This window comes from Oxalobacteraceae bacterium OTU3CAMAD1, from assembly GCA_024123915.1.
GTDB lineage: Bacteria > Pseudomonadota > Gammaproteobacteria > Burkholderiales > Burkholderiaceae_D > Rugamonas.
On the sequence record CP099650.1, the window covers coordinates 2,075,089 to 2,132,277 of the forward strand.

Here is a 57,189-nt window from a genome sequence, read left to right on the forward strand (position 1 = left end):
GATGGCGACAGGATGTCGGCCTCGATGTTCATCCGGTACAGCGCGTCGTAATAGGGGCGCACCGCCTCGTTGTAGGTGAAGGCCTTGCCCCCTGTGTGGACTTTGAAGGCGTCGAAGCCGGCCTGCGCGGTGTTGCTGACGTACAGCGCGACCTGGTTTTTCTTGCGCAGGTTGACCAGCTTCGGCCCCAGCCGTTGCAGGTCGGCGCCGATGGTCTTTGCCTCGGCGTATACCTCGTTGGGCTGGTAGTCCTGCGACAGCACGCCGCGCCAGTAGGTTTCGATGGCGTTGGCGGTGGTTGCCCAATGCCAGTAGGCGACCATGTTGGCGCCGCTGGCCAGGTGGCTGAACGCCTGCAGGCGCAACTGGCCGGGGTAGGGCGTCCAGTTGGGGAAGCCTTGCGCCTGCGTTTCCATCACCAGATAGTTCTGGCCGTTGCGCAGCGAGCGGGTCAGGTCGCCGCCGAAGGCGATCTCGGCGCCGGTCAGCTTGTCCTGGCTGGGGTGGTAGATATCGATGCCGGCGACGTCGAGCGGTTTGGCGGCCTCCCAGTGGTTGACCTCGGGCTGGACGCCGTACGAATGGTCCTTCCAGCCCAGATCGAAGTTCTGGGTGATGAACTGGTCGGGGCGGGCGCGGGCACGCACCAGTCCGGCCTGCCAGGTCAGGTACTCGGTGACCAGGCCGCGCTGGAAGTCGGCGAAGGCGTTGGACAGGCTGGCGTTGATGGAGCCGTTCACCGACGGGAAATCCTCCCAGCTGTTGATGCGGTTGCTCCAGTAATCCAGGCCGAAGGCTTTGTTCAGTTGCTCCAGGTCCGGGAACTTCTTGCGCATGGCGGCCACGAAGGCGGCCTGAACGTTCGGCCCGCTGGTGAAGTAGGCCTTGGTCTCGTTGTCGACCTGGTAGCCGATGACGGCCGGGTGGTCCTTGACGTGGTCGATCAGCTTGACGATCACCCGTTCGGCCGCGCGGCGGAAGTCCGGGTTGGTGATGTCCATGTTCTGGCGCGGGCCGTAGTCGGCGCGGCCTTTCGGGGCGGTCACCAATACGTCGGGATGCTGGCGCGCCAGCCAGGTGGGGATGGCGTAGGTCGGCGTGCCGACGATGACTTTGATGCCGGCCTTGTCGAAGGCGGCCAGCATGCGGTCGACATGGGTGAAGTCGAACACGCCTTCGCTGCGTTCCAGGGTGCCCCAGGTGGACTCGGCGATGCGCACGACCGTGATGCCGGCTTCCTTCATCATGCGCACGTCCTCGTCGATGCGGTCGACCGGGGTGTATTCGTCGTAGTAGGCGACGCCGAACAGCACCGTTTCCGGCAGTTTTGGCGCGGCGATGGCGGCCGATGGCGACCATGCCAGCGCGGCGGCGATGGCGAGCGCGCCCCGCGTGAATTTTCCTGCGTAGCTCATTCAGTCTCCGATTGGTTTTGTTATCGATAACTTTCCAAGATACCACAAATTATTGGCACTCCGGCCTGGGCCGATCGTCGCGGCGAGGGCTTTTGGTTTGGCAAACCGCCCCAATTATAGGAGTCTCAACATTTCCACAGGATTAGAACATGTCAGACCTGATCATCGTCGCCACCATTACCGCCCATTCGGGTTCCGAGCTGCTGGTGCGTTCCGCGCTGGACCAAATCGTGCCGCCGAGCCGCGCCGAAACGGGCTGCATCCGCTACGACCTGCATCAGGATCTGGGCGATCCCGCGACCTTCGTCATGCTCGAAGCCTGGGACGACGCCGAAGCGCATGCGCTGCACGAAACCACGCCGCATTTTCTGGAGCTGGTCAAGACCATCGGCGAGGTGGCCGACGTCAAGATCACCAAGTTGAATCAGTTACTGTGAGTTTTTCATGAGCTGCTGGCGGCTCGTGGCCGATTACGCCGTTCCGGCTAATCCGCCCTACGTGGAACCGTGGTTTGCAGACAATGCCATGACCGGATATTTCAAGCGCATGCGGCGACTGCAACACGTGCCGGATATCTGAAACACGTAGGGCGGATTAGCGCAGCGTAATCGGCCAAGCTCCGTCGGCGGCTGATAGCGGCAGCGTACTTAGGCGCCGCCACCGGCAAAGGTACGGGTGACGCGTTCCAGGTGCAGGCGCATGGCCTTGCGCGCGCCGGGCGCGTCGCGGGCGGCGATGGCGTCGTGGATCGCGCGGTGGTCCAGCAAGGTCGAGGTGCGCAGTTCCTCGGTGCGGTAGTGCTGCTTCAAGCGGTGCCACAGGCTGCTGCGCTGGCGCCAAAGATAGTCGATCACGCCCACCAGCGCCGTGTTGCCGGTTGCGCGCGCGATCGCCAGGTGAAAATTGCGGTCGGCCTGCTCGTTGCTGGAGCGGTCTTCGTGGCTGCGCTCCATCTCCAGCAGCGCCGCCAGGATGGCCTGCAGCGCGGCGGGGGAGGCGTTCTTCGCCGCCATCGCAGCCACCTCGGTCTCGATCACGCCACGCGCGGACAGCACCTCGAACGGTCCCGGGCCGGCCTCCGGCACGGCGGCGCCGGCGGCCGGATGTTCGCAGACATACACGCCGGAACCGCCGCGCACCTCGACCACGCCGCCCAGTTCCAGCGCGATCATTCCTTCACGCAGGGAGGCGCGACTGACCCGCAGCGACGCCGCCAATTCGCGCTCGGACGGCAGGCGCGCGCCAGGCTCCATTTGCTGTTCCCGTATCAGTTCCTGGATGCGCTCGGCCACCACGCGGTACATGCGCGGTTCGGCCGGGCGCGTGGCCTGTGGCTGAAAGTCGTTCATGCCGCCACCGTCCGCGCGATGCCGTAGAAGCGCATGGCGTTCCCGCCGAACACGGCGTCCCGCTGCGCCGGGTCCAAATGGGCGAGCAGCGCCTCGCTGGCATCCACCCACGCCGTGTAGTCTGTCGCCAGCCGCAGCACCGGCCAGTCGCTGCCCCACATCACGCGTTCCGGCCCGAATACCTCCAGCACATGGCGCGCATAAGGCGCCAGTTGTTCCACCGTCCAGCCGGGGCCCGCCTCGGTGACCATGCCGGACAGCTTGCATTCCACCTGCGGCTCGGCGGCCAGGCGTTCCATGTCGCGCAGCCAGCGTGGGTCCGGAACGGCGCCCATGACCGGCTTGGCCAGATGGTCGATCACGATCGGCAGCCCGGGGTGGCGGCGCGCGAACGCCAGCAGCGACGGCAGGTGGCGCGGCAGCACCAGGGCGTCGAAGCGCAGGCCGTGACGCAGCATGGCGTCGACCGCCGGCGTGACGGCGGGATCGTCGATCCAGCTGTCGTCGTCGAGGTCCTGCAACATCGGCCGCAGGCCGCGCAGCTTGGGATGGGCGGCCAAGGCGGCGATGCGCCCGACGGCGTCGCGCGCCTTCAGGTCCACCCAGCCCACCACGGCCCCGATGAAATCGTGACAGTCCGCCAGCTCCAGCAGGAAGCGGGTGTCCGCTTCGTCGGGCAGGGATTGCACCAGCACCGTGGTGGCGATGCCGTTTTGATGCAGCAGGTCGGCCAGATCGTCCGGGTGGAAATCGCGATGGATGAGGGCGAGCGTCGGCGGCGGCCAGGCGCCGGCGCGCGCGGCCAGTTGCCAGAAATGCTGGTGGGCGTCGACGCGCCCGGACCTGGATCGAATTGGATCGCGCCCGCTCATGCCGCCGCCAGTCTCAGCGCCGCGCGCAGGCGCGGCTGCGCCAGCGGCAATTGTAGCTCGTTGGCCAGCGCCACCACGGGCCGCAGGCGGCGGCGTTTCTTTTCCTCGTGGTTCTGGGCGATGTCCGCCAGCCGGTGGGCGAGAAAGGGATTGCAGAAGCGGTCGCGCACCTGCGCCAGGTAGTCCCGGGCGGTGTCGGCCTCGCCCAGCGCGTCGAACACGGGCAGCACTTCCTGTTCCCACAGCGCTTCGAGCTCCGCACGCGGTTTGGGATCGGACATGGTCTGCAGCACCGTCTCGTCCTTCGGCCGCTGGTACTGCAGCCAGTGCTCGGCCAGGAAGGTGTGGCCCAGGTTGAGCAGGAACAGCTTGCGCCGCTCGTACGGCTCCAGCTTGTCCGTGACGACGATTTGCGGATGGGTGCATGGCAGGACCATTTTCCTCTTCGCTTCGATCACCCAGATGGCGTAAGGCTCGGCGACCGCGCCGGCCGGCTCGATCGCCTCGGAGACGATGCGGTCCACCAGCGAATTGACCCACACGCAGCCCGTGCCCAGATAGGCGATGAAGCCGCCGTCCAGCCCCCAGGCGCGGGCCAGCTGGCGCACCAGGTCGCGCAGCACGTCGCCGTTGTTGGCCACCAGCTCGCACGGGTAGAGCGTCACCGGCGCCGCGCCGCGCATGTAGCGCTGGTGCAGGAGCACCAGCAGCTTGGCGGGGAAACCGCGCGGCGCCGTCGGTGCGCCCAGTAGCGCGGGTCCGTCGTGGTCGGAGAGTTCGTAGCCACGGTCGCCGGTGTTCGAGACGATCACCTGCACCGAGGTGGCGGCCAGTTCGCGTATCGCGGCCCAGTCGCGGTCAGCGTGCAGTCCCGCTTCGATCGCCGTGACGCGCTGCTCCTGCTCGATCACCGTGTCGCCGGCGCGGCCGCGAATGCGCACCGGGTAGCCGCCCGGCGCGTTGAAGGCCTCCACCCGCCTGGCGCTGGCGCGGCTGTCGGTGGTTTGCACCACGGTGATCCTGCCCAGCGCCTGTCCTTGTTCCAGCGCCTGGTGGACGAATAGGTCCACGTGCGCCTGCAGGAAGCGGCTGGTGCCGAATTGCAGTATGGGCGACGGCATTTACACCTCGACGATGGCTTTGATGACGCCGGCCGCCGGTTCCATCCAGCGCGGCAGCACGTCGATGAATTCGGCCAGGGTGGTGCGGTGCGTGTTCATCAAACCGGTGGGTACATGGCCCGCCTTCATCGCCGCAAGCACCGTGCGGAAGTCCTCGGCGGTGGCGTTGCGGCTGCCCAGCAGGCTGGTTTCGCGTTTGTGGAATTCTGGGTCGGCAAAGGAGATGCGGTCCAGCACGATCGACACCAGCACATAGGTGCCGCCGTGGGCGACGAACTCCAGGCCGCGCTCCATCGCCTTGACGTTGCCGGTGGCGTCGAACACGACGTCGAAAAATTCGCCGCCGGTCAGCGCCGACAGGCGGGCCTTGTCTTCGTCGTCGACCGCCACCGTCTGTTCGATGCCCAGCGCGGTGCGGCAAAACGCCAGGCGGTCCGCGCGTCCGTCGAGCACCGTCACGTCGCCGCCGTTGAGGCGGGCGAAGAGGGCCACGGCGATGCCGATCGGGCCGGCGCCGACCACCAGCACCTTCTGGCCGGCGCGCACGCCGCCCCGGCGCACGGCGTGGGCGCCGATGGCCAGGAATTCCAGCATGGCCGCGTCGTCGAGGGAGATGCCGTCGGTCTTGAACACGAAGCGCTCGGGCAGCGCCAGGTACTCCGCCATGCCGCCGTCGCGGTGCACGCCCAGCACCTGGATGTTGGTGCAGCAATTGGTCTTGCCCTGGCGGCAGGCCACGCAGGTGCCGCAGGACAGGTAGGGCATCACGTACACCTGGTCGCCGGGCGCCAGCGCGCTGCCTTCGGGCGCGGTGACGATCTCGCCGGACAGCTCGTGGCCCATCACGCGCGGATATTGCAGGAAGGGCTGGGTGCCCCGGAAGATATGCATGTCGGTGCCGCACAGACCGATGCGGCGCACGCGCAGTAGCACCTCGCCGGCCGCCGCTTGCGGCAGCGGACGCTCCACCAGTTCCAGCGCGCCCGGGGACAGGCAGACAACGGTTTTCATCATGATATTTTCCAGGTAAGGATAGTCATATGCTAAGTTATACTTCAATTGTATAGAATATATCAAGTACAATCGAGTGTTAAATCCTGTACTTTTGCTTATATTTTTGAGTGATTCACATATTTATTGACAACACCCTATTGGTTTGCGATATATTGAAAACACTTGATTTTTCCTCATCCCGTATCGACCCGGAGGAAGCACCCATGCCAGATACCCAGGCTTCACGCCTGCTATTGATGTCCCCGGAAGACAACTGCCTGATCGCGCGCGCGCCGCTGGCCGCCGGCGAAGCGCTGGAGATCGACGGCGCGCCCGTCATCCTGCCGGAGGACGTCCCGCTGGGCTACAAGGTCGCGCGCGGCGCGCTCAAGGCCGGCGACAAGGTGCTGCGCTACGGCGCCATCATCGGCACCGTGACGGCCGACGTGGCGTCCGGCGCCATGCTGCACACGCATAACCTGGTCAGCGACTACATTCCGACCTACACCCTGGCGTCGGACGCCCATTCCTTCATCGGGAGCACCCACTGATGACCAACACCTCCCTGCCGGCGCTGCATGGCTATCCGCGCGCCGACGGCCGCAAGGGCATCCGCAACGTCGTCGTCGTGGCCTACACCGTCGAATGCGCCCACCACGTGGCGCGCTTGATCGTCAACGCGTTTCCTGGCGAGGAGGTGCACCTGATCGGCTTCCCCGGCTGCTATCCGAACGACTACGCCGACAAGATGATGCGGCGCCTGGTCACCCATCCCAACGTCGGCGCCGCGCTGATCGTCTCGCTGGGCTGCGAGAGTTTCAACCGGCGCGGCCTGGAGGAGGAGGCCGCCGCCAGCGGCCGGCCGGTGCACACCCTCACCATCCAGCAGAACCGGGGCACGCGCACCAGCGTTGCCGACGGCATCGAATGGGTGCGTTGGGCGCGCGAGGCGCTGGTGCCGCAGCAGCGCGTACCGATGCGGCTCGACGAACTGGTGGTGGCCACCATCTGCGGCGGCTCCGACAGCACCAGCGGCATCACCGCCAATCCGGCGGTCGGCGTGGCCTTCGACCAGCTGGTCGCGGCCGGCGCCGCCTGCATCTTCGAGGAGACCGGTGAACTGGTGGGCTGCGAGTTCCACATGAAGCGGCGCGCCGCCACGCCGGAGCTGGGCGACGCCATCGTCGCCTGCGTGAACAAGGCGGCGCACTACTACACGGTGCTGGGCCACGGCAGCTTCGCCCCCGGCAACGCCGACGGCGGCCTGACGACGCAGGAGGAAAAGTCGCTCGGCGCCTACGCCAAAAGCGGCGCCTCGCCGATCAGCGGCATCCTCAAACCGGGCGACCAGCCCGAAGGCGGCGGCCTGTATCTGCTGGACGTGGTGCCGGACGGCGAGGTGCGTTTCGGCTTTCCCAACATCTCGGACAACGCCGAAATCGTGGAACTGATCGCCTGCGGCGCCCACCTCACGTTGTTCACCACCGGGCGCGGCTCGGTGGTCGGCTCGGCGATCGCGCCGGTGATCAAGGTGTGCGCCAACCCGGCCACCTACGAACGCCTTGCCGAGGACATGGACGTCAACGCCGGCCGCATTCTCAACGGCGAGGCCACCCTGGAGCAGGTCGGCACCGAGATCGTCGAGCTGGTGGTGGGCGTGGCCAATGGCGCGCAAAGCTGCTCGGAGGCGCTGGGGCACCAGGAGTTCATCCTCACCTACAAACAGTTCGAAGCATCCGGCCCCGGATGCTTCCCCTTGAAAGCGGCCTAGCATGGAGGCCAATCCGCACCTGGGCGCGCCGCGCAAGCTGGCGCGCCGCGACATTGCGCTGACCGGCCTGGGACTGGGCTGCGCGCAACTGGGAGGGCTGTACCAGGCCGTCGGCGAGGCCGACGCCCGCGCCATCGTCGATGCCGCGTGGGACCTGGGCATCCGCTACTTCGACACCGCGCCTTATTACGGCTACACGCTGTCGGAGCGCCGGCTGGGCGCCGCGCTGCGCGCGCGCCCGCGCAACAGCTATGTGCTCAGCACCAAGGTGGGGCGCCTGATGCGGCCCGACGCCGGCGTGACGCCGGGCGAATCCGGCTGGGCCGAACCGCTCCCGTTCCGGCCGCACTACGACTATTCGTACGACGGCGTCATGCGCTCGCACGAGGACAGCCTGCAGCGCCTGGGCATGGACCGCGTCGACATCCTGTACGTGCACGATATCGGCCGCGCCACCCACGGCGACCTGCACGCGCGCTATTGGGAGCAGTTGACGGACGGCGGCGGCTTCCGCGCGCTGACGGCACTGCGCGACCAAGGCGCGGTCGGCGCCATCGGCCTTGGCGTCAACGAATGGGAGGCGGTGGCCGAAGCGATGGAGGTGTGCGATCTCGATTGCGCGCTGCTGGCCGGGCGCTACACGCTGCTCGAACAGGGCGCGCTGGCGCTGCTGGACCGTTGCGCGCAGCGCGGCGTCGCCATCGTGATCGGTGGTCCGTTCAACTCCGGCATCCTGGCCGGCACCCGCAAATTCAATTATGAGGACGCGCCGGCACATATCGTCGACCGCGTCGATGCCATCGCGGCGGTGTGCGCGCAGGCAGGCGTGCCGCTGCAGGCGGCCGCGCTGCAGTTCCCCATGGCGCATCCGGCGGTGGTGTCGTGCATTCCCGGCGCCCAAAGCGCGGCGCAGCTGCGCCAGAACGCGCAGTGGTTCGGGCAGCCGCTGCCCGCCGCCGTGTGGGACGCGCTGGCGCGCGATGGATTGATCGCCGCCGGCGCGCCCACGCCGAAGGGCGCGTGAGCTTCGCCACATTCACCCGTTTTTACCCGTTTGTTTCAAGCTGTTCTGACGTGACGTATAAAGGAAACCAATGAAATTGCTGCGCTTCGGCCCCAAAGGCCACGAAAAACCAGGCCTGTGCGACGCCCAGGGCAATGTACGCGACCTGTCCTCGGTGCTGCCGGACCTGACCTCGGCCCATCTGGGCAAGGCTTCCCTTGACCGTCTGGCCTCGATCGATCCGGCGTCGCTGCCGCTGGTCGCCGAACCGGGCCGCCTGGCGCCCATCGTGGCCGATATCGGCAAGCTCATTTGCGTGGGCCTGAACTATTCCGACCATGCGGCCGAATCGGGCATGGACGTGCCGGCCGAGCCGGTGCTGTTCACCAAGGCCACCAGCGCCATCATCGGCTGCAACGATCCGGTGGTGCTGCCGCGAGACTCCGTCAAGAGCGACTGGGAAGTGGAGCTGGGCGTGGTGATCGGCACCCGCGCGCGCTATGTGGACATCGAAAACGCGCTCGACCACGTGGCCGGCTATTGCGTGGTCAACGACCTGTCGGAGCGCGAGTACCAGCTCGAACGCGGCGGCCAGTGGGACAAGGGCAAGGGCTGCGACACCTTCGGTCCGGTCGGACCGTGGCTGGTCACCACCGACGAGGTGCCGGATCCGCAGAACCTGGCCATGTGGCTGGACGTGAACGGCAAGCGTTACCAGACCGGCAACACCCGCACGATGGTGTTCACGGTGGCCCATCTGGTCAGCTACATCAGCCGCTTCATGACGCTCAACCCCGGCGACGTGATCAGCACCGGCACGCCGCCCGGCGTCGGCCTGGGACAAAAGCCGGAGCCGATCTACCTGCGACCGGGCGACCGCATGGCGCTGGGCATCGAGGGCCTGGGCCAGCAAAACCAGACCGTCCACGCCTGGAACCCGGAGCTGATCGACAACTAATGGCCTAAAGACCACGGCGCACAAAAAAACCAGGCGCCGCAGGGATACAAGATGGAGACAACAAGGCAATGACCGAACAATCCAACCGGCAGACCTACAAGTTCGCCTTCGTGATGATCACCTCGCTGTTTTTCATGTGGGGCTTCGTCCATAACCTCGATCCGATCCTGATTCCCCATCTGCGGAAATCGTTCAGCCTGACCGTGCTGGAGGCCGCGCTGGTCGATTCGGCGGTGTTCATCGCGTATTTCGTGATGGCGCTGCCGGCCGGCCTGCTGATCCGCAAGGCCGGCTACAAGAACACCATGCTGTGCGGCCTGGGACTGTTCGCGGTCGGCGCGCTGTTGTTCATCCCGGCCGCCGACACGCACCGCTATGTATTCTTCCTGGGCGCCTTGTTCGTCATCGCCTGCGGGCTGACGGTGCTGGAAACGGCGGCCAATCCCTATGTCACCCTGCTGGGCAAGCCCGAGCGTGCCACCCAGCGCTTGAACCTGGCGCAATCGTTCAACGGCCTGGCGGCGATGCTCGCGCCCATCGCCGGCGCCCGCCTGATCCTGGTCGACGGCCATAGCGACGCGCAGCTGCAGGCCATGTCCGAGGGCGCGCGCCAGGCCGCGCTGGCGGCGGAGGCGGCCAGCGTCAAGGGGCCCTACCTGGCGATCGCGCTGGTCATCGTCGCCATCGCGGTGGTGTTCTTCTTCCTCAAGGTGCCGGCCATCGGCGCCGCCGCCGACAACGTCCAGCCGGCGCCCGCCAAGGGCGCGGTCATGCGGGCGTGGCGGCGTTCGTCGATCCGGCGCGCCGTCGTCGCGCAATTCTTCTATGTTGGCGCGCAGGTGTGCGTGTTCAGCTTCTTCATCCTGTACGCGACCAGGGCGGCCGGCGTGTCGCAGATCGCGGCGGCCGACTACCTGGGCTGGGGCTGCGGCACCGCGTTCGTCGTCGGCCGCTTCGCCGGCACGTGGCTGATGAAATACATCGCGCCGGCGCGCCTGCTGCTGGTCTATTCGCTGGCCAGCGTGGCGCTGTGCGCGGTGGCGATGTTCGCCAGCGGCACCGTCAGCCTGGTGGCGGTGGTCGGCATCGCGTTCTTCATGTCGATCATGTTCCCCACCATTTTCTCGCTCGGCATCCGCGACGCCGGCGCCGACACCGAGATGGGCAGCAGCTTGATCGTCATGTCCATCGTCGGCGGCGCGGTGCTGCCGCTGCTGTTCGGCGCCATCAGCGACATGACCCACAATCTTCAATACGGCTACGCCGCGCCGCTATTGTGCTTCCTCGTGATCGGCTGGTTCGCGCGCAGCGTGCTCCAGGAAGCGCCGGCGCAGGTCGCCACCACATCGACAGGGAGCATTGCACATGTTTGAACTGACCGGCAAAACGGCCGTCATCACCGGCGGCGGCAGCGGCATCGGCCGCGCCATCGCCATGCTGTTCGCGCGGCGCGGCGCGTCGGTGCACATCCTCGACATCGGCGCGGACGCGGGCGCGCAAGTGCTGCGCGAAATCGCGGAGGAGGGCGGCAGCGCCGCCGCGCAAACTTGCGACGTGACGCAACAGGCGCAGGTGCGCGCCTGCTTCGCCGCGATCGGGCCGATCGACATTTTGATCAACAACGCCGGCGTCGCGCATGTCGGCAAGGCCGACAATACCGCCGAAGAGGACTTCGACCGCGTCATCGGCGTCAACGTCAAGGGCGCCTACAACTGCCTGCACGCGGCGATACCGCTGCTCAAGGAGAACGGCGGCGGCGTCATTCTCAATATGGCGTCGGTGGCGGCGTGGGTGGCGGTGTCGGAGCGCTTCGCCTATTCCACCGCCAAGGGCGCGGTGATGGCGATGACCCTGTCGGTGGCCAAGGACTATCTGGGCGACGGCATCCGCTGCAATTCGATCTCGCCGGGACGGGTGCACACGCCGTTCGTCGACGGCTTCCTGGCCAAGAACTACCCGGGCCAGGAGGCGGAGATGTTCGAGCGGCTGTCGAAGACGCAGCCCATCGGCCGCATGGCGCGGCCGGAGGAGGTGGCCGCGCTGGCGCTGTACCTGTGCAGCGACGAGGCTTCCTTCATCACCGGCAGCGACTATCCGATCGACGGCGGCTTCATCACGCTCAACGCCTGAGCGCAGCACGGCGCGGCATTTTTAATCAATACGGAACAAGGACGGACGATGGAACGCATGGGCATGGTAATCGGGATAGCGGCCGATAAGATCGACGAATACAAGGCTTTGCACGCGGCTGTGTGGCCGCAGGTGCTGGCCACCTTGGCCGCCGCGAACGTGCGCAATTACACGATCTTCCTGCGCGAGCCGGAGAACCTGCTGTTCGGCTATTGGGAGTACCACGGCGACGATTTCGATGCCGACATGCGCGCCATCGCCGCCGACCCGGAGACCCGGCGCTGGTGGACCTTCTGCGAGCCTTGCCAGCTTCCGCTGGCCAGCCGCGCCGAAGGCGAGCACTGGGCGATGATGCCCGCCGTGTTTCATATGGATTGAGCGGGGCGGACATACTTTCCACAGGCGCTGATTATTGCGCGCTGGTTCCCTGCGCGGCGCGACGGCATCCATTGCCGCCGCGCCGCAGTCGCTTCAAGATCAGCGGAAGACCGCGACGAAGCCGCCGCGTGGTTTCAGCGTCACGCGCGCCTGGCCGCTCCGCAGCTCCGCTTGGCTGAATTCGCGCTGGCCGGCGCCATCGGTAATCATGGCGCCCTTGCGGTCGCCGATGAAGGACAGGTCCAGCTCGACCGTGCGCTCGCTTTCATCGGCGTTGATCCCCGCCACATACCAGCTGGCGCCGGCCTTGCGGGCAACGACGACATGGGTGCCGGGATAGCCGGCGAGGAATCGGCTGTCATCCCATTTGCGCGGCAGCGAGCGCAGGAAAGTCCTGACATACTCGGGCACCGTGGCCATACCCTCTGGAATCTCGGCGAAATGCTGGATACCCGACAGGAACAGCACCGACTGGGCCAGCTCGAAGCCGTTGCGGGTGATGCGCTTGATCTTGCCCATGTCGCCGAACACCATTGGCGTGAAGTCCATCGGGTCGAACAGGTTGCGGATCATGGCCGCGTTCACCGCGTGGGCTGGCACGGCGTCATGGTCGCCCTGGTCGAAGGTGGTGAATTCGAATCCGCGGATCGCCTCCACCGTCATCAGGTTGGGGTAGGTGCGCTGCAGCCCGCGCGGCAGGGTCGCGCCGTGGAAGTTCACCAGCAGCCCCGCGTCGGCCGCATCCTTCAGGATATCGACGTAGTAGCGGATCATCGAGACGCCGTCGCCGCCGAAGAAATCGATCTTCACCCCCTTGACGCCCATCCCGCGCAGGCGCGCGAATTCCTTCACGCGCGCATCGTGCGTCAGCAGCTTGTCGCGCGGCGTCTGCGGCGCGTCGTTCCAAGCGCCGGCGGAGTTGTACCAGACGTGCAGGTTCACGCCCCTGGTGCCGGCGTAGCGCGCCAACTCGGCCATCTTCTCGTAGCCGATCTGCCGGTCCCATTCCGCGTCGACCAGGGTGTGGTTCCATTTCATGTCCGCCGCGTAGTCGATGAACTTCTTTTGCACGTCGAATACGGTGAACTCGTCCTTCAACAGCGGCCAACTCCAGGACGCGTGTCCGGGCTGGATCAATTTTCGGTCGAACGCGACGGCCGGCGCCGCCAGGTCGGTGCCGAGCGTGGAGTCCATCACGGCGTTAAGCGATCCCACGGCGACCACGCGCCAAGGGGTGACCAGGGTGCCGGCGGTTTCCGCCAGCAGCCTGCCGTTCGTGAAGACCTCCGGTGGCGTCGGCACATCGATGCGGTAGACGCCGCCGGGCGCCTCGGTGGCGAGGCGCGAGGCGTGGAAGCTGCCGTTCATGTTGGCTTCGGTCAGCGCCACCCAAGTGTCACCGCTCTTGAACAGCGCCGGGAACACCCAGCCTGCCTTCAACGGCGCGGGCTGGCCCACCGGAATGTCGACCTGGTAACGCTCCTCGTAGGACGGGTTGGTTTTACCGAACCCGGTCTTGGCCACCGCCATCGGCTGGAGGAAGGCGCGCGCCTTCGGATTGAAAGCGAAACCGGTCGTTTCGCCGAGAAAACGCTTGACGGGAATCCGCGCATCGGCGACGACATAGCGGAAGGCCAGGCCATCGTCGGACACGCGGAACGCCACATCCATCTTGTACCCGGCGGAATTGACGATGGAAAACACTTGCTGATTGGCGCGGTAGTGGATGGCGGAGCGCTTGCCCACCGCCATTGCATATCTGTCGGAAATCGCTTTGACCGCCGACGTTTTCACCAGACGAAGGCCGCGCGAGAAATCCGCGTCCGCCAACGTCAGGCCAAGCGGCGATGGCAGCAGCACCGGTTGGCCGTTGCGGTGCACGCTATACGATAAGGTACTGTCCGGATTGATTTGTACCGCAACATCCAGTTGTTTGTCGGGGCTCTGGAGCGCCAGCGCAGCGCCGTTGGCCAAGCTCAATCCCAGCAACGCGCTCACTATCTTTATGTTCATCATGTCGTCATCACAATTGGTTAAAAAGCTGCGTTCAGTCACGCAGGTGGAACTTTATGCGCATCAATTGTATGTGATATATTGAGAACAGTTTGCATTTATTTAATCGGCTGCATATGATGTATTGCCTCGAGACCAACAACCAATCAAGGCAGATGCAGACGTTTTATAAGAAGGCGCTCCTCGCGCTGATATTCCTCGTGGTGGCGGACGCCTTGCTGGCGGCGTTGTTCATTTACCGGAGCTATCTGTCGGTGACCGTGCTGGCGCCGCTCCAAGACCGCACGCACTGGCGCAGCGTCGGCGAAACCGACGCCCCCTGGCGCGGAACGTCGACCATCCGGATGCATGATCCCGACGGCGAGCGGCTGCGATACGATTTCCACCTGACCACTGCGATCGATTATCCATTCGCCGCCGCGACGCTGTTGTTGAACGATCGGCAGGACCGGCTGGCGCAGGTCGACTGGTCGAAGTACACCAGCGCCACCTTCCTCGCCAAGTGCGCGCCGGCCAATTCGCTCATCTTCGGCGTGCTGGCCTTCGACGACAAGATCTCCAGGGTGGGTGATTTCCCGACCTATAGAACGCCGCAAAGCTTTTTCTCCTGTAACGAGGCCGGCGTGCCGGTGACGGTGGACCTGACCCGGCTGACCATGCCCGAGTGGTGGTTCTCCTTGCACAAGCTGCCGGTATCGCTGCAGGACTACAAGCTGGACAAGGTATCGAAAATCGTCTTCGGCACCAGTTTTCAAAGTCCCCGCGACGTCGCTTCCCGGGTGGAAATCAGCGAATTCACGCTGCATGGCCGCGACTACCGCTATATCGCCGCGCTGGCCGTCGTCCTGCTGGCCAGCTGGAGCGCGTTTGCCCTGTGGTTTTTCCGCAGCCACGCGCGGGCCTTGATTGCCAGCCTGGAGTCGAAAAAGAAGAACGATCTGCCGCTGATCGCCTACCGCCAATTGATCCTGGAGTCCTCCAAGGACAAGGAAAAGGCTTCGGTATTGCAGTTCGTCGCGACCAACTACGCCGATGCGGAACTGGATCTGGAGTCCGTGGTCGTCGGGACCGGGGTGAATCGCTCCAAAGTCAACGACCTGCTCAAAAAAGAACTGGGCATGACCTTCACCGGTTACCTGAATAAATTGCGGCTGACGGAGGCGGGCCGTTTGCTGGCCGAGGACAACGGCGCGACCGTTTCGGAGATCGCGTATTCGGTCGGTTACGGCAACGTCTCTTATTTCAACCGGCTGTTCAAAGAAGAATACGGCTGCGCGCCAAAGGCTTTCCGGTCCCTGTCGACCAAGCAGAAACAGCCGGCCGAGCTCACCCCCTCCTGATCCTCCCTTCCTGATCGGTTCCTGCCTCCCGGCCGCTTGTACTTTTCGCAGGACCGCTTGCCATTTCCGCTTAGTGAAAGAGATTTCGGCCAAGGCGCAAGAACGTCCCGGCGCGCTGTCCTATGCTCGGACCCCTTGTCCATTTTTGGTATCCACCCCATGAAGAAAAGTCCCAGCCGCCTGGTCACCGCCATGTGCATGCTCTTGCTTTCGTCGGCCCATCTTGACGCCAGGGCCGCCGCCATTCCCCAGCTCGTTCAAAAAAACGGCCGCCACGCGCTGATGGTCGACGGCCAGCCGTTCACAATGCTTGGCGTGCAGGCCCACAATTCGAGCAACTATCCCGGCGCGCTGGAGCCCGTGTGGTCCGCCGTCAAGGACGCGCATGCCAACACGCTTGAAATCCCCGTCGCCTGGGAGCAGGTCGAGCCGGTCGAAGGCAAATTCGATTTCAGCTACGTCGACACGCTGGTCGCGCAGGCGCGCCGGAACAAGGTGCGCCTGGTGCTGCTGTGGTTCGGCACCTATAAAAACACGCGTCCGCAGTACGCGCCGGAGTGGGTCAGGACCGACAACCAGCGTTTCCCGCGCATGCTCGACAAGGAGGGCAAGCCGACCTACTGCCTGTCGACCTACGGCGAGGAGACCTTGACGGCCGACACCAGGGCCTTCGTCGCCTTCATGGCGCATCTGAAGAAGATCGACGAGGCCGACCGCACCGTGATCATGGTGCAGGTCCAGAACGAGGTCGGCACGTTCAACAGCACGCGCGACTACAGTCCGAAGGCGGAGGCGGCGTTCCGCCAGCCGGTGCCGGCGTCCGTGCTGGCGAAAAAGAAGCCGCCCGTGCCCGGCGCCCCCAGCGGGACCTGGTCTGAGGTCTACGGCCCATATGCGGAAGAGTATTTCCTGGCGTATTCGATGGCCAGCTACATCGGCAAGATGGCCAAGGCCGGGCGCGCGGTCTACAACCTGCCGATGTTCGTCAACGCCGCCGTGCGCGATTCGGTCGCGCCGGCCACGCCGTGGAAGAACAATTTCAACGCCGGCGGCCCGACCTACGACGTGATCGACATCTACCAGGCGGCGGCCCCCCATATCGACATCTCCGCCGCCGACCTGTACGGCAAGGAGTCGGAGCAGGTCGCGGGCAACCTGGCCAAATACCAGCGACCGGACAACGCCCTGTTTATCCCTGAGATGGCCAACGCGCCTTACTTCGCGCGTTACATCTACCAGATACTGGGACGCGGCGCGATCGGTGTCGCGCCGTTCGGCGTCGATTACGCCGACTACACCAATTATCCGCTGGGGGCGCGGACGGCCGACAAGGCCATGGCCGCGCCGTTCGGCAAGATCTACGCGGCGTTCCGGCCGATGGAGCGGATGTGGGCGACCTGGGCGCTGGAGGGGCGCACCCACGGCATCGCCGAAAGCGACGAGCGCACGCCGCAAACCATCACCATGGGCAACTGGAGCGTCAACGCGATCTTCCGTGAATGGCACATGGGCACCGTCGCGCATTCGGCCAACAAGCAGGATTTCCCGCCCGGAACCGAGTTCCCCACCGGCGGCGCCGCCTTCGCGCAAACCGGCGACAACGAGTTCATCGTGATCGGCCAGCAGGTGCGCCTGCACTTCGGCGGCGCCGGCGCCAACGCCAACAAACCGGCCATGTATTTGCGCGTCGAGGAAGGCCGCTTCGACGCGGCGGGAAAATGGATCATGCAGCGCAACTGGAACGGCGACCAGGTCGATTCCGGCCTGAACCTGCCGGCCCGTCCCACCGTCCTGAAAGTGCGCATGGGGACGTATTTAGGCGGGCTATCCCATTGACGCCGGCGGCGCCGCCTGATCGCGGCCGTGCCCGGCGTCGCGCTTGCGCAGCGCGTTGAGCATGGTCGAGCGCGACGAGCCCAGATGGACCCGCATCGCCGCCAGCGCGGCGGCGACATCGCCCTCGGCCAGCGGACGCAGGATGGCCAGGTGCTCCTGTAGCGCGTACTGGTTGCGCGGGATCTCGTCGCGCTTGTCCCACTGGTAGTGGTAATGGTAGACCATGGAGACGACGTCGTTGAGGCTCTCGGCGAAGCGGTTGTCCAGCAGGCCGATCAGGAAGGTGTGGAATTCGCGGTCGAGCGCGGGGAATTCCGCGTGGCTCTCGGCCGGTTCGCGGCCCAGCGCCTCGTGGCGCGCCAGCAGCTCGCGCAGCCTGGCGAAGGCCGGGTCGTCCGGCGCCAGCTCGGCGATCTTTTCGATCGCCTTCAATTCGAACATCTCGCGCACCTCGCCCAGCTCCTGGGCGTATTTGGTGTCGAAGGCGCACAGGCGCCAGCCGCCGCGCGGGTTCTTTTCGATCATGCCGTTGCGCGAGAAGCCGATCAGGAATTCGCGTACGGCGATGGTGCTGACCCCGGCCGCGCGCGACAGCTCGACCTCGGTGAACTCGGCGCCCGGCGGCAGGTCGCGCTCGTAGATGCGCTCCATCAGCACTTGCTGCAGCTGCTCGGTGGCACTGTGCAGTTCGGCCACGTCGAAGTAGTCGTCCGGCCGGGGCTTGCGCAACAGATAGCGCTGCTTCATGCCGGCCACCAGTCCATGGTCGACCAGGTGGGCCAGCGCGCTGCGTACGGCGGTGCGGCTGCTGGCGACGATCTCGGTCATGCGCATTTCGGTGGGCAGGGGATCGCCAACGGCCAGGTGGTTGGCGGCGTGATCCAGCAGCAGGTTGATGCTGCGCCGGGTGGTGATGGGAAGTTTGGCCATGTTTTGTGGTGCGGGGCGCCGTCGTGGCGGCGTAGTGTATTGAATACATAGAATACACCACGATCGGCGCTCGCGTGTCGCGGCGGTAGTTTACAGCCTTGAATTTTGCAAGTTTACGCCATTATGAAATTCATCAAACGGCGGAATGATTTCGCGTGCACAACACGTTTGCGGTTCGCCTTCTGAATTGTTTGATATATGTTTATTAGGTTTTCACGTTTGCCGCCGGGGGAGGGATGTCGGCGGCCGGCGCGGAAACGGAGCCGTCGGCCCCGCCCGGGGAAGGCGGCTTCGCTGTCATCCATATATACAACAAATCATAAGGAGACAAGTAAGATGAAATGGATCAAAGCAGTGCTCGTTGCGGCCCGGCCCCTGGTGGCCGCCGGCGCGATGGTCGTGGCGGCCCAGCAGCCGGCCGCCGCCTATACCTGGGACACCGTCGCCATGGGCGGCGGAGGGTTCGTCTCGGCCGTCATTCCCAGCAAGGCCCAGGGCGTGGTGTACGCGCGCACCGACGTCGGAGGCGCCTTCCGCTGGGACAATTCAGCCGCGCGCTGGGTGTCCATGCTCGATTGGGTGGCCGATGACCAGACCGGTTACCTCGGCGTCGAATCGTTGGCGGTCGATCCCAAGAACGCGGCCAACGTCTATTTGTACGTCGGCATCAGCTACTTCAACGGCGGCAAGAGCGCCGTGCTGCGTTCGACCGACTACGGCGCCACCTTCTCCACCACCGACGTGACCGCCCAGTTCAAGGCGCACGGCAATGGCATGGGGCGCCAGAACGGCGAGCGCATGGTGGTCGATCCAGGTTCGAGCAACGTGCTGTACCTGGGCACGCGCGCCAACGGCCTGTTCAAGAGCACCAACGCCGGCGCGGCCTGGGCAAAGGTGAACGCGCTCAACGTGACGACCACGGCCAACGAAAACGGCATCAGCGTGGTCATGGCCGATCCGGCCAGCGTGTCCGGCGGCGTGGCGCAGCGCCTGTTCGTCGGCGTGTCGCGCTACGGTTCGGCCGGCGCCAACTTTTATCGCAGCGACAACGCCGGCGGCTCGTTCAGCGCCGTCTCCGGCGGCCCGTCGAACCTGATGCCGCAGCGCGCCGCTTTCGACGGCGCCGGCAACCTGTACATCACCTACGCCAACGGCGCCGGCCCGCACGGCAACCAGTCGGGCACGGAGCCGATGAACAGCGGCCAGATCTGGAAATACACGATCGCCAACGGCGCCTGGACCAACGTCACGCCGGCCGGCGTGACGGTCGCGTTCAGCGGCATCAGCGTCGACCCCAACAATGCCCAGCGCCTGATCGCCTCGTCGGTCAACCAGTACGCCCAGCAGGGCAACAGCTGGGGCGACCGGGTGTATATCTCGACCAACGGCGGGGCGGCGTGGACCGACGTCGTCGCGCGCGGCTTCGCCAAGGACACCGGCGGCATCAACTGGATCGCCGGCTCGTCGATCCACTGGGCCGGCACGGTGGCGTTCGATCCGTTCAACACCAAGACCGTCTGGGTCACGTCGGGCAACGGCATCTTCAAAACCAGCGACATCGACGCCACCACGACCACCTGGACCTTCAACACCAAGGGACTGGAGGAGACGGTGCCGCTGAACATCAACAGCATCGCCGGCGGCCCGCTGCTGTCGGCGCTGGGCGACGTCGACGGCTTCCAGCACTACAACACCCAGAGCTACACCAACCCGATGTACACGCCGACGATGGGCACGACCACCGGCCTGGCGGTGGCGGACGCCAACACCAGCACAGTGGTTCGCGTCGGCAACGCGATGTACCGCTCCGCCAACGGCGGCACCAACTGGACGCAGGCCGCCATCAACGGCGCCAAGGGCCAAGTGGCGCTGTCGGCCAGCGGCGGCGTGTTGCTGCATAGCCCGGAAAACTCTTCCACCACCTACCGTTCGACCAACCTGGGCACGAACTGGACGGCCGTCGGCGGACTGGGCGTGAGCAACGCGCGTCCGCTGGGCGATCCGGTCAACAACAATAAGTTCTATGTGCACAATCCGGCCAATGGCGCCTTCATGATCAGCACCGACGGCGGCGCGTCGTTCTGGCAGTACAACACGCTGGCCGCCGGCGGCAGCGACGTGATCCGCGCGGCGCCCGGCCGCGAGGGCGACATCTGGGTGCCGCTCTACGGTGGCGGCCTGGCGCGCACCACCAGCTCCGGCTGGCAATTCACCACCTTCGCCAACGTCAGCTACTGCGGCGCGGTCGGCTTCGGCAAGGCGGCGGCGGGCGCGACCTATCCGACCGTCTTCATCTGGGGCACGGTCGGCGGCGTGCGCGGCTTGTTCCGTTCGACAGATACCGGCCAGACGTGGACGCGCATCAACGACAACGCCCACCAGTACGGTGGCCCGGGCAACGGCAGGTTCGTCGTCGGCGACATGAACACCTTCGGCGTGGTCTACATGAGCACGGCGGGCAGGGGGATCGTGGTGGGCCGGCCGTAACCCTGGCGCTGGCGTAGTGAAGGGGACGCCGGCGTCGGCGATCGCCGACGGCGGCGGTTACACAAAACACCGAGACAACCTGGAAGACTTTGTAGTAAATGTTCATTATATATGTGGAACAATTTGGGTTATCATCTAGCCAAACTACCCATTCGAGACGCTTATAAATGAAATCTTTGCACACGAAGAAAGTCCCGGGGCGAGTGCTCCTGGCAGGCATGCTCGCAGCCACGATCGCCGCCCACGCAGCCCCGCCGTCGCGGTTGCCTTCGATGCCGCCCATGCCGGCGCTGCCGTCGCCGCTGCCGCAGGACAGTGTGGACATGGCCGCCCACGATTCCGCGCCGGAAGTGAAGCTGGCGTTGCCGATTACGGCAGGCCCTTTCGAACCCACCTGGGAATCGATCGAGAAAAACTACCCGGGCACGCCGGCTTGGCTGCGCGAAGCGAAATTCGGCATCTGGGTGCATTTCGGACCGCAGGCGGCCGGCATGAGCGGCGACTGGTACGCGCGACGGATGTACGCGCCCGGCACGCCGGCCTACGACAACCACCTCAAGAACCAGGGACATCCTTCGCGCGTCGGCTACAAGGAAATGCTGCGCGACTGGAATCCAAGCAAGCTCGATCCGGCCAAGTTGACGGCGCTGTACAAGGCGGCGGGCGCGCGCTTCCTGATCGTCCAGGGCGTGCATCACGATAATTTCGACTTGTGGGACTCGCGCTACCAGCCGTGGAATTCGACCCGCATGGGTCCAAAGCGCGATCTGGTCGGCGAGTGGTCCAAGGCGGCCAGGGAGGCCGGCATGCGCTATGGCGTGGCCTTCCATCATGAATATTCGTGGTGGTGGTGGCAAACCGCCTTCGGCAGCGACAAGCAGGGGCCGCTGGCCGGCGTTCCCTACGATGGAGCCCTGACCATGGCCGACGGCAAGGGAAAGTGGTGGGAAGGGCTCGATCCGCGCCGGCTCTACAACGTCGACCTGCGCGAATACAAGGGCGTCGCAGCGGCGGCCCAGACGGATTGGAATCCCCCGCCGGCCGGTCTGTTCAGCCGTCACACCGCGTATACGAAGTGGTATGCCACCCAATGGGCGCTGCGCATGATGGACGTGGTGGAGCGCTACGATCCAGATTTCATCTATACCGATGGCACGGGGCCGCAACCGTTTAGCGGAACCCACACCGGCACCGGCATCAAGTCCGATGCGACGCAGCGCGTGATCGCCGATTTCTACAACCAGACCCTGAAAAAGCGTGGCAAGGTCGACACCTTCAGCATCATCAAATTCCGGCCAACCACCAACGGCACCGTGAATACGGAGGAGGGCAGCGTCCCGGACGGCATCAAGTCCGACCAGGCGTGGATCGCGGAAACGCCGGTGGGGGATTGGTACTACGGGCCCGGTTTCACCTACGATTCGGGCGCGGTGATCCGCTATATCCTTGAGCAGGTGTCGCGCGACGGCAATGTCGCCATCTGTATTTCGCCGCTGCCCGATGGTTCGCTGGACGCCGGCAGCACCCGCATGCTGGAGGAGGTCGGCGCCTGGATGCAACTGAACGGCCAGGGCATCTACGGCAGCAAAGCCTGGGCCGTGCCCGGCGAGGGCGCGGGCGGGAAGTTGCGCACTCTGCCTGGAGGCAAGATCGGAAAAGAGCAGGCCGAGTTCCGCTTCGGTCCCAAGGATTTCCGCTTCACGGTGGGCGGCGACGGTTCGCTCTACGCGTACAGCATGGCGGTTCCCGCCGCCGGCAGCGAACTCCGCATCGCTTCGCTTGGCCGCGCCGCCAAGCTGCTGGGCAAGCCGGTCGCCTCCGTCACCTTGCTCGGCCACGCCGGCGCGCCCTTGCGCTGGAAGCAGGAGGATGACGCGCTCGTCATCACCGTGCCCGAGGGGATGTCGTTCGCCACGGCGGTTGGTTTCAACATCAGGTAGCACATCGCGAAAGATCCGCCGGTTTAACGGTTTCGATAAAGGAGCATTACCATGACATCAGAAGCAAACAAACTCACCATGCAGAAGTTTGTCGAGTTCATCAACACCGCCAGCGAAGCATTGGCCGACGAACTCATCTCCACGGAGGCAATCTTTCATGTGCCGGGACGTCCGGAGCCAATGAAAGGGCCAGCTGGTTATCTCGCCATCATCGGCATGATGCGCGAAGGATTCCCCGACATTCAGTGGACCCTGGAAGAGATGGTGGCCGAGAGCGATAAAGTGGCCGCCCGGTTTACGATGCGCGGCACACATCAAGGACCATTCTTCGGTGTAGCGCCAACCGGGAAAAAGATCACCGTGCAAGCCATGAACCTCTACCGTCTCTCCGGCGGCAAGTTCGTCGAAGAGCGCGGCCAGCCCGATATGCTTGGCTTGTTACAGCAAATCGGTGCCGCGCCATCGAATTGACCCGGGACGCTGCCAGGAGGGCCGAAAAAAAGGAGCGTTGCCGCTCCTTTCTGTTATTCCAGGTTTTGCACCTGCTCGCGCATCTGCTCGATAAGCAACTTGAGCTCCATCGAGGCGTCGGCCAGCTCCTTGACGGAGGCCTTGGCGCCCAGCGTGTTCGCTTCGCGGTTGAGCTCCTGCATCATGAAGTCCAGGCGCTTGCCGACCTGGCCGCCCTTTTTCAGGATGTGGCGCGTCTCGGTCAGGTGCGCCGACAGCCGGCCCAGCTCCTCGGCGACGTCGATGCGGATGCCGTACAGGATCACTTCCTGGCGGATGCGTTCGAGCGCGTCCTGGCGCGACAGCGCCGAATTCGAGCCCTGGCAGGCCAGGCCCAGCGCGTCCTGCATGCGCTCGACGGCTTTTTGCTGGAAGGCGGCGACCACCTGCGGAATGAGCGGCGTGATGCGCTTGACGATCACCTCCATCGCCTCGATGCGTGAGGTCAGCATCGCTTCGAGCGCGGCGCCTTCGCGCTGGCGGCTGACGACGAAGGCCTCGACCGTGCGCGCGGTCAGCGCGGCGACGTCGGCCTGCAGCGACTCCTGGCCGATCTGGGCTTCCTCGATGACGCCGGGCCAGCGCAGCAGTTCGGCCACGGACATGGTCGGCGCGGCGGGGAAGTGCGCGCCGACTTCTTGTTGCAGTCGTTGTAATTCGGTCAATAGGGGCAGGTTGAGCGCCTGCGTGCCGGCCGTGGCCGCCTTCCGGCCGAAACTGAGCCTCAGCTCGACCTTGCCGCGCGTGATGGCGGCCATGACCGCCGAGCGCAAATCGGGTTCGAGCGCGCGCAAATCGTCGTTTATTCGAAACTGAAGGTCGAGAAAGCGCGAGTTGACGCTCTTGATTTCGATCGTCAGTGTGCCCGCCGCGCTTTCACTGGTGGCGACTGCGTAGCCCGTCATGCTGGAAATGCTCAATGGATGTCCCCGATTTAATCTTTACAAAACAGTGATTTATCCACACAATCCGATGTGTTGAGGCGAGGAATCCTATGGCTGCACAAAACAACGCCCCGTTACCCGATGGTCTGGAAATTGCTGGATATCGCATTGTAAAGAAAATTGCGTCCGGTGGGTTCAGTATTGTTTACCTCGCGTACGACCCCGACGGGGTGGCCGTCGCCATCAAGGAGTATTTGCCCAGTTCGCTTGCGCTGCGCCAGGACGGCGAGCTGGTGCCGACCGTCTCGCGCGCCAACCTGGCGGTGTTCCGGATCGGCCTCAAATGCTTCTTCGAGGAGGGCCGGGCGCTGGCGCGCATCTCCCATCCCAACGTCGTCAGCGTGCTCAACTTCTTCCGCGCCCACGATACCGTCTACATGGTGATGGCCTACGAATCGGGCCATTCGCTGCAGGAGCATATCCAGGGCCAGCGCGCCAAGGGCGGCAAAGTGGGCGAGGCGTTCATCCGAACGATCTTTATTCAGGTGCTCAAGGGACTGCGCGAAGTCCACGCCAACAAGCTGCTGCACCTGGACCTGAAACCGGCCAATATCTACCTGCGCACCGACGGCACGCCAATGCTGTTAGACTTCGGCGCGGCGCGCCAGACCGTCAACAACGACCTGCCGACCCTGACGCCGATGTACACGCCGGGCTTCGCGCCGCCGGAGCTGTACTCCAAAACCGGCGGCCTGGGGCCGTGGTCGGACGTCTACAGCATCGGCGCGTCGATGTTCGCCTGCATGGTCGGCTCGCCGCCGCAGCCGGCCGACCAGCGCAAGACCGAGGATAAAATGGCCGGCCACTTCGACAAGCTCGCCGGCGCCTACACCCCGGAGCTGGTGCGGCTGGTGCGCTGGTGCCTGATGGTCGATCCTTTGGCGCGGCCGCAAAGCCTGTTCGCGCTGCAGAAGGTGCTGCAGGCGGCGGTGGCGCCCACGCCGGAACCGCCACCCCCGGCGCAGGCAGGGCGGGGCATCATCGAAAGGCTGGGCGGCGGCCTGCGCGGCTTGGTCGGACGGCTGGGCGGCGCGGCCAAACCGAAGGCGAAGGCCGGGCCGGATACCCTGGTCTGAGCCGGACCGGGTACGTTAAACAAGGCGACTGCGAAGGCAAACAATGCAATTCTCCGTGTATCAGGAAAGCCACATCGGCGGCCGCAAGGTCAACCAGGACCGCATGGGCTACAGCTTCACGCGCGACGCCTTGCTGCTGGTGCTGGCCGACGGCATGGGTGGCCACCTGCGCGGCGAGGTCGCGGCCGCCGTCGCGCTGCAAACCATTTCGGCCATGTTCCAGCAGCAGGCCACGCCGTACGTGAAAAAGCCGCAGCGCTTCCTCGAGGAGGCCTTCATGGCCGCGCACAACGACATCCACGCCTACCGCAAGGCCCACGCCATGCCGGAGACGCCGCGCACCACCATCGTCGCCTGCCTGATCCAGCACGGCACGGCGACCTGGGCGCACTGCGGCGACTCGCGCCTGTACTGGCTGCGCGACGGCCGCATCCTGGCGCGCACGCGCGACCACTCGCATATCGAAAGCCTGATCGCCAAGGGGCTGGCGCAGGCGTCGGAGCGCGCCACCCACCCGGACCGCAACAAGCTGTATAACTGCCTGGGCGCCGACAGCCTGCCGAAGGTGGAGGTGTCGGGCGGCGGCGGCCTGCTGCCGGGCGACCAGATGCTGTTGTGCTCCGACGGGTTGTGGTCTATGCTGCCGGACGATGAAATGGCGCGCCGCATGCACGCGCACACGGTGGTGCGGGCCGTGCCGGATCTGCTGCGGGCGGCGCTGGGCGCGGCCGGCGACGGCAGCGACAACGTCACCGCGCTGGCCATCATGTGGCAGGGCAGCTCGGTGGTCGACGGCATGGGCGCGACGACGGCGGGCGGGATGCCGACGGTGATTTCCACCGAGGCGCTGCCGCAGGACCTGCATAGCACCACCATCCAGGGCGGGCCGGTTCAGGAGCCATTGGAACCATCCGCGGCCGCCATGGATAGCGCCTTCGATGACGATGAAATTGAAAAAGCCATTGCCGAGATACGCGGCGCGATCGAAAAATCCTCCCAGATTCTCAAATAATCCCCACACAATTCACAAGGACACCGTATGACCTTAGCAACACCCACCTTCGCCCGTCCCAGCGGCCGCACCGTCGATGCCTTGCGCACGCTGCGCCTGACCCGCGACTATACCAAGCACGCCGAAGGCTCGGTGCTGATCGAATGCGGCGACACCAAGGTCATTTGCACCGCCAGCATCGAGGACAAGGTGCCCGGCTTCCTGAAGGGCAAGGGCCAGGGCTGGATGACGGCCGAATACGGCATGCTGCCGCGTTCGACCCACACGCGCATGGACCGCGAGGCCGCGCGCGGCAAGCAGTCGGGCCGCACGCAGGAGATCCAGCGCCTGATTGGCCGTTCGCTGCGCGCCGCCTTCGACCTGCAGGCCTTCGGCGAGCGCACCTTGCACCTGGACTGCGACGTGATCCAGGCCGACGGCGGCACCCGCACCGCGTCGATCACCGGCGCCATGGTCGCCGCGCATGACGCGTTCTCCAAACTGGTCGCGCGCGGCGCGGTGCCGGCCATTCCGCTCAAGGGTTTCGTGGCGGCGATCTCGGTCGGCGTGTACCAGGGCGTGCCGGTGCTGGACCTGGACTATGTCGAGGATTCGAGCTGCGATACCGATATGAACGTGGTGATGAACGACGCCGGCCACTTCATCGAAGTGCAGGGCACGGCCGAGGGCGCGGCGTTCGACCGCGCCGGCATGAACCGCCTGCTCGACCTGGCGCAGGGCGGCATCGCCGATTTGATCAAGTTGCAGAAGCAGGTGCTGGGCGTGGCCTGACGGACGCCGGGTCGCCACAAATCCACGTAGGGCGGATTAGCGAAGCGTAATCGGCCATGCAGGTGCCGCCAGCGGCTCACGCACTGGCCGATTACGGCGTTCCGCCTAATCCGCCCTACGTGGTTCCGTAGCATGGCGACCGCCCTGGTGGGGGAGACTTTCATGAAAAAGTGGCCGTTAATGCTGCTGTTGTGGGCTTTCTTTCTTGCGGGCTGGCCGCTCGCCGCGCTATCCAGGGACCTCAATATCGTCTTCATCCCGAAGTCGCGCGACCAGGACTTCTGGACTTTCATGCGCCAGGGCGTCGACAAGGCGGTGCGTGAAGAGGGCGGCGTCAAGCTGACCTGGCGCGGCCCGGCCTACAACGACGATATCGATTCGCAGATCGATATCCTGCGCCTGTATTCCCGGGCCGACGTGGACGCCGTCATCATCGTGCCGACCGACCGGGTGCGCCTGATGGACCCGGTCCGCAAGGCGGCGGCGATGGGCGTCAAGATCGTCGTCGTCGATTCGGCGCTGGGTGGCGACTGGCACACCAACTTCGTCGGCACCGACAACCACGCCGCCGGCCGGCTCGCCGCCGAGCGCCTGTCGTCGCTGCTGAACGGGCACGGCACCGTGCTGGTGATGCGCACCATCGCCGGCAGCGGATCGACCGAGGACCGCGCCAACGGCTTCGTCAACTATCTCGCCAGGCACGCCCCACACATCATCGTCATCGACGAATACGGCGGCGGCACGCGCGGCAAGATCGCCCGCGCCGGCCTGGCGGCGCTGACAAAACACAAGCAGATCGACGGCATCTTCGCCGTCAACGAATCGGCCACCGACGGCATGCTGCGCGCGCTGCGCCAGACGGGGGAGGCCGGCAAGAAGAAACTGATCGGCTTCGACACCAGCGATTTTCTGCTGGAAGGCCTGAAAAAGCAGGAAATCCACGGCCTGGTGCTGCAGAACACGCGCCAGATGGGCTATCAGGGCATGAAGGCGGCCATCGCCGCCGCCAAAGGCGCCCCCGTCAAGGGGCGCGACGTCGTGACCGAGGCGGTGATGGTCACCTTGGAAAACCATCTGCGGCCCGAGATCCAGTCGTTGCTGGTGCCCTAGCCGTGGATCGCCGGCGGGTGGGTTCCATGCAAAAGGTTTACAATGTCGCCTTCTCCGCATGACTCGATCGCAGCCCATACCATGACCCAACGCCTGATCCTCGCCTCCAACAACGCCGGCAAACTCAAGGAATTCAACGAACTGCTGTCCACGGTGGGCTTTTCCGTCCACGCGCAGGGCGAGTTCGGCGTGCCCGAGGCGGATGAGCCTTTTCACACATTTGTCGAAAATGCACTGCAAAAGGCGCGCCACGCGTCGCGCCTGACCGGCTTGCCGGCGCTGGCGGACGATTCCGGCGTATGCGTCAACGCGCTGGGCGGCGCCCCGGGCGTGTACTCGGCGCGCTTCGCCGGCGAGCCGAAGTCGGACGCCCGCAACAACGAGAAGATGATCGCCGACCTGGCCGCGCACGCCGACAAATCGGCCTACTACTACTGCGTGCTGGTGTTCGTGCGCCACGCCGACGATCCGCAGCCGGTCATCGCCGACGGCCGCTGGAACGGCGAGATGATCGCCACGCCGCGCGGCAACGGCGGCTTCGGCTACGACCCGTACTTCTTCATCCCGGCGTTGGGCAAGTGCGCGGCCGAGCTGACCGCCGACGAGAAAAACGCCATGTCCCATCGCGGCCAGGCATTGCGCGCGCTGGTAGAGAAACTGAAATGATCCCGATCAAAATCGTCGGCGCCGGCGGCAAGGCGGCTGCACCGGCATCTCCGCCGGCCCACAGCGCCGATCTGGGCGACGCGGCCGGCGTCGCGCTCAAGTATCTGCAAAGCGGCTCGCTGAACCTGTCGGCGCTGCCGCCGCTGTCGCTGTACATCCATTTCCCGTGGTGCGTGAAGAAGTGCCCGTATTGCGACTTCAACTCGCACGAGGCGAAGGAGGGGGGCGCCTTCCCTGAACAGGAATACCTGGACGCCATGCGCGCCGACCTGGAAATGGCGCTGCCGCTGATCTGGGGCCGCAAGATCTACACGATCTTCATCGGCGGCGGCACGCCGAGCCTGATGTCGGCGGCGGGCCTGGACCGCCTGCTGTCGGACGTGCGCACCTTGCTGCCGCTCGACAGCGACGTCGAGATCACGATGGAGGCCAATCCGGGCACCTTCGAGGCGGAGAAGTTCAAGTCCTACCGCGCCAGTGGCGTCAACCGCCTGTCGATCGGTATCCAGAGCTTCAACGCGCGCCACCTGAAGGCGCTGGGCCGCATCCATGACGACAATGAGGCGCGGCGCGCGGTCGATATCGCGCTGGCCAACTTCGACAACTTCAATCTGGATTTGATGTACGCGCTGCCGTCGCAGACGCTGGAGGAGGCCAGGCTCGACGTGGAGACGGCGATGTCGTTCAAGCCGCCGCACCTGTCGCTGTACCACCTGACGATGGAGCCGAACACGTTGTTCGCCAAGTATCCGCCGTCGTTGCCCGACGACGACGCCAGCGCCGACATGCAGGACATGATCGCCGAACTCACCGCCGCCAATGGCTACCAGCAGTACGAGGTGTCTGCGTACGCCAAGGACGGCCACCGCGCGCGCCACAATCTGAATTACTGGGAGTTTGGCGATTATCTGGGCATCGGCGCCGGGGCGCATTCGAAGATATCGTTCCCGCATCGCATACTGCGGCAGGCGCGCTACAAGCAGCCGAAGGCCTACATGGAGCAGGTCAGGCTGGGCGCGCCGGTGCAGGAGGAGTACGAGATCGCCCGTGAGGACATGGGCTTCGAGTTCATGCTCAACACCTTGCGCCTGCACGGCGGGTTCGATCCGAACCTGTTCAGCGAGCGCACCGGATTGAGTTTGAACGCGATCGAGAAAAGCCTCAACGCCGCCGAGGCCAAGGGCTTGCTATACCGGGATTACAAGGTGATCCGGCCCACCGAGTTGGGCCAGCGCTTCCTCAACGATTTGCAGCAGATGTTTTTGACCACCTGACCCGGAAGTTCGGGGTCTGACCCCAAGGGGTCAGACCCCAGCCGTGGCTTGGGGTTAGAACTCTTCCCAATCCTTGTCGTTGCCGACCGTGGCGGGCCTGCGGGCGTTGCTGCTGGCGCTGGACGACGCCAGGCGGACGGCCGGCTTTTTCGGGGCGGCGGGCGCGGAGCGGACCGGCGCCTTGACGGCGATCTTGCGCGCGGCCGGTGGCGCGGCCAATGTCTGGCGCGCACCATCGTCATCCAGCTTGAACGACGACGCCACATCCGCCAGGCGCTCGGCCTGTTCCTGCATGCTGGCCGCCGCCGCGGCGGCTTCCTCGACCAGCGCGGCGTTCTGCTGCGTGACCTGGTCCATCTGCGTGATGGCGGTGTTGACCTGGTCGATCCCGATGCTTTGCTCGCTGCTGGCCGAGGTGATCTCGCCCATGATGTCCGTCACGCGGCGCACGCTGTCCACCACCTCGTTCATCGTGCTGCCGGCCTGTTGCACCAGCTTGGAGCCGATGTCGACCTGCTCGACCGAATTGCCGATCAACTCCTTGATCTCCTTGGCCGCCGCCGCCGAGCGCTGCGCCAGATTGCGCACCTCCGAGGCGACCACCGCGAAGCCGCGTCCCTGTTCGCCGGCGCGCGCCGCTTCCACCGCCGCGTTCAGCGCCAGGATGTTGGTCTGGAAGGCGATGCCGTCGATGACGCTGATGATGTCGAAGATTTTGCGCGACGAGTCGTTGATCGTGCCCATGGTGTTGACCACCTGGCCGACGATCGAGCCGCCGCGTTCGGCCACGTCGGAGGCGGCGTGCGCCAGCTGGTTGGCCTGGCGCGCGTTTTCGGCGTTCTGGCGAACGGTCGACGTCAGTTCCTCCATCGACGACGCGGTTTCCTCCAGCGAGCTGGCTTGTTCCTCGGTGCGCTGCGACAGGTCCATATTGCCGGCGGCGATTTCGTTGGAGGCGCTGGCGATGGTCTTGGTGCCGACCTGCACCTGGTTGACGACATTGCGCAGCGAGTCGTTCATGCCCTTCAGGGCGGTCATCAGTTCGCCGATTTCGGAGCGCGACGTGGGGCCGTCGAAGCGGGTGGTCAGGTCGCCGTTGGCGACCGTCGCGGCGATGTCGATCGCCGACTTGAGCGGCGCGGTGATCGAGCGCGAGATGATCCACGCCGCCAGCGAGCCGATCGCGACCATCAGCACCGTCAGGATCAACAGCAGCGTGTTGCTGCGGGCGTTGGCGTCGTCGATCGCGTGCGCGGTATCGTCGATCGCCTTGCGCTGGTAGGCCAGCAGCTCGTTGACCTTGTTCTTGTAGGCCTCGGCGGCCGGCAGGAACTTGTCGCGGTAGGCCGCTTCGGCGGCGGCGTCGTCGCCGGCTTTGCGGATGTCGCCGACTTCGTTCTTGGCCTTCTGGTAGGCGGCGCGCAGCGCGATGGTGGCGTCGTACAGCTTGCGTTCGTCGTCGCTGGCCAGCAGTTCCTTGACCTTGCCCAGCAACTCGCCGCCGCGCTTGGTGCTGGCGGCGATGGTGTCGGCGAACACCACCGGCAAGGTGTCGTCCTTGCTGCGCGCGATCAGTTCGGTGCGGGCGACGGCGGAGTAGATCAGCACGTACCAGTCCGAGACCAGGCGCTCCTTGGCCAGCGGCTGCTCCATCATCTGTTTGGTGGCGGCGGCGTTGCTGCGGGCGTTGACCAGGCCCGCCGTGGTGGCGACGACCGCCAGTAGCAGGACGATGGCGAACGCGATGGCGAGGCGGGTGCCGATGCGCGTATGCGACAGAAAGTTCATGATTTACTCCAATAGCAATAGACGACAGCCGCGCCGAGGCGGCGCGGCTTGATAGGCGCAAGTATGCGCCCCGCCTTGCGGCCGGTCATGTGATCCGTGACGTTCTGTTGCGGATATGAAACAATGTGTCTTATCTAAAAAGACAATGTTGCCTTTATATCGGGCTTTTCGCACCAGCGGGCGAAGGCTTCGGCCATGCGTTCGCTCTCGGCGATGGCGCGCGTCCAGTCGCGGATGCGGGCGGCGTGGTTCTGGCCGTAGGCGGTGAAATCCTTGCGGTCCGGCGGTTTGCCGTTGGGGAGCGTGGCGACGAAGGATGCGGACGGCGAGACCAGTATCAGGTTGCCGAGGGCGGGGTCGCCTTCGCCGGCGCGGCGCCACGGCATCGACTTGTCCAGCCAGCCGGGCACGATGTAGTCGCTGAAGTGCGGGTACAGCACCAGGCCGGGGTCGCGCTGGTAGGGCAGGTGCAGGTGATAGTCGATCAAGCCGCCGTCCCAGTAGGCGCCGTCGGGCGCGCCGGCGATGGCCGTCACCGCCTCCAGCACCAGCGGGATGGAACCGGAGGCCAGCAGCGCATCGCGCAGGTTGGCCGCCGACAGATCGACGAAATGGCCGGCGAAGGCGTCGAACGGGTCGCGCAGCCAGTGCGCGTCGTCGCGGCGGTTGTGGAAGATCACGCGTTCCATCGCCCCGGCCAGGCGGTCGCGAGAGACGGCGTTGCCGGCGGCGGCCAGCAGGAAGCCGGCCATCTCGCGCCAGCGCACGCCGTTGGCCCGCGCCAGCGCGCCGGTGCCGCGCGCGGTCAGCACGCTGACGTGGTGGTGGGGATGGTCGACCGCTTCGGCGGCGCGGCCGTCGAGCAGTTCGTCGAGCAGCGCGCGGCAGGTCTGGCTGACGTAGGCGGCGGTGACCCTGGCCGGATAGCGCTGGTGGGCGTACAGGTGGGCCAGGCGTTTGTGGGCGGCGGCCGGATCGTCGAAGGCGGAAGCGGCCATGCGCCAGGCGCCGATCGAGGCGCCAACCAGCTTGCGCGGACGCGGGGCCGCTTTGAGCCAGGAGCCGAACAGCCATTGATCGAGGCCGTTGAGGATCAGGCCTTTGGGGCCGCCGGCGGCGGCCGGGATGATGGCGATGTCGGCCGCTTGCATGCCCTCGGCGGAGATGCGTTGGCGTGCGCGTTGACCGAGGCGGATAGTAATTGGCGACGACATGCGGTGTATGCGTTAAGTAGGAGGGTTTTAACCCGCACGGCGTGAACCGCATGGGGTCGTACCCAGCGGGTACGACCCCGGTGTGCCGGGGTTCCGGGTGCTATTTTATGCCGCCGCCCAAGGCGCGATACAGGTCGATCGCGCTGGTCGTGCGCAACAAGCGCGCCTGCACCAGCGATTGCTGCGCGCTGAACAGCTCGCGCTGCGCGTCCAGCACATCGAGCGAACTGGCGACGCCGTTGTCGAAGCGCAGTTGCGACAGCTTCAGGCGGTCCGCCTGCGCATCCTGCACCGCGCGTTGCGCGGCGACCTGTTCGCCCAGGTAGTCGCGCGCGGCCAGCGCGTCGGCCACCTCGCGGAAGGCGGTCTGGATGGTCTTCTCGTAGTCGGCCACCGCGATGTTCTTGCGCACTTCGGTCAGGGTCAGGTTGGCGCGGTTGCGGCCGGCGTCGAAGATCGGCAGCACCAGTTGCGGCGCGAACGACCAGCTGCCGGTGCCGCTGTCGAACAGCCCGCCCAGGGTCGGGCTGGTGCTGCCGATCGCCGCCGTCAGGCTGATGCGCGGGAAGAAGGCCGCGCGCGCGGCGCCGATGTTGGCGTTGGCCGATTTGAGCCGCTGTTCGGCGGCGCGGATGTCGGGCCGGCGCGCCAGCAGGTCGGACGGCAGCCCGGCCGGCACGGCGCTGAGCGCATCGATCTGGCTGTCGGTCGGCATGGCGCCGGCATTCGTGCCGGCGGCGCCGGTGGCCGAAGGCTGGCCGACCAGCAGGGTCAGGGCGTTTTCGGCTTGCGCGCGCTGGCGCGCCAGGGTCAGCGCGGCGGCGCGCGCCGTCTCCATCAGCGTTTCGTTGGAGCGCAGGTCCAGCCGCGACGAGGCGCCCACTTCGGCGCGCTGCTGCGTGAGCTTGTAGGTGCGGGCGCGCGCCTCGTAGCTTTGCTGCGCCAGCGCATACTGCTCGGCGTAGGCACGCTCGGTGAAGTAAGCCTGCGCCACTTGCGCGACCAGGCTGATTTGCGCCGCCTGGCGCGCCTCATCGGTGGCCAGGTAGGCCGCCAGCGCGGCGTCGTTCAGGCTTTTCACGCGGCCGAAGAAATCGAGCTCGAACGAGGAGATCGACAGGCCGGCGTCGACGCGGCGGCCGATCGTGCTCTCGCCGGTGGGCGATACCGTGGCGGGCGTCTTGGCGCGGGTGGCGCCGACGCTGGCGTTCAGGTTGGGCAGGCGGTCGGCCGACTGCACGTTGTACAGCGCGCGCGCCTCTTCGATGCGCAGCGCGGCGGTGCGCAGGTCGCGGTTGTTCTCCAGCGCGGCCGCGATCAGCTGTTGCAGGCGTGGCTCGTTGAAGTACTCGCGCCAGCCGGTGTCGATGGCATCGCGCTGGTTGGTTGCGGCGGATGGCGCCGCGCCGGTCTTTGCGGCCTTGCCGGCGTCGTCGGCCGGGAAGGCGGCGGCCACCGGGGCGTCGGGACGCTTATAAGTCGGCGCCAGCGAGCAGGCCGACAGCAGCGTCGCGCCCAGCATCGCGGTTGCCAACTGCTTGGCCAGCAAGCTCGCGCGCGCGGCGGGGAGGGAGGCGCGGGCCGGGTTAGTCATAAGTCTCATGCTTTTTGTCGTCCATTTCGTGAGCGGCCAACTTGCGTTGGCGTTCGCTGCCCTTGAAGATTCTGCGGATCACCACGAAGAATACCGGCACCAGGAACACTGCCAGCACCGTCGCCGTGATCATGCCGCCCATGACGCCGGTGCCGATGGCGCGCTGGCTGGCCGAGCCGGCGCCGGTGGCGATCACCAGCGGCAGCACGCCGAGGATGAACGCGAGCGAGGTCATGATGATGGGGCGGAAGCGCAGGTGCACCGCCTCCAGCGTCGCCTCGATCAGGCCCATGCCCTGCGCCTGCAGGTCCTTGGCGAATTCGATGATCAGGATCGCGTTCTTGGCCGACAGGCCGATAATCGCGATCAGGCCGACCTTGAAGTATACGTCGTTGGGCAGGTCGCGGATGTGGGCGCCGAGCAGCGCGCCCAGGATCCCCAGCGGCACCACCAGCAGCACCGCGACCGGGATCGATTCGCTTTCATACAGCGCGGCCAGCACCAGGAAGGCGGCCAGCATCGACAGCGCGAACAGCGCCGGCGCCTGCGAACCGGAGGTTTTCTCCTCCAGCGACTGGCCGGTCCATTCGATGCTGAAGCCGGGCGGCAGTTGCGTGGCCAGGCGTTCCAGTTCGGCCATGGCCTCGCCGGTGCTGCGTCCCGGGGCGGCGTCGCCGGTCAGCTTGATGGCCGGATAGCCGTTGTAGCGCACCAGCTGCACCGGGCCGTTGATCCAGCGCGTGCTGGCAAAAGCGGACATCGGCACCATGCCGCCCGAGGCGCTGCGCACGTTCAGGCGCATCAGGTCCTCCGGTTGCAGGCGCTGCGGCGCATCGGCCTGCACGATGACGCGCTGCTGGCGTCCGCTGCTGGTGAAGTCGTTGACATAGCTCGACCCCAGGCCCACCGACAGCAGGCTGTTGATGTCGGCGAACGCCACGCCCAGCGCGTTGGCCTTGTCGCGGTCGACGTCGATCTGCAGTTGCGGCGCGTCTTCCAGGCCCTCGGGGCGCACGCCCTTGAGGATCTCGCTCTTGCCGGCCAGGGACAGCAACTGGTTGCGGGCGTCGAGCAGGCCGGCGTGGCCGGCGCCGGCGCGGTCCTGCAGGCGCGCGGTGATGCCGGTGGCGTTGCCCAGTTCGCGGATCGGCGGAGGGCTGAGCGGGAAGACCACGGCGTCGGCGATGCCCGACAGGGCGCGCAGCGCGCGCGCGGCGACCTTGTCTGCGGCGTCGTCCGGACCGCGCTCGCTCCAGTCCTTGAGCGGCACGAACACCAGGCCGACGTTCTGGCCGGCGCCGGAGAAGCTGAAACCGGCCACCGCGATGGTGCGGGCCACGGCCGGCTGCTTGTGCAGGTAGTCCTCGACCTGGGCCAGCACGGCCTCGGTGCGGCTGCGCGAGGCGCCCGGCGGCAGCTGGACGTTGGCGATGATGTAGCCCTGGTCCTCGTTCGGCAGGAACGACGACGGTAGGCGCGCGTACAGCCAGCCGACCACGCCGCAGATGAGCAGGAACACGATCATGAAGCGGCCGGTGCGCGTAAGCATCTTGGCGATCATGCCCTGGTAGCCGGTGGCGGTGACGGCGAACTTGCGGTTGAACCAGCCGAAGAAACCCTTCTTCTCGATGTGGTGCCCCGCCTCGACCGGTTTCAAAATAGTGGCGCACAGCGCCGGCGTCAGCGTCAGCGCCATCAGCGCCGAGAACACCATGGCCGACACCATCGCCAGCGAGAACTGGCGGTAGATCGCGCCGACGGCGCCGCCGAAGAAGGCCATCGGGATGAACACGGCGATCAGCACCAGGGTGATGCCGACGATGGCGCCGGTGATCTGCGACATCGCCTTGCGGGTGGCGTCGCGCGGCGACAAGCCTTCCTCGCTCATGATGCGCTCGACGTTTTCGACGACGACGATGGCGTCATCGACCAGGATGCCGATCGCCAGCACCATGCCGAACATGGTGAGCACGTTGATCGAGAAGCCGGCCAGCTGCATCACGGCGAAGGTGCCCATCAGCGCGATCGGCACGACGATGGTCGGGATCAGGGTGTAGCGCAGGTTCTGCAGGAAGATGTACATGACGATGAACACCAGCAGCACCGCCTCGAACAGGGTTTTGACCACTTCCTCGATCGAGATCTTGACGAAGGTCGAGGTGTCGTACGGCACGGTGTACTTCAGGCCCGGCGGGAAGAACTTGGACAGCTCGTCCATCTTGGCGCGCACCAGCGTGGCGGTGGCCAGCGCGTTGCCGGTCAGCGATTGCTGCACGGCGACGGCGACGAACGGTTTGCCGTCGAGGCGGGCGCTGCGGCTGAAGTTGGCGCCGGCCATCTCGATGCGGGCCACGTCGCTCAACCGCACGAAGGAACCGTTGGTGTTGGCGCGCAGGACGATCTTGCCGAATTCCTCCGGCGACGTCATCTGGCCTTGCACGACGATGGGCGCGGCGTAGGCCTGCGATTCGGGCGACGGCAGGTCGCCCAGGGTGCCGGCGGTGACTTGCGCGTTCTGGGCGCGGATGGCGGCGGTGACCTCGGCCATCGTCAGGCGCAGGCCGAGCAGCTTGGCCGGATCGATCCAGATGCGCATGGCGCGCTCGGTGCCGAACAGCTGGGCCTGGCCGACACCAGGCAGGCGCTTGATTTCATTGACGACGTTGCGCGCCAGGTAGTCGCCGATGGCGGCCGTGTCCATCTTGCCGTCGGTCGACGAGGCGCCGACGAACATCAGGATGTTGCTGCGCGCTTTGTTGACGTTGACGCCCTGTTGCGTGACCGCCTGCGGCAGGCGAGATTCGACCCGCTTGATGCGGTTTTGCACGTCGACAGAGGCCAGGTCGGGGTTGGTGCCGGGCAGGAAGGTGACGGTGATCGATACCGCGCCGTTGCCGTCGCTGACCGACTCGACATATTGCAGGCCGTCGGCGCCGTTCATTTCCTGTTCGATCACGCTGGTGACGGCGTCGTCGAGGATCTGGGCGGTCGCGCCCGGGTAGTTGGCGTCGATGACGATCGACGGCGGCGCGATGGTCGGGTATTGCGCCACCGGCAGCAGGGTGATCGACAGCGCGCCGCCGATCAGGATGAACAACGCGATCACCCACGCGAAAACGGGGCGGTCGATGAAGAACTTTGCCATCTGGTCTCCCGATTATTTGGTGGCGGCGGCGGGAGCGGCTGCGGGGGCAACTGCGGGGGCGGCGCCGACCGGACCCTTCCAGGCTTCCGGCGTGACGGTGGCGCCGGGCTTGGCCTTCTGGAAACCCTCGACGATGACGCGTTCTCCGCCCTTGAGGCCGGAGCTGATGACCCAGCTGCCGTTCTGCGCGGCGTCGGCCTTGACCGGCTGGGCGCTGACCTTGTTGTCGGCGCCGACGATGAGCACGGAGGCGCCATCGGTGCCGCGCACCACGGCCTGTTGCGGTACGGTGATGGCGGCCTCGTTGACGCCTTGCTCCAGGCGGGTGCGCACGTACATGCCCGGCAGCAGGGTGCGGTTGGGATTCGGGAACTCGGCGCGCATCGACACCGAGCCGGTGGTCTGGTCGACCGAGACGTCGGCGAACAGCAGCTTGCCCGTTTGCGGATAGGTCTGGCCGTCCTCGGTTACCAGCGAGACGCGGGCTTCGTCCTTGCCGGCGCTTTTCAGTTTGCCGTCGGCCAGCGCCCGGCGCAGCTTGAGCAGCTCGGTCGACGATTGCGTGATGGTGACGTAGATCGGATCGAGCTGCTGCACCGTGGCCATCGGCGTGGCTTCTCCCTGGCCCACCAGCGCGCCCTCGGTCACCAGCGCGCGGCCGATGCGGCCGGCGATCGGCGCGGTGACGGTGGCGTAACCCAGGGTCAGGCCGGCGTTGGTGCGCGCCGCTTTGGCGGTGGCCAGGTCGGCGCGGGCCTGCTTCTGCGAGGTGACGGCGTCGTCGTATTCCTGCTGGCTGACGGCCTGGGCGGCCAGCAGCGGCGTGTAGCGCTTGACGCGCAGGTCGGCCTGGGCCAGGTTGGCCTCGGCGCGGCCGACGGCGGCCTGGGCGCTGTCGAACGAGGCCTGGAAGCTGGCCGGATCGATGCGGAACAGCACCTCGCCGGCCTTGACGTCGCCGCCTTCCTTGAACACCCGTTTCAGCACGATGCCGGCGGTGCGCGCGCGGACCTCGGCGATGCGCGAGGCCTCGGTGCGGCCGGGCAGTTCGCTGGTCAGCGTGATGCTGGCCGGCGCGACCGTGACAACCGCCACCTTCGGCGGCGGCGGGGCGGCGGGCGCGGCGTCTTTCTTACCGCAGGCGCTCAGCCCTGCAGCGGCGAGAGTGAGGGCGGCGCAGGCGAATACGGTGGAACGAGGGACGGATCTCATTGGATGGTCTCTGAAAGAATAGTGTTGGACGTTTGCCAGCCGGAGCGGTTGCCGGCTGAGGCTGCAACATTGTAATACAGTCAGTTATGTAACGTTTTGTATATATCCGTTTGTGGCGAGTTGCGCGAAATTGCCGCATTTTGGTGCAAGATGGCCGTGGGCCGGTGGCCGGATTTTGACCATTGGTTGCCGAGAAGTCGTCATAAAAGGCAAAGGGCGGGAGGACGGCCAACGCCGTGCTCCCGCCCCTTCCGGTCAGACCCGGCCCGTCATGCCGGGGTCAGCGCATGCCGGAGATGATTTGTTTCAGTTTGCCCGAATCGGCGCAGAAGGCGCGGATGCCTTCGGCCAGCTTCTCGGACGCCATCTGGTCCTCGTTGAGCTGGAAGCGGAAGGTTTTCTCGTCCTGGGTCAGTTTGATGATGCCCGACGACGGCACTTTGTCGGCGCTGAGCTTGCGTTCGACCGGGCCGTCGGTGTCGGCCAGCTTTTGCAGCAGCTCCGGACTGATGGTGAGCAGGTCGCAGCCGGCCAGTTCCAGGATCTGGCCGGTGTTGCGGAAGCTCGCGCCCATGACCTCGGTCTTGTAGCCGAACTTGCGGTAGTAGTTGTAGATGCGCTTGACCGATTGCACGCCCGGGTCTTCGGCGCCCGTGTAGTCAAGGCCGGTGGATTTCTTGTACCAGTCGTAGATGCGGCCGACGAACGGCGAGATCAGCTGGGCGCCGGCGTCGGCGCAGGCGATCGCCTGGCCCAGCGAGAACAGCAGGGTCATGTTGCAGCGGATGCCTTCCTTTTCCAGGATCTCGGCGGCGCGGATGCCCTCCCAGGTGGCGGCCATCTTGATGAGCACGCGTTCGCGCCCGATGCCGGCCGCCTCGTACAGCTTGATCAGGTCGCGGCCCTTGGCCACCGAGCCCTCGACGTCGAACGACAGGCGGGCGTCGATCTCGGTCGACACGCGGCCCGGGATGATGCGCAGGATCTGCTTGCCGAAGGCCACCAGCAGGTGGTCGATGGTGTCCGGGATCGAGCGGTCGAGGTTGTCGCGCACGGCTTTTTCCAGCAGCGGCTTGTATTCGTCCTTTTGCACCGCCTTGAGGATCAGCGACGGGTTGGTGGTGGCGTCGCGCGGCGTGTAGGCCTGGATCGACTGGAAGTCGCCGGTGTCGGCGACCACGGTGGTGAATTGCTTGAGCTGTTCGAGTTGGTTCATGTGCGCTGCCAATCAGAGGTAAGGGGATTGCGTTGTCTTATTGTACTCAAGCCAGCCGCAGAGAGAAAGCAAGCGTGCGCGATAGTGGTTATATTGGGATTCGATCGTAGGAACGGTGTGTGCATCGCGTGGTTCCACGTAGGGTGGATTAGGCGGAACGCCGTAATCCGCCAATGCATGAGCCGTCGAGACGCATGCATGGCGGATTACGCTTCGCTAATCCGCCCTACGTGTCTCCCGGGGGGGGGGCATGGTTCGGCGGGCTTACTCTCAGCCCGCGCGGGCGGCGATCAGGCGGGCGATTTCCTCGAGCAGCACTTCGAAGCGGATCGGCTTGCGGAAGAAGGTGTCGTAAGGCACCACTTCGTCCTTGCGCGGGATGCCGGCGCTGGCCAGGATGAAGGGGATGGCGGCCAAGTGCGGGTCGGCTCGCCATTGCAGGCACAGCTGGGCGCCGTCCATCACCGGCATCATGTAGTCGGAGACGATGATGTCCGGGCGTTCGCGCGCGGCCGCCTCCAGCGCCTCGGCGCCGTTGCCGGCGGTGCGCACGCGGTAGCCGCGGTATTCGAACAGCATCGTGTACGCCGACAGGACGTCGAACTCGTCGTCGACCACCAGGATGATTTTTCCATCCGGGTTGGCGTCCATGATAGCCGGGGAGTCGCTCATGTCATCTCGCTATAGCGTCTGCGGCGGCACGACCGGGCCGAACACGGCGCCCTCGATCGTCATGCCTTCGTCGGTGATGAGCAGGATGTGGTTGGCCGCGTCGTAGCTGTTCTCGCGCAGCTTGAGCACGCCGATCTGGCGCCGGTTGATGCCGCGCACGTCGACATAGCGCATCAGGATGATGTTTTCAAACAACATCGAGGCCGACACTTCGCTGTGCGCCGGCCCGGTGCCGAAGTACGGCAGCTCTTGCGTGAAGAAGCTCGTCACGTTGCGGCAGCGCAGTTCGTTCACCAGCGCGGCCAGGAACGAGCGCGAGCGGCCGTCGTGGATGACGATCTCGCGCAGGCCGTCGAGGCCGTCCATCAGCAGGCGCGTGACGCCGCGCCGCTCGACATTGCGCAGCATTTCCTGGGCCATGGCGTCGACCAGCACCTCGAGCGGTGGGTGCCAGATGATCTCGAGCGCGCCGCTGTCGTAATACGGGCGCATGTCCATGCCGACGCTGACCGACTTTTCCAGCAGCCGCAGCGGCGACTCGTAGAAGCCGGCGATCAAGCAATTTTCCCCGCGTTTCAGTCCCTCGTAGATGAAATGCAGGCCCATCAGCGTCTTGCCGACGCCGGGGTTGCCCAGCAGCGCCGTGGTCGAGCCGCGCGCCACGCCGCCGTTGGTCAGTTTGTCCCAGCCGGCGATGCCGAAGCCGAGGCGCTGGCGCGAGACGGCCGGCGTGGCGCCGGAAACGGTGCTGACGGCCTCCAGGCGCGGGTAGATGGCGACGCCGTCGACGCCGACCTCGAACACGTGGCGACCCAGCAGGTGCTTGCTGCCGCGCAACTTAAACACCTTGATCTCGCGGATCAGCTGCAAGCCCTGCTCATATTGGCTCAGTTCGATCAAGCCGTCGACCAGGGTGTTTTCCGAGTCGGCCACGTTGCCCTCGGTGGGCGAGAGCAGGAAGGTGGTGCACTGCATGGTCGCCACCAGCGAATTGAGCGAGAGCATGAACTCCGACAGCGCCACGTCCGACGGCTTGGCCTCGCGCACGGTGCGGAAACCGTCGATGATCATGATGTCGGGGCGCTGGTCGGCCAGGGTGGAGGCGATCGACTTGAGCAGCTCGCGCAGGCCGCCCTTGAGCAGTTCGTTGTAGGCGCCGAGGAAGATGATGCGCTCGCCGACCAGTTTCTCGTCGAAGAAGGAGAAGCTGCTCAGGTGGTTGAGCATCTTGCCGTGGGTTTCGGCGATCAGGGTCAGGATCAGCACCTTCTTGCCCTGGTGGGCGTGCTGGAAACCGATCTGGCAGGCCAGGGTGGTCTTGCCGCTGCCGGCCAGGCCCTGGATCAGATACAGGCTGTGGGCCGGAAAGCCGCCGCCGAGGATCTGGTCGAAACCGGACACGCCCGTCTGCAGCAGCGGCATGCGCACTGCGGGTTGGGCGGTATGGGAGGTAAAGGTAGTCATGTCCACTCTCGGGGGCTCGTCGGCCACGAACGTACTGCATGTGCAAACGGCAATGTTGCCTGCGTAAAAAACAGACACACTGTAGCACAGCAACAATTATAGGAGGCCTCGCGCGAAGCCCGCGTACGCCAGCACACCCACGGGAGCAGGTAGTGGTTTTTTTGTAAGCCGAGAGCTTAGCCGATGAAGGAGTCGAATTGCAAGTCGAACTCTTGCAGCGCCTTTTGGGCGTTCTGCATCTTCTTGCGAAATTCGGGGCCGCGCTGCAGCGCCAGGCCGACGGCCAGCACGTCGATGACGACGAGATACGCCAGGCGCGCCGAGATCGGCGTGTAGGGGTCGATGTTGAAGATCAGGTCGATCGGGATGAGCACCGTGGCCAGGTCGGCCAGCGGGGTGCCGGACGGCGCCAGCACGATGACGTCGGCGCCGCCACGGCGGGCCAGCTTGATCGAACGCACCAGCGACGGGCTGTTGCCGCGCTGGGAAATGGCGACCACGGCGTCACCGGTGCGCAACAGGGCGGCGGCGATGCTGTGGATGTGCGGGTCGGCGTAGGCCACCGTCGGCACGCCGGAGCGGAAGAACTTGTGCTGGGCGTCGGCGGCGACGATGCCGGACGTGCCCTGGCCGTAGAACTCGATCTTGTTGGCCTTCGCCAGGATGTCGAGCGCCTTCTGGATGGCGTCCGGGTCGAGGTTGTTGCGCAGGTCGAGCAGGGTGTTGATCGAGCGGCTGCAAATCTTGTTGACCAGGTCGGCCGCGAGGTCGTCCTGGGTCGGCTGCTCGTTCAGGCCCGGCAGGGCCAGCGCCAGCCCCTGCGCCAGTTTCAGCTTGAACTCGTGCCAGCCGTCGTAACCCAGCGTGCGGCAAAAGCGCACCACGGTCGGCTCGGACACTTGCGCGCTTTTGGCGAGCGCGGTGATGTTCTGGCTGACCGTCTGGCCGGGGTGGTCGAGCACGGCCAACGCGACTTTGCGCTCCGATTTGGAGAGCGAGTCGAGCTGGGTGCGGATGGAGTCGAGCAGCATCGGAGCGTTAGGGCTTTTAGTCTTCCGGCAGCGCTTCTTCGCGCCACTGCAGGCCGTCGCGGCCGATCAGCGCGGAGGCGGCGGCCGGACCCCAGGTGCCGGAGGCGTACGGAATCGGATAGCTGTCGTCGCTTTCCCAGTTGTTCAGGATCGGCTCGACCCATTCCCATGCCGCTTCCAGTTCGTCGCCGCGCATGAACAGGGTCAATTGGCCGCGCAGCACGTCCAGCAGCAGGCGCTCGTAGGCGTCCATGCGGGGCGATTTGAACGATTCGCGGAAGTCCAGTTCCAGCTCGGCCTGTTTCAGGCGCATGCCGTCGCCGGGCGTCTTGGCCATCAGGTTCATACGCAGGCCCTCGTCGGGCTGCAGGCGGATGACCAGCGAATTGGGCTGGAAGCTGTTGGTCGGCTGGGCGAAGATCGAGTGCGGGATCTGCTTGAAGCGCACGACGATCTCGGCCAGGCCGTCGGCCATGCGCTTGCCGGTGCGCAGGTAGAAAGGCACGCCGGCCCAGCGCCAGGTGTCGATTTCCGCCTTCATGGCGACAAAGGTTTCGGTGCGCGAGTGTTCCGGCGCGTCCGGCTCGTCGCGGTAGCTCGGCACGGCCTTGCCGTCCACGTGGCCGGCGCGGTACTGGCCGCGCACGATGTTTTGCGCCAGGGTGGTCGGCGTGAATTTTTTCAGCGAGCGCAGCACTTGCAGCTTGGCGTCGCGCACGGCGTCCGGGGCGATCGAGGTCGGCGGCTCCATGGCGACGATGCACAACAGTTGCAGCAGGTGGTTTTGCAGCATGTCGCGCAGCGCGCCCGACGTGTCGTAGTAACCCATGCGGTTGCCGACGCCGAGTTTTTCGGCGATGGTGATCTGCACGTCGGAGATCCATTCGCGGCGCCACAGCGGCTCGAACAGGATGTTGCCGAAGCGCAGGGCCAGCAGGTTCTGCACGGTTTCCTTGCCGAGGTAGTGGTCGATCCGGTAAATCTGCGATTCCTCGAAGACTTTGCCCACTTCGGCGTTGATCTGCTTGGCCGAGGCGAGGTCGCGCCCGAGCGGCTTTTCCAGCACCACGCGCGAGTTCTTGGTGACCAGGCCGTTCTCTTTGAGGTTGTCGCAGATCTGCGAGAAGATCGCCGGCGGCGTGGCCAGGTAGTAGACGCGGGTGATGGCGTCGTCCTTGCGCAGCGCCTCGACCAGGTTCTTGTAGCTGGCGCTGTCGGTGGCGTTCAAGGACACGTAGACGATGCGCGCGGTGAAGCGGGTCCAGGCGGCCGGGGTGATGGCCGGCGACTTGACGTGGGGCTTGGAGGTGGTTTCGACCGTATGCAGGAAGTCCTCCTGGCTGGCGTCCGCGCGGCCGACGCAGATGATGCGCGCGGTCGGGGGCAAGTCGTTGGCCACGTCGCGGGCGTACATCGCCGGCAGCAATTTGCGCATCGCCAGATCGCCGCTGCCGCCGAACAGAACCAGATCAAAATCGGTAAGAGCCATAATTGAGAGTCGTCGCAAGAGTAGGGTGTGCCTGAATGGGAGGTCGCTGCAGAGCGCCGCCGCCGGCTTGACACTATAACCGGAGGCGATTTTTCATTGTGTAAATTTACTACGGTAAGCGGTGAAATGCAAGTAATTTTACTACATTTCGTTGGTGTTTTTGTTATGGGTTTGCGGTCTTGGGAGTGAAGCTACTATACAGTGTCGCGCCGGTTTTTGCCGGGGTGTGGCGGAGGCCGTGGCGGCGCGTTGGCGGATTACGGCGTGCCGCCTAATCCGCCCTACGTGGATCCGTGGTTTGTCCAGGCCACGTGGCGCCTGGCCACGCCGTATGCGCGACATCGGAAACACGTAGGGCGGATTAGCGCAGCGTAATCCGCCATGTGCGAGCCGTCTGCGGCACAAATTAATTCCGGTACGGTGGATTTACGCGGCCGGCGACATCCACCCTGATCGCCAGCAGCTTGCCGCTGAGCGGGTACTGTTCCAGCTCGGCGGCCGGGCGTTCGCCGGCGCTGGTGACATATAAGGTGCGCAAATCGGCGCCGCCGAAGGCCAGCATCGTCGGGCAGCGCAGCGGCAGCTTGATCTCGTCGAGCAGTTCGCCCTCGGGCGACAGCTTGACCAGCCGCCCGCCCTCGAACAGCGCGCTCCAGTAGTTGCCGTCGCTGTCGACCGCCGCGCCGTCCGGACGGCCGCCGTAATTAATGGCCTTGTCGGCCGAGAACTGCATGAACGGCCGCTGGTTTTCCACGGTGCCGGCGTCGACGTCGAAGTCGAAGCGCCGCACCAAATGCGCCGTGGTATCGGCGTGGTACATGGTCTTGCCGTCCGGGCTAAAAGCGAGGCCGTTCGAGTTGGTCATGCCGCCCGACCAGGCCTTGCGGATCTCGCCCTGTTCCAGCACGAACATCTCGGCGGCCGGCCGGTCGCGCGGCTCGTAGATGGTGCCGACCCAGAAACGCCCGGCCGGATCGACCCGGCCGTCGTTGAAGCGGGCCAGCGAGGTGTCGTACGGCGCCGGCGCGATCTCGGTGATGCGGACTTCGTCGCTGCCGGTGTCGAGGTGGTAAAAGCCGCTGCGCATGGCGACGATCAAGCCGCCGTTGTCGCTGACGGCCAGGCTGGCCGGTTCGCTCGACAAACGCCACGACCGGTGCTCGCCGCTGGCCGGGTCGAGCCGGTGCACGGTAAAGGCGGGGATGTCGACCCAGTACAGCGCCTGCTCCCCCTCGTGCCACAGCGGGCATTCGCCGGTTTGCATGACGGCGTCGTAGGCCACTTCGATGTGCGGTGCGCTCATGGTCATCCTCGGATTAAATGTGCTGGGCCGCTTTGGCCATGACGATCAGGCCATTGGTCGAGCTGTCGTGGCGCTCCGGCTGGACGTCGCCCGTCAATTCGGCGTGGATGTTCTTGGCCAGCACCTTGCCCAGCTCCACACCCCACTGGTCGAAGCTGTTGACGTCCCACAGCACGCCTTGCACGAAGGTCTTGTGCTCGTACAGCGCGATCAGCGCGCCCAGCGTCGTTGGCGTCAACTGATCCATCAGGATGGTGTTGGACGGGCGGTTGCCGGGGAAGGTCTTGTGCGGCACCAGCGCCTCGATTTCCTCGGCGCCCAGCTTTTGCGCGGTCAGGTCGGCGCGCACTTCGTCGGCGGTCTTGCCGGTCATGAACGCTTCCGACTGGGCGAAGCAGTTGGCCAGCAGCGAGTCGTGGTGGCCCGGCAGGTCGTGCGTGGCGCGCAAGGTGGCGATGAAGTCGATCGGCGTGACGTCGGTGCCCTGGTGCAGCAGCTGGAAGTAGGCGTGCTGCGCGTTGGTGCCGCATTCGCCCCAGACGACAGGGCAGGTTGGCGTGTCGACTTCGGCGCCGTCGCGGGTGACGCGCTTGCCGTTGCTTTCCATGTCGAGCTGCTGCAGGTAGGCCGGGAAGCGGTTCAAATCCTGGTGGTAGGGCGCGATCGACAACGAGCCGGCGCCGAGGAACTGGCGGTTCCAAAAGCCGACCATGGCCAGCAGCACCGGCATGTTCTGTTCCAACGGGGCGGTGCGGAAGTGCTCGTCCATGGCGTGGGCGCCGGCCAGGAAGTCGCTGAAGTAGCCGTAGCCGACCGCCAGCGCAACGGCCAGGCCGATCGCCGACCAGACGGAATAGCGGCCGCCGACCCAATCCCAGAACGGGAACATGTTGGCCGGGTCGATGCCGAAGGCCTTGACCGCCTCGGTGTTGGTGGAGACGGCGACGAAGTGGCGCGCCAGATCTTCTTCCTTGGCCGTTTTGAGGAACCAGGTGCGCGCGGTGCCGGCGTTGAGCATGGTCTCGGCCGTGACGAAGGTCTTGGAGGCGATGATGAACAGCGTGGTTTCGGGATCGACCTGGGCCAGCGCGGCGTCCATGTCATGGCCGTCGACGTTGGAGACGAAGTGCATCTTCAGGCGCGGGTGGGCGTACGAGCGCAGCGCCAGCACGGCCATTTTCGGGCCCAGGTCCGAGCCGCCGATGCCGACGTTGACGACGTCGGTGATCGGTTTGCCCGTGTGGCCGAGCCAGGCGCCAGAGCGGACCTGGTCGGTGAATTCCTTGACATGGTCGAGCACGGCGTGGACGTCGCCGCTGACATCCTGGCCGTCAACGGTGAAATTTTTGCCGCGCGGCAATCTCAGCGCGGTATGCAGCACGGCGCGATGTTCTGTAATATTGATCTTCTCGCCATTGAACATGGCGTCGCGCTTGGCTTCGACGCCGCGCTCGCGGGCCAGGTCGAGCAGCAGGTCGACGGTGGTGCCGGTCAGGCGGTTCTTGGAATAATCGAGGAACAGGCCGGCCGCATCGACCGTCAGGGTCGGGAATCGCTTGGCGTCGTGCGCGAACAGTTGGCGCAATTGCCAGTGTTTGGCGTCGGCGGCGTGGGATTCGAGGGCTTTGAAGCTGGCGAGGGTGGTCAGGGCGGGCTGGCGCATAATGGTCGGGCGTCTTCGTCTGATGGGTAGGAGGGGATGCGTGAATAATACAGGAAAACCCGGTAAATTCACTACGACACTATTGAAAGAATAGAATTTTTATCGCCCTGGAGGTGGTTTTTCCTGCATGCCAGGATGCTTTTCCGGTGCCGGCGGTCGCCAGCGTTTGCCAGCTAAAGATAGAAAAAAACGGTCGGTTTTGAGATTTTGTAGTAAAATTTCAGGGAATTCATTCATAAGGAACAATCATGGCGTTGCATCCGGTCTTGGAAACTGTCACCGCTCGCATCATCGAGCGTAGCAAACCTTCGCGCGGCGCGTACCTGGCGCACCTGGAGGCGGCTCGTGTAAAGGGCGTGCAGCGCGGCGCCCTGGCGTGCACGAACCTGGCGCACGGTTTTGCCGCCTTCCCCGCCAACGACAAGCTGTCGTTGAAGGAATTGAAAAAGCCCTCGGTGGCGATCGTCTCGGCCTACAACGACATGCTGTCGGCGCACCAGCCGTTCGAGGGCTTCCCGGCGCTGATCAAGGACGCCGTGCGCGAAGTGGGCGCCGTGGCGCAGTACGCCGGCGGCACGCCCGCCATGTGCGACGGCGTCACGCAGGGCCAGCCGGGCATGGAGCTGTCGCTGTTCTCGCGCGACGCCATCGCCATGGCGACCGCCATCGCGCTGTCCCATAATATGTTCGACTCGGCCGTCTACCTGGGCGTGTGCGACAAGATCGTGCCGGGCCTGCTGATCGGCGCGCTGCACTTCGGCCACCTGCCAGCCGTGTTCGTGCCGGCCGGCCCGATGACGACCGGCCTGTCGAATTCCGAGAAAGCGAAAATTCGCCAGCTGTACGCACAGGGCAAGGTCGGCCGCGCCGAGCTGCTCGAGGGCGAATCGCAGTCCTACCACGGCGCCGGCACCTGTACCTTCTACGGCACCGCCAACAGCAACCAGATGCTGATGGAGGTCATGGGCCTGCACCTGCCGGGCGCCGCCTTCATCACCCCGAACACGCCGCTGCGCGACGAGTTGACCAAGGCCGCCGCCCGCCGCGCGGCCGTCATCACGGCGCAGTCGAGCGAGTACCTGCCGGTCGGCCATGTGGTCGACGAGAAGTCCATCGTCAACGCCATCGTCGCGCTGCTGACCACCGGCGGCTCGACCAACCACACGCTGCACCTGGTGGCCATCGCCAAGGCGGCCGGCATCGTCATCGACTGGGACGACTTCGACGAGCTGTCGAAAGTGGTGCCGCTGCTGACGCGCATCTACCCGAACGGCAACGCCGACGTGAACCACTTCCACGCCGCCGGCGGCACCGGCTTCGTGATCCGCGAACTGCTCAACGGCGGCCTGCTGCACGACGACGTCACCACCATCCTGGGCAAGGGCTTGCGCGCGCACTGCACCGAGCCGTTCCTGGGCGAAGCCGGCCAGGGCGTGGTCTGGCGCGACGCGCCGGCCGAATCGGGCGACGAAGCGGTACTGCGCAAGATCACCGCGCCGTTCTCGCCGGACGGCGGCACGGTGCTGGTCAAGGGTAACCTGGGCCGCGCGGTGATGAAGGTGTCGGCCGTGAAGCCGGAGCACCAGACGGTGGAAGCGCCGGCGCTGGTGTTCAACTCGCAGGAAGATTTCATGGACGCCTACAAGGCCGGCCAGCTCGATCGCGACTTCGTCGCCGTGCTGCGCTTCCAGGGCCCGCGCGCCAACGGCATGCCGGAACTGCACGCGCTGACGCCGGCGCTGGCCAACCTGCAGGACGCCGGCCGCCACGTGGCGCTGGTGACCGACGGCCGCATGTCGGGCGCTTCCGGCAAGGTGCCGGCGGCGATCCACGTGTCGCCGGAGATCCTGGCCGGCGGTCCGCTGGGCCGCGTGCGCGACGGCGACATCATCCGCGTCTGCGCCAAGAACGGCGCGCTGGAAGCGCTGGTGGAGCCGGGCGTCTGGGCCGCGCGCGAACAGGCCACGGCCGACCTGACGCCGAACGGCGTGGGCATGGGCCGCGAGCTGTTCGCCATGTTCCGCAACAGTGTGTGCGAGGCGGAGAAGGGCGCGACCACGTTCCCGCTGCCGTCGCCGATTCCGACGATCGTCGGCCTGCATGACAAAGACCCGGTCGGCAATACCGTGCCGGGTTCCGATGAAGATTTCTCGATGAAGAAAGAAGCCTAAGCCATGACGATGACCCTGCTCGAAATTATGCGTACCTCGGCCGTGATCCCGGTGATCGCGATTGACGAACCTGAACACGCCGTCCCGCTGGCGCGCGCGCTGGTAGCCGGCGGCATCCGCGTGCTCGAAGTGACCCTCCGCACCAAGCACGGCCTGGGCGCGATCCGCGCCATGTCGGAAGTGGAAGGCGCCATCGTCGGCGTCGGCACGTTGACGCAGCCGGAAGAATTCGCCGCCGCGCGCGACGCCGGCGCGGTGTTCGGCGTCTCGCCGGGCCTGACGGCGGCGCTGATCGCCGCCGCCAAGAGCAGCGGCCTGCCGCTGCTGCCTGGCGTGATGACGCCGTCGGAAGTGATGGCCGCGCGCGAGCAGGGCTTCCGTCAACTGAAGCTCTTCCCGGCGGTGCCGGCCGGCGGCATCGGCATGCTCAACGCGATCAATGGCCCGCTGCCGGATGTGACGTTCTGCCCGACCGGCGGCATTTCGCAGGAGACGGCGTCGCAGTTCCTGGCGCTGAAGAACGTCGCCTGCGTGGGCGGCTCGTGGTTGACGCCGAAGGACGCCATCGCCGCCGGCGACTGGGGCCGCATCACCGACCTGGCCAAGGCGGCCAGCGGTTTGCGCTAAAACCGGAACGACGCCTCGGCGTCGTTTTTTTATGGCGCGGCGCCAAGCAGTCGCTGATCGAGTTCTTCGCGCAGCACCTTGCGTAGTCCGGCTAAGGTCAGTGGCTGATTGTCCTTGTTGCGCTTGTCGATGTTCTTTATGGCGTCGCGGAGTGTGGCGTTAATCATGGTTTGATAGCCGGTTCCCTGTGCCTCGGCCTCATCGCGGAAATAGGCAATGACATCGTCGTCCAGCATAATGGTGATGCGCGTCTTTCCGGTCGGGTCGATGATCGGCCCGCGCTTGCCTTTGCTGAAATCGTATTCCTTATCCATGGTATTGCTCCGCTTCGCCTTTGCTGGCCTTGCGCGCGGAGATTACTCTTGTCCGGTTCCCGCGCTGAGTGTGAATGACTACTAGAATTCTGCCGATGCCGTCAGCGCCCACTGTGCAGAATCTCTGTTACCCATTCTCATCGAAAATTTCGATTGTGATGCACATCGGGTCGTTCAGCGCGTCCTCCGCCTGAGAGAAGCTGACTTTATGCTTGATGAGGTTTGACCTTGCCTTGACAGGATCGAACTCGATTTCGTGAGTGTGATTATGCATATAGTATGCATATACAGTCAAGATGGCTCGCGTGCGTTGATCAAACTCGCCCAATAAGCAAATTTGTGAGCGATTCTAGTGCTTGCTCGGTGATAAACCGCCGGGGTCAACCGCCGGGGCTGGTGCGCCTAGACCGATTTTTGGATATGCTCGCGCAGCCATTGGTGGGCGGGGTCGCGGTGCGAGCGCTCGTGCCAGAGCATCGCCATCTCGTAGCCGGGGACGTGGACCGGCGGCTCGACCACTTTGAGTCCGTGGTTGTCGCGCACCAGACGCTCCGGCAGCATCGCCACCATGTCCGTGCTGTGCAAAACCGACACCATAAACAGGAAATGCGGCACCGACAGCGCCACCCGGCGCGACAGGCCGACTTGCGCCAGCGCCGCGTCGGTGACGCCGTGAAAGCCGCCGCCGTCGGACGACACCAACACGTGCTCCAGCGCGCAATATTGCTTCAGGGTCGGCTTGCGCTTCAGGCGCGGGTGGTCGGCGCGGCCCGCCAGCACATAGCGCTCGACGAACAGCGTGCGCCGCCGCATAACCGGCGGCGAGCCTTCGGTGGTGTGGAAGGCGAGGTCGATTTCGCCTTGCTCCGCTTGCCGCGCGATGCGTGCCGGATTCATCTCCAGCACGGCCAGCCGGGTGCCGGGCGCCAGCGCCCTCAGGCCGGAAAGCGCTGGCAGCAGGATCGTCGATTCGCCGTAGTCGGTGGCGGCGACGCGCCAGGTCTGGTCCGCATTTGACGGTTCGAATGGCTGCGCCGGCGACACCGCGCGCCCGAGCGCCTCCAACGCCTGCCGCAAGGGTTCGCGCAGCTCCTCGGCCCTGGCGGTCGGCTTCATACCGCGTGGTCCGGGCAGCAGCAGCGGGTCGCCGAAGATGTCGCGCAGCTTGGCCAGATGCACGCTGATCGACGGCTGCGAAAAATTGAGCCGCCGCGCCGCGCGCGTGACGTTGTGCTCCGAGAGCAGGACGTCGAGCGTCACCAGCAGATTGAGGTCGAGCCGCCGCAAATTATCCATCGAAATTATTCCTGTTGATACCTGCTATGTCGGGAATTCATTTCCAATATACCTGAGGCGGGCCCACGCTGTGTGCTTTCCATCAGGAGGCACCATCATGAACGTCCTTATCGTCTACGCCCATCCCGAGCCACAGTCCCTGAACGGCTCAATCAAAAACTTCACCGTCGAACGTCTCGAAGCGGCCGGCCATGCCGTGCAGGTGTCCGACCTGTATGCGATGAACTGGAAACCCGCGCTGGACGCGGACGACAGCCTCGATGGCCCGGCGACCGGGCGCTTCGACGCCGCGCTCGATTCCAAGCGCGCCTTCGACGCCGGCCGGCAGAGCGCGGACATCGCCCTCGAACAGCAAAAGCTGATGTGGGCCGATACCGTGATCCTGCAGTTTCCGATGTGGTGGTTCTCGATGCCGGCGATTTTGAAGGGCTGGGTCGAAAGGGTCTATGCCCATGGTTTCGCCTACGGCGTGGGGGAGCACTCGGACCGCCGCTGGGGCGACCGCTATGGCGAGGGGAGTTTGGCGGGCAAGCGCGCGATGCTGGTTGTGACCACCGGCGGTTGGGAACCCCACTACAGCCCGCGCGGCATCAACGGCCCGATCGACGACATCCTGTTCCCGATCCAGCATGGCATTTTGTACTACCCGGGCTTCGACGTGCTGCCGCCGTTCGTTGTGTACCGCACCAGCAGGGTGGACGAGGCGCGCTTCGACACCATCCGCGAGGATCTGGGACGGCGTCTCGACACGCTGGCGACGACCACACCGATCGCCTTCCGTCCGCAGAACGGCGGCGACTATGACATTCCGCAGCTAACCTTGCGCGACGACGTGGCGCCCGGCCGCACCGGATTCGCCGCGCACCGGAAAGCCTAAATCAGGCAGCGTCGCCCTCAAGGACAAACAGGCCTGCCTTGCTGGCCAGTTCCAGCACCGGCGCTGCCTGCGCCTTGTCGTGGAAGTACAGGATGTTGGTGTCGTCCCAACCGGCGGCACAGATGCAGCCAAGTTCCGGCATGATCAGGAACTGGGATGGAGGATGGTGTTTGTCGTAGCGCGACTGGATCAGGAAGCCGTCGCGGTTGGTGTAGCGCTTGATGACGGTGTTGGCCTTGGCGGGCCAGCGGCCCCGGTAGCGCAGCGTGTACACCGGCGTCAGGTCGTACAGCGCCGCCCAGTGGGCCAGCATCTTCTGATTCCGGCGTTCACGCTCCTCGCCTTCGAAACAGGCCATCAGGTGCCATTCCGATTCGTCGTCGAGCCAGTGGTCGAACACTGAGATCGCCACGCGCTGCATGCCGCCATCGGCGCCGAGCTGCCAGATGTCTTTCAGGCCGGGAAATTGCTGGTTTATTTGTTCTGCAAGGTTCGCGTCAACGCGAGACAACATCTTCATACTATCCTTTGAATCATACTGGGCGACGCTCGAGTATATACTTCCTTGATCAAAGGGGAGGGCGCAATGAAGGAGTTTCGGTTCAATGTATTCGGGCGGCTGATCGCGATACGCGGCGAGGCGGGGGAACGGCGGACGTTCGAGCTGGGCGCGGAGGGCAAGCGTCGCCCGGCGGACTTCATCGTTCCCGACGACGTCGCCGACGAGGAGTTGTGCGAATACCTGTTCGATCTGTTTCACGAGGATGCGACGCCGCGCAATAGCGTGGTCACGCAGATTGTCTAAGGCCGAAGACGCATGCGTAATCCAATCGGCGACATCGTAAACCCCATCAATTCCTCCGGCTCCTTGCCGTCGACCGTGTCGATCGACGCGATAGCGAAGCTGTTCAGCAGCATGGCGCTGGCGAGCTTGATCTCCAGCAGCGCCAGGTAGCGCCCGGGGCAGGTGCGCACGCCGGCGCCGAACGGCATCGACAGGTGCTTGTCGATCGCCTCGTCGCCGCTGCGCAGCCAGCGCTCCGGATCGAAGGCGTCGGCGCGCGGCACGTGCGCCTCGTCGACGCTGTCGTTGCGCATCACGCACCAGACCAATCCTCCCTTGGGGATGCGCACGCCGCCGATGACGGTCTCGCGCAAGGCTTCGAGCGGAATGAACGGCGCCACCGGCTTGAGGCGCATCGCCTCCTGCGCGCAGGCGTCCAGGTAATCCAGGCCGTCCATCTGCGCGATCGTCAACGCCGCCGGATCGGGCGCCACGCGCGCCACCTCGTCGCGCGCCTTGCGCAGCGCCGCCGGATTTTTCTGCAGCAGATACAGCATCCACGCCAGGGTGTGGCTGGTGGTGTCCTCGCCCGCCAGCAGCATCGTCATGACGTTGCCGGCGATGGCGCGGTCGTCGATGCCGCCGCCCTCGTCGGCCGCGCAGATCATCGCGTCGAGCAAGTGGGCCGGACGCTCGCGCCGCGCCGGTTCGGCGACCAGCCGCGCGCGCGCCGAGGCGATCAGCGCGTCGATCGAGTCGTTGAGCGCGGCCACGCTCGTGTCGAGTTGCCGGTCCTGCGGCAGGCGCACGTAGCGCCAGTAAGGCACCAGCGCGATGGTGCGGCGCGCCACCGCCGGCAGGATGATGTCCAGGTGGCGCTGGATGACGTCTTCGCCGCCGTCGATGGTGTTGACGTCGGTGCCGAACGCCAGCCCGGCGATGACGTCCACGCTGAAGCGTTTGAGGTCGTCGGTCAGGTCGATCGTCTGGCCGCCGGCCGCCGCGCGCCGCCAGTGCTCGCGCAGCCGCAGCGCCACCGCCACCAGCGCCGGGAAGTAGGCCTTGACCGCGTGCGGCGACAGCGCCGCCATCACCATGCGGCGCTGCTCGCGCCAGGTTGCGCCCTCGGCCACGAACACGCCCGGGCGCCCGCCCATTTCCTCGCCCACGTCGCTGGTGATCGCGGGCCGGCGGAAGCCGTCGGGCCGGTCGCGCAGCGCGGCGCCGACCAGCTCGTGGCTGGCCAGCACCACGATGTCGGTGCGGCCGAAGCGGATCTTGAACAGCGGGCCGTATTGGCGGCTCCAGGCTTCGACGTCCTGGTGGATGCGCAGAGGCCTGATCTGCGGCAGGTTGCCCACCAGCGGCCATGCGGCCGGGCCGGGCAGGTCGGCGATTTCACGCGCTGCAAGTGGTAAGGTGTGTTCCATCATCGGTGTCTCCATGGTTCGGCATTGTCCCACTATGCCGCGCCGCCGGCGAGGTGTATTGAACGTTTGCGACAACGCGGCGCGTTTGCCACGCTTGGTATAAACTTTAGCGATGCCCGCCATCGCCGCCACCACCGACCCCACGCGCCTGATCGTGCCGCCCCTGGCCCTGGCTTCCTGCGTGCGCGCCTTTGTCACGCGCAGCACCGTGGAGGCGCCGCTGGCCGAGGGCGACCGCTTCAATCATTTTCCTGCAACGCCGCTGTGCTCCATCAGTTTTTACATCGAGGGCGGGGCGGAGGTGGTGCGGCCGGCGGACTTGCCGAAGGGGCACGTGCGGGCAGCCTTCTGCGGACCGCAAACGCGGCCCATGCTGACCTATAACCCCGGCCCGGTGCGGCTGTTCATGGTGTTGTTCTACCCGCAGGCCATGCACGCGCTGGGCGGGATCGACATCGCCGGGTGGGTCGACCGCGTCGCGCCGGTGGAGCAGGCGCTTGGCCCGCGATGGGCGGCGATGTCCGGGGCGGTGCTGGACGCCGCCGACGACGAGGCGCGGATGGCCATATTGGAGGCGTTCCTGGCGCCGTTGTGGCGCGCCACGCGGCCGAGCGGCATGGGCGACATGGCGCGCGACTGGGTGCGGCACCTGGCCTGGCAGGCCGCCGATTCGGCGCTCGGGCGCGGCCTGCGCAGCGTCGAGCGGCGCATCAAGGCGCGTGCCGGGCAGCCTTTGCGCAAATTGCTGCGGCTGCGGCGCGCGGAGCAGTCGTTCTTCGAGGCGCGCGACGATTATCTGGCCGGCAGGGTGGTGTGGTCGGATGTGGCCGCGCGCGGCGGGTATTCGGACCAGGCGCATTTTTGTCGCGAGGCGCGCGAGATTACCGGGCATACGCCGCTGGAGTTGGCGCGGGTGCTGGGCTCGGGGGATGAGCGGTATTGGATTTATCGGATTTGGATGTGACGGTGTTGGCGGCGCTTGGCCGATTACGGCGTGCCGCCTAATCCGCCCTACGTGTCGCTGTGGTGTCTCGGGGTTTGAGTCCAGGTGTGAGTGCGGCGCAGGCGATTCGCGTGGCTTGGAGCGTCTTACGGCAGGCGGGCGGCGCTGCGGTTGCGGCCGGCGTTCTTGGCGTCGTACAGCGCGCGGTCGGCCGCGCCGATCAGCGCTTCGACGTCGACCGGGGCTTCCGGCCGCTGCGAGGTTACGCCGATGCTTACCGTCACGTACGGCACCGCGCCGTTGCGCTCGTGCGGGATGGCCAGCGCCAGCGCGTTGGCCCGTATCGTCTCGGCGATCTGGCCGGCCTGCTCGATGTCGAGCTCCGGCAGGATGACGGCGAACTCCTCGCCGCCGTAGCGCGCCATCAGGTCGCACGGGCGCTTGAGCTCGCCGGCCAGCGCGGCGGCCACCTGGATCAGGCACTGGTCGCCCTTCTGGTGGCCGTAGTGGTCGTTGTAGGCCTTGAAATGGTCGATGTCGATCATCAGCAGCGACAGCGCCGCGCCGCCCCGCTTGGCGCGCCGGTGCTCCTTTTCCATGGCCACGTCGAAGTGGCGCCGGTTGGCGATGCCCGTCAGGCCGTCGGCGAAGGTTTGCGAGCGCAGCACCATGGCCTGCTCGCGCAGCAGCTTTTCGCGCGCGACGGCCACGCTGACGTCGCTGATCTGCACCAGGCAGTGGCGCGGCGCGCCCTCGACCTCGATCGGCGTGACCTCCACCGCCTGCTGCAACCGCTCGCCGCGCGCGGCCGCCGCCGCGTTGGCGTGCAGCGCGAACGGCGCCTTGTTCAGGCTTTGCGACAGCAGCGACGGGAAGTTGTCGCGCAGCGCCTGGCGGATCGCCGAGTCGACCCGGCCGCCGCGCAGTTCCGGGCAGGCGGCCAGCAGCTCGGCGCCGACGATGCCCTCCTGCGCCAGCCCCGAGTGGCGGCTCATCCAGGCGTTCCACAGCACCACGCGGCCGTCGGCGTCGACCACCACCACGCCCAGGTTGACGG

Annotated in this window: 50 protein-coding genes (2 of these 50 cut by a window edge); 24 read left to right on the top strand and 26 right to left on the bottom strand. The window is 65.7% G+C overall.

Features of this window, described 5'->3' with window-relative positions; genetic code table 11:
- A protein-coding gene (locus NHH88_08860) for a beta-galactosidase (GenBank protein ID USX15873.1) crosses the window boundary here: on the bottom strand, positions 1–1,415 show its 5' portion. Its footprint begins 688 nt before the window's first position; 1,415 of the gene's 2,103 nt are visible here — the first part of the coding sequence; it begins with the start codon at positions 1,413–1,415; its stop codon lies beyond the left edge, outside the window.
- A gap of 149 nt (positions 1,416–1,564) precedes the next feature.
- Between NHH88_08860 and NHH88_08865 the strand changes: the two genes are divergently transcribed.
- Complete coding sequence (locus NHH88_08865; protein ID USX15874.1) at positions 1,565–1,852, top strand: antibiotic biosynthesis monooxygenase; 288 nt, start codon at positions 1,565–1,567, stop codon at positions 1,850–1,852.
- Between the two features lie 210 nt (positions 1,853–2,062).
- Here NHH88_08865 and NHH88_08870 read toward each other — a convergent pair whose 3' ends face one another.
- Genes NHH88_08870 through NHH88_08885 form a run of 4 tightly spaced genes read right to left on the bottom strand, consistent with a single transcriptional unit; the run spans position 2,063 to position 5,768 of the window.
- Positions 2,063–2,764 (bottom strand): FadR family transcriptional regulator, encoded by a 702-nt coding sequence (locus tag NHH88_08870; GenBank protein USX15875.1) that lies wholly within the window; start codon positions 2,762–2,764, stop codon positions 2,063–2,065.
- A complete protein-coding gene (locus NHH88_08875; protein USX15876.1) occupies positions 2,761–3,636 on the bottom strand; it encodes an amidohydrolase family protein in 876 nt (291 codons plus the stop codon). Before NHH88_08875 ends, NHH88_08870 begins: the two co-directional genes overlap by 4 nt.
- Positions 3,633–4,757, bottom strand: a complete 1,125-nt coding sequence (locus NHH88_08880; GenBank protein USX15877.1) for a mannitol dehydrogenase family protein — start codon at positions 4,755–4,757, stop codon at positions 3,633–3,635. Before NHH88_08880 ends, NHH88_08875 begins: the two co-directional genes overlap by 4 nt.
- Positions 4,758–5,768 carry a zinc-binding alcohol dehydrogenase family protein gene (locus NHH88_08885; GenBank protein ID USX17300.1) on the bottom strand — a complete coding sequence of 337 codons (1,011 nt, stop codon included), beginning with the start codon at positions 5,766–5,768 and terminating at the stop codon, positions 4,758–4,760.
- Between the two features lie 206 nt (positions 5,769–5,974).
- On the opposite strand from NHH88_08885, the gene NHH88_08890 reads away from it, so the two are divergent.
- The 7 genes from NHH88_08890 (at position 5,975) to NHH88_08920 (ending at position 11,990) form a co-directional block, all read left to right on the top strand.
- A complete protein-coding gene (locus tag NHH88_08890; GenBank protein ID USX15878.1) occupies positions 5,975–6,301 on the top strand; it encodes a UxaA family hydrolase in 327 nt (108 codons plus the stop codon).
- Positions 6,301–7,521 carry a UxaA family hydrolase gene (locus tag NHH88_08895; GenBank protein ID USX15879.1) on the top strand — a complete coding sequence of 407 codons (1,221 nt, stop codon included), beginning with the start codon at positions 6,301–6,303 and terminating at the stop codon, positions 7,519–7,521. The genes NHH88_08890 and NHH88_08895 overlap by 1 nt, the downstream gene beginning before the upstream one ends.
- A 1-nt stretch (position 7,522) precedes the next feature.
- A complete protein-coding gene (locus NHH88_08900; GenBank protein ID USX15880.1) occupies positions 7,523–8,545 on the top strand; it encodes an aldo/keto reductase in 1,023 nt (340 codons plus the stop codon).
- Positions 8,546–8,615: 70 nt separating this feature from the next.
- Positions 8,616–9,482, top strand: coding sequence for a fumarylacetoacetate hydrolase family protein (locus NHH88_08905; GenBank protein ID USX15881.1), 867 nt, complete (start codon positions 8,616–8,618; stop codon positions 9,480–9,482).
- A gap of 68 nt (positions 9,483–9,550) precedes the next feature.
- A complete protein-coding gene (fucP, locus tag NHH88_08910) occupies positions 9,551–10,855 on the top strand; it encodes an L-fucose:H+ symporter permease (GenBank protein ID USX15882.1) in 1,305 nt (434 codons plus the stop codon).
- On the top strand, positions 10,848–11,612 hold the full coding sequence (locus NHH88_08915; protein USX15883.1) for an SDR family oxidoreductase: 765 nt from the start codon (positions 10,848–10,850) through the stop codon (positions 11,610–11,612). Before fucP ends, NHH88_08915 begins: the two co-directional genes overlap by 8 nt.
- Positions 11,613–11,660: 48 nt before the next feature.
- A complete protein-coding gene (locus NHH88_08920) occupies positions 11,661–11,990 on the top strand; it encodes an L-rhamnose mutarotase (protein ID USX15884.1) in 330 nt (109 codons plus the stop codon).
- 99 nt (positions 11,991–12,089) lie between these two features.
- Here NHH88_08920 and NHH88_08925 read toward each other — a convergent pair whose 3' ends face one another.
- Positions 12,090–14,003, bottom strand: coding sequence for a glycoside hydrolase family 97 protein (locus NHH88_08925; GenBank protein ID USX15885.1), 1,914 nt, complete (start codon positions 14,001–14,003; stop codon positions 12,090–12,092).
- A 155-nt stretch (positions 14,004–14,158) separates the two neighbouring features.
- Here NHH88_08925 and NHH88_08930 point away from each other — a divergent pair, with 155 nt between their 5' ends.
- Both NHH88_08930 and NHH88_08935 read left to right on the top strand, forming a co-directional pair.
- Entirely contained in the window at positions 14,159–15,343 is a 1,185-nt protein-coding gene (locus NHH88_08930) for a helix-turn-helix domain-containing protein (protein USX15886.1), read from the top strand.
- 159 nt (positions 15,344–15,502) lie between these two features.
- Positions 15,503–17,179 carry a DUF5597 domain-containing protein gene (locus tag NHH88_08935; GenBank protein ID USX15887.1) on the top strand — a complete coding sequence of 559 codons (1,677 nt, stop codon included), beginning with the start codon at positions 15,503–15,505 and terminating at the stop codon, positions 17,177–17,179.
- Here NHH88_08935 and NHH88_08940 read toward each other — a convergent pair.
- Positions 17,168–18,109, bottom strand: coding sequence for a GntR family transcriptional regulator (locus NHH88_08940; GenBank protein ID USX15888.1), 942 nt, complete (start codon positions 18,107–18,109; stop codon positions 17,168–17,170). The two genes, NHH88_08935 and NHH88_08940, sit on opposite strands and share 12 nt — an antisense overlap.
- A 336-nt stretch (positions 18,110–18,445) precedes the next feature.
- Here NHH88_08940 and NHH88_08945 point away from each other — a divergent pair, with 336 nt between their 5' ends.
- The 3 genes from NHH88_08945 to NHH88_08955 all read left to right on the top strand — a co-directional run bounded on the left by NHH88_08945 (position 18,446) and on the right by NHH88_08955 (position 23,007).
- A complete protein-coding gene (locus NHH88_08945; GenBank protein ID USX15889.1) occupies positions 18,446–20,596 on the top strand; it encodes an exo-alpha-sialidase in 2,151 nt (716 codons plus the stop codon).
- Positions 20,597–20,814: 218 nt separating this feature from the next.
- Positions 20,815–22,536, top strand: a complete 1,722-nt coding sequence (locus NHH88_08950; protein USX15890.1) for an alpha-L-fucosidase — start codon at positions 20,815–20,817, stop codon at positions 22,534–22,536.
- Positions 22,537–22,587: 51 nt separating this feature from the next.
- Entirely contained in the window at positions 22,588–23,007 is a 420-nt protein-coding gene (locus NHH88_08955; protein USX15891.1) for an ester cyclase, read from the top strand.
- Positions 23,008–23,060: 53 nt separating this feature from the next.
- On the opposite strand, the gene NHH88_08960 is transcribed toward NHH88_08955, so the two are convergent.
- Positions 23,061–23,951 (bottom strand): YicC family protein, encoded by an 891-nt coding sequence (locus NHH88_08960; protein USX15892.1) that lies wholly within the window; start codon positions 23,949–23,951, stop codon positions 23,061–23,063.
- 89 nt (positions 23,952–24,040) lie between these two features.
- On the opposite strand from NHH88_08960, the gene NHH88_08965 reads away from it, so the two are divergent.
- The 6 genes from NHH88_08965 (at position 24,041) to hemW (ending at position 29,899) form a co-directional block, all read left to right on the top strand.
- Positions 24,041–25,066 carry a serine/threonine protein kinase gene (locus tag NHH88_08965; GenBank protein USX15893.1) on the top strand — a complete coding sequence of 342 codons (1,026 nt, stop codon included), beginning with the start codon at positions 24,041–24,043 and terminating at the stop codon, positions 25,064–25,066.
- Between the two features lie 43 nt (positions 25,067–25,109).
- Positions 25,110–26,078 carry a serine/threonine-protein phosphatase gene (locus NHH88_08970; protein ID USX15894.1) on the top strand — a complete coding sequence of 323 codons (969 nt, stop codon included), beginning with the start codon at positions 25,110–25,112 and terminating at the stop codon, positions 26,076–26,078.
- A gap of 27 nt (positions 26,079–26,105) precedes the next feature.
- Entirely contained in the window at positions 26,106–26,849 is a 744-nt protein-coding gene (gene rph / locus NHH88_08975; GenBank protein USX15895.1) for a ribonuclease PH, read from the top strand.
- 162 nt (positions 26,850–27,011) lie between these two features.
- Entirely contained in the window at positions 27,012–27,959 is a 948-nt protein-coding gene (locus NHH88_08980; GenBank protein ID USX15896.1) for a substrate-binding domain-containing protein, read from the top strand.
- Between the two features lie 81 nt (positions 27,960–28,040).
- On the top strand, positions 28,041–28,625 hold the full coding sequence (gene rdgB, locus NHH88_08985; GenBank protein ID USX15897.1) for an RdgB/HAM1 family non-canonical purine NTP pyrophosphatase: 585 nt from the start codon (positions 28,041–28,043) through the stop codon (positions 28,623–28,625).
- The gene (gene hemW, locus NHH88_08990; GenBank protein USX15898.1) at positions 28,622–29,899 is read left to right on the top strand and encodes a radical SAM family heme chaperone HemW; all 1,278 of its coding nucleotides are present in this window, start codon (positions 28,622–28,624) and stop codon (positions 29,897–29,899) included. Before rdgB ends, hemW begins: the two co-directional genes overlap by 4 nt.
- A 54-nt stretch (positions 29,900–29,953) precedes the next feature.
- On the opposite strand, the gene NHH88_08995 is transcribed toward hemW, so the two are convergent.
- The 12 genes from NHH88_08995 to pgi form a co-directional block, all read right to left on the bottom strand.
- The gene (locus tag NHH88_08995) at positions 29,954–31,687 is read right to left on the bottom strand and encodes a methyl-accepting chemotaxis protein (protein USX15899.1); all 1,734 of its coding nucleotides are present in this window, start codon (positions 31,685–31,687) and stop codon (positions 29,954–29,956) included.
- Between the two features lie 134 nt (positions 31,688–31,821).
- The gene (locus NHH88_09000; protein USX15900.1) at positions 31,822–32,901 is read right to left on the bottom strand and encodes a patatin-like phospholipase family protein; all 1,080 of its coding nucleotides are present in this window, start codon (positions 32,899–32,901) and stop codon (positions 31,822–31,824) included.
- A gap of 100 nt (positions 32,902–33,001) precedes the next feature.
- Positions 33,002–34,423 carry an efflux transporter outer membrane subunit gene (locus tag NHH88_09005; GenBank protein USX17301.1) on the bottom strand — a complete coding sequence of 474 codons (1,422 nt, stop codon included), beginning with the start codon at positions 34,421–34,423 and terminating at the stop codon, positions 33,002–33,004.
- Positions 34,424–34,487: 64 nt separating this feature from the next.
- A complete protein-coding gene (locus NHH88_09010; protein USX15901.1) occupies positions 34,488–37,640 on the bottom strand; it encodes an efflux RND transporter permease subunit in 3,153 nt (1,050 codons plus the stop codon).
- A gap of 12 nt (positions 37,641–37,652) precedes the next feature.
- Positions 37,653–38,852 carry an efflux RND transporter periplasmic adaptor subunit gene (locus NHH88_09015; GenBank protein USX15902.1) on the bottom strand — a complete coding sequence of 400 codons (1,200 nt, stop codon included), beginning with the start codon at positions 38,850–38,852 and terminating at the stop codon, positions 37,653–37,655.
- A gap of 280 nt (positions 38,853–39,132) precedes the next feature.
- A complete protein-coding gene (tal, locus tag NHH88_09020; protein ID USX15903.1) occupies positions 39,133–40,068 on the bottom strand; it encodes a transaldolase in 936 nt (311 codons plus the stop codon).
- Between the two features lie 270 nt (positions 40,069–40,338).
- Complete coding sequence (locus NHH88_09025) at positions 40,339–40,740, bottom strand: response regulator (protein ID USX15904.1); 402 nt, start codon at positions 40,738–40,740, stop codon at positions 40,339–40,341.
- A gap of 9 nt (positions 40,741–40,749) precedes the next feature.
- On the bottom strand, positions 40,750–42,204 hold the full coding sequence (locus NHH88_09030) for a recombinase RecA (GenBank protein USX15905.1): 1,455 nt from the start codon (positions 42,202–42,204) through the stop codon (positions 40,750–40,752).
- A gap of 176 nt (positions 42,205–42,380) precedes the next feature.
- Positions 42,381–43,235: an SIS domain-containing protein gene (locus NHH88_09035; GenBank protein ID USX15906.1), complete on the bottom strand. Its 855-nt coding sequence runs from the start codon at positions 43,233–43,235 to the stop codon at positions 42,381–42,383.
- A 16-nt stretch (positions 43,236–43,251) separates the two neighbouring features.
- Positions 43,252–44,724: a glucose-6-phosphate dehydrogenase gene (gene zwf, locus NHH88_09040; protein USX15907.1), complete on the bottom strand. Its 1,473-nt coding sequence runs from the start codon at positions 44,722–44,724 to the stop codon at positions 43,252–43,254.
- 406 nt (positions 44,725–45,130) lie between these two features.
- Positions 45,131–46,027 carry an SMP-30/gluconolactonase/LRE family protein gene (locus tag NHH88_09045; protein USX15908.1) on the bottom strand — a complete coding sequence of 299 codons (897 nt, stop codon included), beginning with the start codon at positions 46,025–46,027 and terminating at the stop codon, positions 45,131–45,133.
- Between the two features lie 13 nt (positions 46,028–46,040).
- On the bottom strand, positions 46,041–47,690 hold the full coding sequence (gene pgi / locus NHH88_09050; protein ID USX15909.1) for a glucose-6-phosphate isomerase: 1,650 nt from the start codon (positions 47,688–47,690) through the stop codon (positions 46,041–46,043).
- A 248-nt stretch (positions 47,691–47,938) separates the two neighbouring features.
- On the opposite strand from pgi, the gene edd reads away from it, so the two are divergent.
- Both edd and eda read left to right on the top strand, forming a co-directional pair.
- Positions 47,939–49,861 (top strand): phosphogluconate dehydratase, encoded by a 1,923-nt coding sequence (gene edd, locus NHH88_09055; protein ID USX15910.1) that lies wholly within the window; start codon positions 47,939–47,941, stop codon positions 49,859–49,861.
- Positions 49,862–49,864: 3 nt separating this feature from the next.
- Positions 49,865–50,488 carry a bifunctional 4-hydroxy-2-oxoglutarate aldolase/2-dehydro-3-deoxy-phosphogluconate aldolase gene (eda, locus tag NHH88_09060; GenBank protein ID USX15911.1) on the top strand — a complete coding sequence of 208 codons (624 nt, stop codon included), beginning with the start codon at positions 49,865–49,867 and terminating at the stop codon, positions 50,486–50,488.
- A gap of 29 nt (positions 50,489–50,517) precedes the next feature.
- Here the strand turns inward: eda and NHH88_09065 are convergent, their stop codons facing one another.
- The 3 genes from NHH88_09065 to NHH88_09075 all read right to left on the bottom strand — a co-directional run bounded on the left by NHH88_09065 (position 50,518) and on the right by NHH88_09075 (position 52,098).
- Positions 50,518–50,802, bottom strand: a complete 285-nt coding sequence (locus NHH88_09065; protein USX15912.1) for a BrnA antitoxin family protein — start codon at positions 50,800–50,802, stop codon at positions 50,518–50,520.
- Entirely contained in the window at positions 50,795–50,914 is a 120-nt protein-coding gene (locus tag NHH88_09070; GenBank protein ID USX15913.1) for a BrnT family toxin, read from the bottom strand. The genes NHH88_09065 and NHH88_09070 overlap by 8 nt, the downstream gene beginning before the upstream one ends.
- 290 nt (positions 50,915–51,204) lie before the next feature.
- Positions 51,205–52,098 carry a LysR family transcriptional regulator gene (locus NHH88_09075; GenBank protein ID USX15914.1) on the bottom strand — a complete coding sequence of 298 codons (894 nt, stop codon included), beginning with the start codon at positions 52,096–52,098 and terminating at the stop codon, positions 51,205–51,207.
- A gap of 97 nt (positions 52,099–52,195) precedes the next feature.
- On the opposite strand from NHH88_09075, the gene NHH88_09080 reads away from it, so the two are divergent.
- Positions 52,196–52,975 carry an NAD(P)H-dependent oxidoreductase gene (locus NHH88_09080; GenBank protein ID USX15915.1) on the top strand — a complete coding sequence of 260 codons (780 nt, stop codon included), beginning with the start codon at positions 52,196–52,198 and terminating at the stop codon, positions 52,973–52,975.
- 1 nt (position 52,976) lies between these two features.
- On the opposite strand, the gene NHH88_09085 is transcribed toward NHH88_09080, so the two are convergent.
- Positions 52,977–53,489 carry a hypothetical protein gene (locus NHH88_09085; GenBank protein ID USX15916.1) on the bottom strand — a complete coding sequence of 171 codons (513 nt, stop codon included), beginning with the start codon at positions 53,487–53,489 and terminating at the stop codon, positions 52,977–52,979.
- 72 nt (positions 53,490–53,561) lie between these two features.
- On the opposite strand from NHH88_09085, the gene NHH88_09090 reads away from it, so the two are divergent.
- Positions 53,562–53,780 (top strand): hypothetical protein, encoded by a 219-nt coding sequence (locus NHH88_09090; GenBank protein ID USX15917.1) that lies wholly within the window; start codon positions 53,562–53,564, stop codon positions 53,778–53,780.
- Here NHH88_09090 and NHH88_09095 read toward each other — a convergent pair.
- Entirely contained in the window at positions 53,777–55,189 is a 1,413-nt protein-coding gene (locus NHH88_09095) for a cytochrome P450 (GenBank protein USX17302.1), read from the bottom strand. The genes NHH88_09090 and NHH88_09095 overlap by 4 nt on opposite strands.
- A 112-nt stretch (positions 55,190–55,301) precedes the next feature.
- Here NHH88_09095 and NHH88_09100 point away from each other — a divergent pair, with 112 nt between their 5' ends.
- Positions 55,302–56,153, top strand: coding sequence for an AraC family transcriptional regulator (locus tag NHH88_09100; GenBank protein USX15918.1), 852 nt, complete (start codon positions 55,302–55,304; stop codon positions 56,151–56,153).
- Positions 56,154–56,278: 125 nt separating this feature from the next.
- Here NHH88_09100 and NHH88_09105 read toward each other — a convergent pair whose 3' ends face one another.
- Positions 56,279–57,189, bottom strand: partial view of a GGDEF domain-containing protein gene (locus NHH88_09105; GenBank protein USX17303.1) — the 3' portion only. The gene runs 58 nt beyond the window's last position; 911 of the gene's 969 nt are visible here — the last part of the coding sequence; its start codon lies beyond the right edge, outside the window — the gene reads right to left on this strand; the stop codon is at positions 56,279–56,281.

Bases quoted from the DNA above. Each gene is read 5' to 3' on its own strand.
- NHH88_09080 (USX15915.1), top strand. From the start codon at position 52,196: ATGAACGTCCTTATCGTCTACGCCCATCCCGAGCCACAGTCCCTGAAC.
- NHH88_08905 (USX15881.1), top strand. From the start codon at position 8,616: ATGAAATTGCTGCGCTTCGGCCCCAAAGGCCACGAAAAACCAGGCCTG.
- NHH88_09090 (USX15917.1), top strand. From the start codon at position 53,562: ATGAAGGAGTTTCGGTTCAATGTATTCGGGCGGCTGATCGCGATACGC.
- NHH88_09005 (USX17301.1), bottom strand. From the start codon at position 34,423: ATGCTGGGCGCGACGCTGCTGTCGGCCTGCTCGCTGGCGCCGACTTAT.
- NHH88_08920 (USX15884.1), top strand. From the start codon at position 11,661: ATGGAACGCATGGGCATGGTAATCGGGATAGCGGCCGATAAGATCGAC.
- pgi (USX15909.1), bottom strand. From the start codon at position 47,690: ATGCGCCAGCCCGCCCTGACCACCCTCGCCAGCTTCAAAGCCCTCGAA.
- NHH88_08895 (USX15879.1), top strand. From the start codon at position 6,301: ATGACCAACACCTCCCTGCCGGCGCTGCATGGCTATCCGCGCGCCGAC.
- NHH88_08865 (USX15874.1), top strand. From the start codon at position 1,565: ATGTCAGACCTGATCATCGTCGCCACCATTACCGCCCATTCGGGTTCC.
- NHH88_08870 (USX15875.1), bottom strand. From the start codon at position 2,764: ATGAACGACTTTCAGCCACAGGCCACGCGCCCGGCCGAACCGCGCATG.
- NHH88_09010 (USX15901.1), bottom strand. From the start codon at position 37,640: ATGGCAAAGTTCTTCATCGACCGCCCCGTTTTCGCGTGGGTGATCGCG.
- NHH88_08995 (USX15899.1), bottom strand. From the start codon at position 31,687: ATGAACTTTCTGTCGCATACGCGCATCGGCACCCGCCTCGCCATCGCG.
- NHH88_08945 (USX15889.1), top strand. From the start codon at position 18,446: ATGAAATGGATCAAAGCAGTGCTCGTTGCGGCCCGGCCCCTGGTGGCC.
- NHH88_08950 (USX15890.1), top strand. From the start codon at position 20,815: ATGCTCGCAGCCACGATCGCCGCCCACGCAGCCCCGCCGTCGCGGTTG.
- NHH88_09045 (USX15908.1), bottom strand. From the start codon at position 46,027: ATGAGCGCACCGCACATCGAAGTGGCCTACGACGCCGTCATGCAAACC.
- zwf (USX15907.1), bottom strand. From the start codon at position 44,724: ATGGCTCTTACCGATTTTGATCTGGTTCTGTTCGGCGGCAGCGGCGAT.
- rph (USX15895.1), top strand. From the start codon at position 26,106: ATGACCTTAGCAACACCCACCTTCGCCCGTCCCAGCGGCCGCACCGTC.
- tal (USX15903.1), bottom strand. From the start codon at position 40,068: ATGAACCAACTCGAACAGCTCAAGCAATTCACCACCGTGGTCGCCGAC.
- NHH88_08925 (USX15885.1), bottom strand. From the start codon at position 14,003: ATGAACATAAAGATAGTGAGCGCGTTGCTGGGATTGAGCTTGGCCAAC.
- NHH88_08955 (USX15891.1), top strand. From the start codon at position 22,588: ATGACATCAGAAGCAAACAAACTCACCATGCAGAAGTTTGTCGAGTTC.
- NHH88_08880 (USX15877.1), bottom strand. From the start codon at position 4,757: ATGCCGTCGCCCATACTGCAATTCGGCACCAGCCGCTTCCTGCAGGCG.
- NHH88_08930 (USX15886.1), top strand. From the start codon at position 14,159: ATGCAGACGTTTTATAAGAAGGCGCTCCTCGCGCTGATATTCCTCGTG.
- NHH88_08890 (USX15878.1), top strand. From the start codon at position 5,975: ATGCCAGATACCCAGGCTTCACGCCTGCTATTGATGTCCCCGGAAGAC.
- NHH88_08970 (USX15894.1), top strand. From the start codon at position 25,110: ATGCAATTCTCCGTGTATCAGGAAAGCCACATCGGCGGCCGCAAGGTC.
- NHH88_08915 (USX15883.1), top strand. From the start codon at position 10,848: ATGTTTGAACTGACCGGCAAAACGGCCGTCATCACCGGCGGCGGCAGC.
- eda (USX15911.1), top strand. From the start codon at position 49,865: ATGACGATGACCCTGCTCGAAATTATGCGTACCTCGGCCGTGATCCCG.
- fucP (USX15882.1), top strand. From the start codon at position 9,551: ATGACCGAACAATCCAACCGGCAGACCTACAAGTTCGCCTTCGTGATG.
- NHH88_08965 (USX15893.1), top strand. From the start codon at position 24,041: ATGGCTGCACAAAACAACGCCCCGTTACCCGATGGTCTGGAAATTGCT.
- NHH88_09075 (USX15914.1), bottom strand. From the start codon at position 52,098: ATGGATAATTTGCGGCGGCTCGACCTCAATCTGCTGGTGACGCTCGAC.
- edd (USX15910.1), top strand. From the start codon at position 47,939: ATGGCGTTGCATCCGGTCTTGGAAACTGTCACCGCTCGCATCATCGAG.
- NHH88_09085 (USX15916.1), bottom strand. From the start codon at position 53,489: ATGTTGTCTCGCGTTGACGCGAACCTTGCAGAACAAATAAACCAGCAA.
- NHH88_09100 (USX15918.1), top strand. From the start codon at position 55,302: ATGCCCGCCATCGCCGCCACCACCGACCCCACGCGCCTGATCGTGCCG.
- rdgB (USX15897.1), top strand. From the start codon at position 28,041: ATGACCCAACGCCTGATCCTCGCCTCCAACAACGCCGGCAAACTCAAG.
- NHH88_08935 (USX15887.1), top strand. From the start codon at position 15,503: ATGAAGAAAAGTCCCAGCCGCCTGGTCACCGCCATGTGCATGCTCTTG.
- NHH88_08875 (USX15876.1), bottom strand. From the start codon at position 3,636: ATGAGCGGGCGCGATCCAATTCGATCCAGGTCCGGGCGCGTCGACGCC.
- NHH88_08900 (USX15880.1), top strand. From the start codon at position 7,523: ATGGAGGCCAATCCGCACCTGGGCGCGCCGCGCAAGCTGGCGCGCCGC.
- hemW (USX15898.1), top strand. From the start codon at position 28,622: ATGATCCCGATCAAAATCGTCGGCGCCGGCGGCAAGGCGGCTGCACCG.
- NHH88_08885 (USX17300.1), bottom strand. From the start codon at position 5,768: ATGAAAACCGTTGTCTGCCTGTCCCCGGGCGCGCTGGAACTGGTGGAG.
- NHH88_08960 (USX15892.1), bottom strand. From the start codon at position 23,951: ATGACGGGCTACGCAGTCGCCACCAGTGAAAGCGCGGCGGGCACACTG.
- NHH88_09000 (USX15900.1), bottom strand. From the start codon at position 32,901: ATGTCGTCGCCAATTACTATCCGCCTCGGTCAACGCGCACGCCAACGC.
- NHH88_09095 (USX17302.1), bottom strand. From the start codon at position 55,189: ATGGAACACACCTTACCACTTGCAGCGCGTGAAATCGCCGACCTGCCC.
- NHH88_08940 (USX15888.1), bottom strand. From the start codon at position 18,109: ATGGCCAAACTTCCCATCACCACCCGGCGCAGCATCAACCTGCTGCTG.
- NHH88_09035 (USX15906.1), bottom strand. From the start codon at position 43,235: ATGCTGCTCGACTCCATCCGCACCCAGCTCGACTCGCTCTCCAAATCG.
- NHH88_09065 (USX15912.1), bottom strand. From the start codon at position 50,802: ATGGATAAGGAATACGATTTCAGCAAAGGCAAGCGCGGGCCGATCATC.
- NHH88_08980 (USX15896.1), top strand. From the start codon at position 27,012: ATGAAAAAGTGGCCGTTAATGCTGCTGTTGTGGGCTTTCTTTCTTGCG.
- NHH88_09030 (USX15905.1), bottom strand. From the start codon at position 42,204: ATGACTACCTTTACCTCCCATACCGCCCAACCCGCAGTGCGCATGCCG.
- NHH88_09025 (USX15904.1), bottom strand. From the start codon at position 40,740: ATGAGCGACTCCCCGGCTATCATGGACGCCAACCCGGATGGAAAAATC.
- NHH88_09015 (USX15902.1), bottom strand. From the start codon at position 38,852: ATGAGATCCGTCCCTCGTTCCACCGTATTCGCCTGCGCCGCCCTCACT.